Annotated in this window: 46 protein-coding genes and 1 tRNA gene (1 of these 47 running past the window's edge); 24 read left to right on the forward strand and 23 right to left on the reverse strand. The window is 68.9% G+C overall.

What is annotated here, in order from left to right:
* The 6 genes from AUL34_RS02535 to AUL34_RS02560 form a co-directional block, all read right to left on the reverse strand.
* Positions 1 to 196: Rrf2 family transcriptional regulator (locus AUL34_RS02535; RefSeq protein ID WP_192845677.1), on the reverse strand; the 196-nt coding region annotated here is incomplete at its 3' end.
* A gap of 127 nt (positions 197 to 323) precedes the next feature.
* Positions 324 to 1,271 (reverse strand): substrate-binding domain-containing protein, encoded by a 948-nt coding sequence (locus tag AUL34_RS02540; RefSeq protein ID WP_061930734.1) that lies wholly within the window; start codon positions 1,269 to 1,271, stop codon positions 324 to 326.
* 77 nt (positions 1,272 to 1,348) lie between these two features.
* Entirely contained in the window at positions 1,349 to 2,347 is a 999-nt protein-coding gene (locus AUL34_RS02545; protein WP_061930737.1) for an ABC transporter permease, read from the reverse strand.
* Positions 2,344 to 3,903 carry a sugar ABC transporter ATP-binding protein gene (locus AUL34_RS02550; RefSeq protein ID WP_061930741.1) on the reverse strand — a complete coding sequence of 520 codons (1,560 nt, stop codon included), beginning with the start codon at positions 3,901 to 3,903 and terminating at the stop codon, positions 2,344 to 2,346. The genes AUL34_RS02545 and AUL34_RS02550 overlap by 4 nt, the downstream gene beginning before the upstream one ends.
* A 141-nt stretch (positions 3,904 to 4,044) precedes the next feature.
* A complete protein-coding gene (locus tag AUL34_RS02555; protein ID WP_061930744.1) occupies positions 4,045 to 5,223 on the reverse strand; it encodes a Gfo/Idh/MocA family protein in 1,179 nt (392 codons plus the stop codon).
* Between the two features lie 13 nt (positions 5,224 to 5,236).
* On the reverse strand, positions 5,237 to 6,295 hold the full coding sequence (locus AUL34_RS02560) for a sugar phosphate isomerase/epimerase (protein ID WP_061930747.1): 1,059 nt from the start codon (positions 6,293 to 6,295) through the stop codon (positions 5,237 to 5,239).
* A gap of 325 nt (positions 6,296 to 6,620) precedes the next feature.
* Between AUL34_RS02560 and AUL34_RS02565 the strand changes: the two genes are divergently transcribed.
* Complete coding sequence (locus tag AUL34_RS02565) at positions 6,621 to 7,004, forward strand: hypothetical protein (RefSeq protein WP_061930750.1); 384 nt, start codon at positions 6,621 to 6,623, stop codon at positions 7,002 to 7,004.
* Between the two features lie 95 nt (positions 7,005 to 7,099).
* Here AUL34_RS02565 and AUL34_RS02570 read toward each other — a convergent pair whose 3' ends face one another.
* The 4 genes from AUL34_RS02570 to AUL34_RS02585 all read right to left on the reverse strand — a co-directional run bounded on the left by AUL34_RS02570 (position 7,100) and on the right by AUL34_RS02585 (position 9,843).
* Positions 7,100 to 7,861 carry an ABC transporter permease gene (locus AUL34_RS02570; RefSeq protein WP_061930753.1) on the reverse strand — a complete coding sequence of 254 codons (762 nt, stop codon included), beginning with the start codon at positions 7,859 to 7,861 and terminating at the stop codon, positions 7,100 to 7,102.
* Positions 7,858 to 8,820 carry an ABC transporter ATP-binding protein gene (locus AUL34_RS02575; RefSeq protein ID WP_061930756.1) on the reverse strand — a complete coding sequence of 321 codons (963 nt, stop codon included), beginning with the start codon at positions 8,818 to 8,820 and terminating at the stop codon, positions 7,858 to 7,860. The genes AUL34_RS02570 and AUL34_RS02575 overlap by 4 nt, the downstream gene beginning before the upstream one ends.
* Before the next feature lie 376 nt (positions 8,821 to 9,196).
* A tRNA-His gene (locus tag AUL34_RS02580) sits at positions 9,197 to 9,273 on the reverse strand.
* 81 nt (positions 9,274 to 9,354) lie between these two features.
* A complete protein-coding gene (locus AUL34_RS02585) occupies positions 9,355 to 9,843 on the reverse strand; it encodes a phasin family protein (RefSeq protein ID WP_061930759.1) in 489 nt (162 codons plus the stop codon).
* Positions 9,844 to 10,084: 241 nt separating this feature from the next.
* On the opposite strand from AUL34_RS02585, the gene AUL34_RS02590 reads away from it, so the two are divergent.
* From AUL34_RS02590 to AUL34_RS02610, 5 genes are all read left to right on the forward strand, one after another.
* Positions 10,085 to 13,123, forward strand: a complete 3,039-nt coding sequence (locus AUL34_RS02590; RefSeq protein ID WP_061930762.1) for an ATP-binding protein — start codon at positions 10,085 to 10,087, stop codon at positions 13,121 to 13,123.
* A gap of 386 nt (positions 13,124 to 13,509) precedes the next feature.
* Positions 13,510 to 14,556, forward strand: coding sequence for a Fe(3+) ABC transporter substrate-binding protein (locus AUL34_RS02595; protein ID WP_061930765.1), 1,047 nt, complete (start codon positions 13,510 to 13,512; stop codon positions 14,554 to 14,556).
* Positions 14,557 to 14,650: 94 nt separating this feature from the next.
* Entirely contained in the window at positions 14,651 to 16,330 is a 1,680-nt protein-coding gene (locus AUL34_RS02600) for an iron ABC transporter permease (RefSeq protein WP_061930975.1), read from the forward strand.
* A gap of 127 nt (positions 16,331 to 16,457) precedes the next feature.
* On the forward strand, positions 16,458 to 18,341 hold the full coding sequence (locus tag AUL34_RS02605) for a hypothetical protein (protein ID WP_061930769.1): 1,884 nt from the start codon (positions 16,458 to 16,460) through the stop codon (positions 18,339 to 18,341).
* A gap of 42 nt (positions 18,342 to 18,383) precedes the next feature.
* On the forward strand, positions 18,384 to 19,595 hold the full coding sequence (locus tag AUL34_RS02610; protein ID WP_061930773.1) for a hypothetical protein: 1,212 nt from the start codon (positions 18,384 to 18,386) through the stop codon (positions 19,593 to 19,595).
* Positions 19,596 to 19,751: 156 nt separating this feature from the next.
* Here AUL34_RS02610 and AUL34_RS02615 read toward each other — a convergent pair whose 3' ends face one another.
* From AUL34_RS02615 to AUL34_RS02640, 6 genes are all read right to left on the reverse strand, one after another.
* Complete coding sequence (locus AUL34_RS02615) at positions 19,752 to 20,570, reverse strand: ABC transporter permease (RefSeq protein WP_061930776.1); 819 nt, start codon at positions 20,568 to 20,570, stop codon at positions 19,752 to 19,754.
* Positions 20,570 to 21,475 (reverse strand): ABC transporter permease subunit, encoded by a 906-nt coding sequence (locus AUL34_RS02620; RefSeq protein ID WP_061930779.1) that lies wholly within the window; start codon positions 21,473 to 21,475, stop codon positions 20,570 to 20,572. Before AUL34_RS02620 ends, AUL34_RS02615 begins: the two co-directional genes overlap by 1 nt.
* Positions 21,476 to 21,480: 5 nt before the next feature.
* Positions 21,481 to 22,632, reverse strand: coding sequence for an ABC transporter ATP-binding protein (locus AUL34_RS02625; protein ID WP_061930782.1), 1,152 nt, complete (start codon positions 22,630 to 22,632; stop codon positions 21,481 to 21,483).
* Positions 22,633 to 22,692: 60 nt separating this feature from the next.
* Complete coding sequence (locus tag AUL34_RS02630; RefSeq protein WP_061930785.1) at positions 22,693 to 23,784, reverse strand: polyamine ABC transporter substrate-binding protein; 1,092 nt, start codon at positions 23,782 to 23,784, stop codon at positions 22,693 to 22,695.
* A gap of 82 nt (positions 23,785 to 23,866) precedes the next feature.
* Entirely contained in the window at positions 23,867 to 24,391 is a 525-nt protein-coding gene (locus AUL34_RS02635; RefSeq protein WP_061930788.1) for a GNAT family N-acetyltransferase, read from the reverse strand.
* The gene (locus AUL34_RS02640; protein ID WP_061930791.1) at positions 24,388 to 25,197 is read right to left on the reverse strand and encodes an aspartyl/asparaginyl beta-hydroxylase domain-containing protein; all 810 of its coding nucleotides are present in this window, start codon (positions 25,195 to 25,197) and stop codon (positions 24,388 to 24,390) included. The genes AUL34_RS02635 and AUL34_RS02640 overlap by 4 nt, the downstream gene beginning before the upstream one ends.
* A 255-nt stretch (positions 25,198 to 25,452) precedes the next feature.
* Here AUL34_RS02640 and AUL34_RS02645 point away from each other — a divergent pair, with 255 nt between their 5' ends.
* From AUL34_RS02645 to AUL34_RS02680, 8 genes are all read left to right on the forward strand, one after another.
* A complete protein-coding gene (locus AUL34_RS02645; protein WP_082653115.1) occupies positions 25,453 to 27,000 on the forward strand; it encodes a glutamine synthetase family protein in 1,548 nt (515 codons plus the stop codon).
* On the forward strand, positions 26,993 to 28,285 hold the full coding sequence (locus AUL34_RS02650) for an FAD-binding oxidoreductase (RefSeq protein ID WP_061930794.1): 1,293 nt from the start codon (positions 26,993 to 26,995) through the stop codon (positions 28,283 to 28,285). Before AUL34_RS02645 ends, AUL34_RS02650 begins: the two co-directional genes overlap by 8 nt.
* Positions 28,286 to 28,349: 64 nt before the next feature.
* The gene (locus tag AUL34_RS02655; RefSeq protein ID WP_061930797.1) at positions 28,350 to 28,955 is read left to right on the forward strand and encodes a biliverdin-producing heme oxygenase; all 606 of its coding nucleotides are present in this window, start codon (positions 28,350 to 28,352) and stop codon (positions 28,953 to 28,955) included.
* Entirely contained in the window at positions 28,952 to 31,543 is a 2,592-nt protein-coding gene (locus AUL34_RS02660) for an HWE histidine kinase domain-containing protein (protein ID WP_061930800.1), read from the forward strand. Before AUL34_RS02655 ends, AUL34_RS02660 begins: the two co-directional genes overlap by 4 nt.
* A 127-nt stretch (positions 31,544 to 31,670) precedes the next feature.
* Positions 31,671 to 33,149: a glucose-6-phosphate dehydrogenase gene (gene zwf, locus AUL34_RS02665; protein ID WP_061930803.1), complete on the forward strand. Its 1,479-nt coding sequence runs from the start codon at positions 31,671 to 31,673 to the stop codon at positions 33,147 to 33,149.
* Between the two features lie 7 nt (positions 33,150 to 33,156).
* On the forward strand, positions 33,157 to 33,858 hold the full coding sequence (gene pgl / locus AUL34_RS02670; protein ID WP_061930806.1) for a 6-phosphogluconolactonase: 702 nt from the start codon (positions 33,157 to 33,159) through the stop codon (positions 33,856 to 33,858).
* A gap of 42 nt (positions 33,859 to 33,900) precedes the next feature.
* Entirely contained in the window at positions 33,901 to 35,715 is a 1,815-nt protein-coding gene (gene edd / locus AUL34_RS02675; protein ID WP_061930809.1) for a phosphogluconate dehydratase, read from the forward strand.
* 111 nt (positions 35,716 to 35,826) lie between these two features.
* Positions 35,827 to 37,782: a nucleoside-diphosphate sugar epimerase/dehydratase gene (locus AUL34_RS02680; RefSeq protein WP_061930812.1), complete on the forward strand. Its 1,956-nt coding sequence runs from the start codon at positions 35,827 to 35,829 to the stop codon at positions 37,780 to 37,782.
* 6 nt (positions 37,783 to 37,788) lie between these two features.
* Here the strand turns inward: AUL34_RS02680 and AUL34_RS02685 are convergent, their stop codons facing one another.
* Both AUL34_RS02685 and AUL34_RS02690 read right to left on the reverse strand, forming a co-directional pair.
* Positions 37,789 to 39,972 (reverse strand): GumC family protein, encoded by a 2,184-nt coding sequence (locus tag AUL34_RS02685; protein ID WP_061930815.1) that lies wholly within the window; start codon positions 39,970 to 39,972, stop codon positions 37,789 to 37,791.
* A 99-nt stretch (positions 39,973 to 40,071) separates the two neighbouring features.
* The gene (locus AUL34_RS02690) at positions 40,072 to 41,181 is read right to left on the reverse strand and encodes an endo-1,4-beta-xylanase (protein ID WP_244492417.1); all 1,110 of its coding nucleotides are present in this window, start codon (positions 41,179 to 41,181) and stop codon (positions 40,072 to 40,074) included.
* Between the two features lie 74 nt (positions 41,182 to 41,255).
* Here AUL34_RS02690 and AUL34_RS02695 point away from each other — a divergent pair, with 74 nt between their 5' ends.
* Positions 41,256 to 42,500 carry a lipopolysaccharide biosynthesis protein gene (locus tag AUL34_RS02695; protein ID WP_244492418.1) on the forward strand — a complete coding sequence of 415 codons (1,245 nt, stop codon included), beginning with the start codon at positions 41,256 to 41,258 and terminating at the stop codon, positions 42,498 to 42,500.
* On the opposite strand, the gene AUL34_RS02700 is transcribed toward AUL34_RS02695, so the two are convergent.
* Genes AUL34_RS02700 through AUL34_RS02710 form a run of 3 tightly spaced genes read right to left on the reverse strand, consistent with a single transcriptional unit; the run spans position 42,501 to position 45,402 of the window.
* Positions 42,501 to 43,382, reverse strand: coding sequence for a DUF6492 family protein (locus AUL34_RS02700; protein ID WP_244492419.1), 882 nt, complete (start codon positions 43,380 to 43,382; stop codon positions 42,501 to 42,503).
* Positions 43,379 to 44,185 carry a WecB/TagA/CpsF family glycosyltransferase gene (locus AUL34_RS02705; RefSeq protein WP_082653116.1) on the reverse strand — a complete coding sequence of 269 codons (807 nt, stop codon included), beginning with the start codon at positions 44,183 to 44,185 and terminating at the stop codon, positions 43,379 to 43,381. Before AUL34_RS02705 ends, AUL34_RS02700 begins: the two co-directional genes overlap by 4 nt.
* Positions 44,182 to 45,402 carry a glycosyltransferase gene (locus tag AUL34_RS02710; protein WP_061930824.1) on the reverse strand — a complete coding sequence of 407 codons (1,221 nt, stop codon included), beginning with the start codon at positions 45,400 to 45,402 and terminating at the stop codon, positions 44,182 to 44,184. The genes AUL34_RS02705 and AUL34_RS02710 overlap by 4 nt, the downstream gene beginning before the upstream one ends.
* 125 nt (positions 45,403 to 45,527) lie before the next feature.
* On the opposite strand from AUL34_RS02710, the gene AUL34_RS02715 reads away from it, so the two are divergent.
* The 5 genes from AUL34_RS02715 (at position 45,528) to AUL34_RS02735 (ending at position 50,783) form a co-directional block, all read left to right on the forward strand.
* Positions 45,528 to 46,511, forward strand: coding sequence for a glycosyltransferase family 2 protein (locus AUL34_RS02715; RefSeq protein WP_061930827.1), 984 nt, complete (start codon positions 45,528 to 45,530; stop codon positions 46,509 to 46,511).
* Between the two features lie 126 nt (positions 46,512 to 46,637).
* Positions 46,638 to 47,897 (forward strand): Hsp70 family protein, encoded by a 1,260-nt coding sequence (locus tag AUL34_RS02720; protein WP_061930830.1) that lies wholly within the window; start codon positions 46,638 to 46,640, stop codon positions 47,895 to 47,897.
* A 61-nt stretch (positions 47,898 to 47,958) separates the two neighbouring features.
* The gene (locus tag AUL34_RS02725; RefSeq protein ID WP_061930834.1) at positions 47,959 to 48,387 is read left to right on the forward strand and encodes a heme-binding protein; all 429 of its coding nucleotides are present in this window, start codon (positions 47,959 to 47,961) and stop codon (positions 48,385 to 48,387) included.
* 269 nt (positions 48,388 to 48,656) lie between these two features.
* Positions 48,657 to 50,123 carry a siroheme synthase CysG gene (gene cysG, locus AUL34_RS02730; protein WP_061930988.1) on the forward strand — a complete coding sequence of 489 codons (1,467 nt, stop codon included), beginning with the start codon at positions 48,657 to 48,659 and terminating at the stop codon, positions 50,121 to 50,123.
* A gap of 18 nt (positions 50,124 to 50,141) precedes the next feature.
* Positions 50,142 to 50,783, forward strand: a complete 642-nt coding sequence (locus AUL34_RS02735) for a nucleoside triphosphate hydrolase (RefSeq protein ID WP_061930837.1) — start codon at positions 50,142 to 50,144, stop codon at positions 50,781 to 50,783.
* A gap of 6 nt (positions 50,784 to 50,789) precedes the next feature.
* Here AUL34_RS02735 and AUL34_RS02740 read toward each other — a convergent pair whose 3' ends face one another.
* Both AUL34_RS02740 and AUL34_RS02745 read right to left on the reverse strand, forming a co-directional pair.
* The gene (locus AUL34_RS02740; RefSeq protein WP_192845678.1) at positions 50,790 to 51,716 is read right to left on the reverse strand and encodes an AEC family transporter; all 927 of its coding nucleotides are present in this window, start codon (positions 51,714 to 51,716) and stop codon (positions 50,790 to 50,792) included.
* Positions 51,717 to 51,884: 168 nt separating this feature from the next.
* Complete coding sequence (locus tag AUL34_RS02745; protein WP_061930844.1) at positions 51,885 to 53,381, reverse strand: CoA-acylating methylmalonate-semialdehyde dehydrogenase; 1,497 nt, start codon at positions 53,379 to 53,381, stop codon at positions 51,885 to 51,887.
* A 111-nt stretch (positions 53,382 to 53,492) separates the two neighbouring features.
* Between AUL34_RS02745 and AUL34_RS02750 the strand changes: the two genes are divergently transcribed.
* The 4 genes from AUL34_RS02750 to cysC form a co-directional block, all read left to right on the forward strand.
* Entirely contained in the window at positions 53,493 to 54,374 is an 882-nt protein-coding gene (locus AUL34_RS02750; RefSeq protein WP_061930847.1) for a LysR family transcriptional regulator, read from the forward strand.
* 339 nt (positions 54,375 to 54,713) lie between these two features.
* Entirely contained in the window at positions 54,714 to 55,406 is a 693-nt protein-coding gene (locus tag AUL34_RS02755) for a sugar transferase (protein WP_082653117.1), read from the forward strand.
* Between the two features lie 109 nt (positions 55,407 to 55,515).
* The gene (cysQ, locus tag AUL34_RS02760) at positions 55,516 to 56,367 is read left to right on the forward strand and encodes a 3'(2'),5'-bisphosphate nucleotidase CysQ (protein ID WP_061930849.1); all 852 of its coding nucleotides are present in this window, start codon (positions 55,516 to 55,518) and stop codon (positions 56,365 to 56,367) included.
* Positions 56,368 to 56,399: 32 nt separating this feature from the next.
* Positions 56,400 to 57,671, forward strand: the 5' portion of a protein-coding gene (gene cysC / locus AUL34_RS02765; protein WP_156420750.1) for an adenylyl-sulfate kinase. It continues 399 nt past the right edge of the window; the window shows 1,272 of its 1,671 coding nt (coding positions 1–1,272); it begins with the start codon at positions 56,400 to 56,402; its stop codon lies beyond the right edge, outside the window.

The following is a 57,671-nucleotide window of genomic DNA, read 5'->3' on the forward strand; positions in this document are numbered from 1 at the left end:
GCGTGTAGCCCCCGCCCCGCCCCTTGCGTGCATGGATCATGCCGGCGACGCGCAGTTCGCCGAGGATGGTGTCGAGGAACTTCTTGGAAATGTTGTGGGCCCTTGCGATCTCCTCCGAGAGCGCGCGCTGGCCCGCGGGGAGTTCGGCAAGATGCAGCATGGCCTTGAGGCCGTACTTGCCCTTCATCGTCAACATGGAAAAGACTTCGTTGGCGGGACGCGGGTCGGGTGCCCCTGACAGGTAGTCCGCCCCGCACCTGATTTCCAGCGTCGATGGATGGCGATAGGGGGGCGCAGCGGCCGATGCCGCTGCGCCATCCGTATCAGAAAGGCGAATCGGGGTAGTAGAACTCCTGCGCGTTCTCCTTCGTCACCAGCGTCGCGTCGAGCACGTAGTTGCCTCGCACCGGGTTCTGGTCGAAGAGACCGGCCGCCGTCAGGTCCATGGCCGTTGCGATCATCGCGGGCGGGTAGAGCACGTCGACCGGCACCATCTTGTCGCCGTCGGCCACCTTCTTGATCATGTCCTTCATGCCGGCACCGCCGACGACGAACTGGATGTCGCTGCGGTTGCTCTGCGCGATCGCCTCCAGGATGCCGACCACCATGTCGTCGTCCTGCGCCCAGACCGCGTCGATCTTGGGGTACTTGGCGAGGTAGTCCTGCATCACCTTGAAGGCGTCGTCACGCGACCAGTTGCCGAACTGGCGGTCGAGGACGTTGACCTTCGAACCGGCGATCCCCTCGTCGAAGCCCTTCTGGCGCTCCTCGTCGATCACGATGGGCAGGCCGCGGATCACGACGATGTCGCCGCCCTCGGTCATGCGCTTCTTCATGTACTCGCCGGCCACCTTGCCGAGGCCGTGGTTGTCGCCCGCGATGTAGAGGTCCTGGATGGTGGGATCGGACAGGGCGCGGTCGACCACGGTGACGAAGACGCCGCTCTCCTTTACCTGGCGGATCGGATCGGTCAGCTCGTCCGAGTTGTGCGGCAGGGTGACGAGGGCGTCGATCCCCTGGGCCGTCAGATCCTCCAGCGCATTGGCCTGGGAGGCGCCGTCGGGCGAGGTCTTCACCACGACGTCGAGGCCGGGATAGCGCTCCTCGAGGAGCTTGGCTTCGCGCTCGGCATGGTAGACGACGCCGCCCGTCCAGCCGTGGTCGGCGGCGGGAATCGAGACGGCCATGGTGAGCTTCTTGTCCTGGGCCTGGACGAGGCCGGCGGTGGACAGGACGGCGAGAGCCGCGAGCCCGGCGACGATGCGTTTCATGAGGGTTCCTCCCGAGTGCCGGAGCTTTCGTTGGTGGCCCGGGCGGCGCGCCCCGGACAGGGCGCCGCTTGGCCTTCTCATCGCCGCACGAGGGAGCGCTGGATCAGCATCGCCAGAATGATGATCGCCCCCTGCACCGCACCGATAAGATATTCGCTGACGAGATCCGACAGGACCATGATGTTGCCGACGAGTTCCAGGATCAGGGCCCCGCAGATCGTGCCCCACACCCGGCCGACGCCGCCGCGCAGCGCCGTGCCGCCGATCACGACGGCGGTGATCGCCTGGAGTTCCCAGAGAAGGCCGGTGGTCGCCGTCGCGGCGCCCAGGCGCGGCACGTAGACGAGGACGGCAACGGCCACGCACAGGCCCTGGATGACGTAGGTGATCGTGCGCACCCGGTTGACGCGGATGCCCGAATAGCGCGCGACGTCCTCGCTGGAGCCGACCGCCATGACATGGCGGCCGAAGCGCGTGCGATACAGGATGAAGGCGCCGATCGCGGCGACGGCCAGGAACGCGATCACCGGATAGGGCACGCCGAACAGGTTGCCGAAATAGACCGGACGATAGGCGGCGCGCAGTTCCTGCGAGCGCATCGCGATCGAGCCGCCTTCCGCCAGCCAGATCGTCAGGGCGCGGAATATGCCCATGGTGCCGAGCGTGACGATGAAGGGCTCGATGCGGCCGAGCGTCGTCATCAGCCCGTTGGCCAGGCCGCAGAGAGCCCCGACGCCGAGCGCCATCGCCATGCCGAGCGCGATGGTCGGCACCGCCCCGTCCACGGGCGCGGAATTCAGGAACAGGATCATCGTGCCGGCGACGAAGGCGGCCATGGAGCCGACCGAGAGGTCGAGCCCGCCCGCGGAGATCACGAAGGTCGCGCCCACCGCGATGATGGCGATGAAGGCCGATCGGGTGACGACGTTGGAGAGATTGTCCATCCCGAGGAAGTTCGGATTGACCAGCGCGCCGAAGACGAGAAGCGCGGCGAGCGCCACGAAGGGCGCGACGGCCCTCAGATCGATCTCGCGGCGCGGCGCGGGGGTGGGTGCGGCCGAAGCGGCGTCGGTCATGCGGGTTCAGCTCCCTCCACCGCCAGGGCGGCTTCCTTCTCGCCGGCGCCGGTCGCCAGCATCACGATGTCCCGCTCGGTCATCGTCTCGCCCGACACCTCGCCGGCGACGATTCCCTCGCGCATCACGAGGATGCGGTCGCACAGGCCGATGAGTTCGGGCATCTCGGACGAGATCACGATCACCGCCCGCCCCTCGGCGGCAAGCCCCGCGAGGAAGCGGTAGATCTGCTCCTTGGTGCCGATGTCGATGCCCCGCGTCGGCTCGTCGACGACCACAACGCGCGGGTTCAGAAGCATCATCTTGGCGAGCAGCAGCTTCTGCTGGTTGCCGCCCGAAAGCTGTCCGGCGAGAAGGTCGCGCCGGCGCGTGCGGATGTCGAAGTCGCGGATCGCCGACGTCAGCGCCTCCTCCTCGCGGGCGGGCTGGAGCAGCGGGCCGCTGGCGAAGCGGTCGAGCGCGGCCAGCGTCAGGTTGGTGCGCAGGGTCTGGCCGAGCAGCAGGCCCTTACCCTTGCGGTCCTCACTGAGGTAGACGATGCCGGCGTCCATGCTGTCGCGCCCGTCGCGAAAGCGCACGGGCTTGCCGTCGAGCCGCACGGTGCCCTCGGCCGGACGAAGGCCGAGAACGCCCTCCAGAAGCTCGGTGCGCCCGGCGCCGACGAGACCCGCAAGGCCGAGGATCTCGCCCTTCGACACCGTGAAGCCGGCCGAGTGCACATAGCCCGGCACCCGCATGCCCTCCGCCGCCAGAACCGGCGCGCCGGCCGGCTCGCTTGCGCGATCGGGATAGAGCTTGGAGACGTCGCGTCCCACCATCAGACGCGCCATGTCGGCCGGCTCCAGCGCGGCGGCGTCATTGGTGCCGACCTGCCGTCCGTCGCGCAGCACCGTGACGCGGTCGGCCAGGCGCTTCACCTCCGGCAGGCGGTGCGAGATATAGAGAACGCCGATGCCTCGCGCGCGGATCGCATCGATGACCTTGAGGAGCGCTTCCGTTTCATGCGGCGTGAGCGATGCGGTCGGCTCGTCGAAGATCACCACGTCGTGCGGCACGAGGAGCGCGCGGGCTATCTGAACGAGCTGACGCTGCGCGATGGACAGGGCACCGACGCGCACGCGCGGGTCGATGGCGGCTCCAAGCCCCTCGAGCGCTGCCGCGGCCGAGGCGTTCATGCCGCGATCGTCGAGCGTGAGGCCGCGACGCACCTCGCGTCCGAGATGGATGTTCTGCGCAACCGTCAGATCGGGTGCGAGCAGGATTTCCTGGTGCACGAGGACGACGCCGCGTCGCTCCGCCTCCACCGGCCCGGAGAAGCGCACCGGTTCTCCTTTGAGAACAAGTCGGCCGCCCGTCGGCTGGAGATGGCCGGCCAGGATCTTCATCAGGGTGGATTTGCCGGCGCCGTTCTCGCCGATGATGGCGTGGACCTCGCCCGCCGCCAAGTCGAAGCGAATGTCGTTCAGGACCTCGACGGGCCCGAACGACTTGGATACGCCCTCGGCCGCGATCGCGATGGGCGCGCCGTTGCCGGCTCCCTTCACGAGATCCGCCATCTCATTTCCTCCCCGGAAGACTGCGGAAGAACCCTCCCAGGTTCCTTCGTCCGCCCGTCCGTCCTGCCGCGCAAGCTTGTCGATTTGTCGGACTAAATCAATCGTTCTGCGCGAGTTCACACAACCGTCAACGCGTGGCCATCAACCGACCGGTGTCCACACGCTGCCGCCTCGCGAGGAGGCCACCGCCGCTTCGATGAAGCGCATGCCGTCGAGGCCGTCCTCGACGCTCGGATAGGTGACGGCGGCGTCGGGCTCGCCCCCCTCGCGCGCAGCCAGGATCGCCGCCGCCACCTCCGAGTAGATGTTCGCGAAGCCCTCGAGATACCCCTCCGGATGGCCCGGCGGCACGCGCGACATGCGGGCATTGGCGGGCAGAGCGCCGGCGCCGTTGCGCGTCAGGAGCTGCTTCGGCTGGCCCAGCCGGGAGAACCAGAGCTGATTGGGGTTCTCCTGGCTCCATTCGAGCCCGCCCTTCGTGCCGTAGACCTGGAGCCGCAAGGCGTTCTCGTTTCCGACCGCGACCTGGCTCGCCCAGAGCATGCCCTTGGCGCCGCCTTCGAAGCGCAGGAGCACCCGGACGTCGTCGTCGAGCGCGCGTCCCTCGACGAAGGTGGAGAGCTCGGCCAGCAGTTCGCGCGTCTTCAGGCCGGAAACGAAGCGGCCGAGATTGTAGGCGTGGGTCCCGATGTCGCCGATGCAGCCGCCGGCGCCCGAGCGTGCGGGATCGGTGCGCCATTCCGCCTGCTTGGAGCCGGTGGTTTCCGCGCGCTCGGTGAGCCAGTCCTGCGCGTATTCCATCTGCACGAGGCGGATGTCGCCGAGCTCGCCCGCCTCGACCATGGCCCGGGCCTGCCGGATCATGGGATAGCCGGTGTAGTTGTGGGTGAGCGCGAAGATACGGCCCGTGCGCTTGCGAAGGGCCACCAGTTCCTTGGCTTCCGCCACGGACACCGAGAGCGGCTTGTCGCAGATCACATGGATGCCGGCTTCCAGAAACGCCTTGGCGGCCGGCGCGTGCATGTGGTTGGGGGTGACGATCGCAACGGCCTCGATGCCGTCGCTGCGCGCGGCTTCCGCCTTCGCCATTTCCGCGAAGCTTGCATAGGCACGGTCCGGCTCGAGCCCGAGCGCCTGACCGGAGGCGCGGGCGCGCTCCGGATCGGAGGACAGCGCGCCCGCCGTCAGCTCGTAGCGATCGTCGAGCCGTGCGGCGATGCGGTGCACCGCACCGATGAAGGCGCCCTGCCCGCCGCCCACCATGCCGAGCCGGATGCGGCGCGCGCCGCCTTCGTGTCCCTTGCCTGCCTCGATGGCCATCGACCGGTTCTCCTTAAGCGTCCAGGCCGAGCATGCGGCGGTTGGCGGCTTCGTCGGTTCCGGCGCCGGCGAAATCGTCGAAGGCGCGTTCCGTCACCTGGATGATGTGGGCCGCGATGAACGGTGCGCCCTCGGCCGCGCCCTGCTCCGGATGCTTGATCGCGCACTCCCATTCGAGCACCGCCCAGCCGTCGAAGCCGGCCTGCGTCAGCTTGGAGAAGACGCCGCCGAAATCCACCTGCCCGTCGCCGAGCGAGCGGAAGCGGCCTGCCCGGTTCGCCCAGGGTTGGAAGCCGCCGTAGACGCCCTGGCGCCCGGTCGGGTTGAACTCGGCGTCCTTGGCATGGAAGGCGCGGATGCGCTCGGCGTAGATGTCGATATAGGCGAGGTAATCGAGCCCCTGCAGCACGAAATGCGAGGGGTCGTAGAGAAGGTTCGCCCGTGCGTGGTTGCCGACCCGCTCCAGGAACATCTCGTAGGACGCGCCGTCGTGAAGGTCCTCGCCCGGGTGGATCTCGTAGGCGACGTCGACGCCTTGGGTCTCCGCATGGTCGAGGATCGGTCGCCAGCGGCGCGCCAGTTCGTCGAAGGCGGCTTCCACCAAGCCCGCCGGCCGTTGCGGCCAGGGATAGACGAAGGGCCAGGCCAGCGCGCCCGAGAAGGTGGCGTGCGCAGACAGGCCAAGATGCCGCGAGGCGGTGAGCGCGCGCTTCACCTGATCCACGGCCCATTCCTGCCGGGCGGCCGGTTTGCCGCGCACCTCCGGCGCCGCAAATCCGTCGAAGGCCTCGTCATAGGCGGGATGCACGGCGACGAGCTGGCCCTGGAGGTGCGTCGAGAGCTCGGTGATCGCCAGGCCGTGACCGGCCGCCACGCCTGCGATCTCGTCGCAATAGTCCTTGGATTCCGAGGCTCGCTTCAGGTCGAAGAGCCTGTTGTCCCAGGTCGGGATCTGCACGCCCTTGTAGCCATGGCCGGCGGCCCAGCCGCAGATGGCGTCGAACGAATTGAACGGGGCGGCGTCGCCCGCGAACTGCGCCAGGAAGATGCCCGGCCCCTTGATGGTCTTCAAAGCGATCCCTCCCCAACTATTCAGACCCCGGAGCAAGCCGATGGACCACGCGTCCGCAAAGGGACGGGGAACGGCAGGCATACGGCGCCGCGCGACCGTCTCCTCCCGGCCGGCGCGGGCGCACGATGGCATGATTCGTCCCGGCCTCCCACCCGTCATGCGACGGTGCACACGCGACACGCGCATCACCGCTTGGCGGATCGGTTCCGAAGGCGCACCAGCCGATCCTGGTTTCCGCCGAAAGGTTTCCCATCAAATTGTTGTGCACGACCGGAACGCGGAGAGGGCCCGGCGCCTTCATGGGGCAACAAGAAAGGATACCTTCATGAAGCTCACGATCATCGCCGCCGTTTCCGCTCTGGCTCTGTCGGGCGGCGCAGCCTTCGCGCAGTCGGCCCCTTCGGTCGACACCCCCCAGAACTCGAGCCCGAGCCCGGTCCCCGGCAGCAGCGCCGGGTTGAGTAGCGTCGTCCCCGCCGAAGAGGCCTCGCAGGTCGTCACCGGCCGCGACGCGCCGCCGGCCACCACCGACGCGGCGACGAGCTCGATCCCCGTTCCCGGCAACACGTCCGGTATCGGCTCCGCCATCCCCGCCGAGGCGGCCAGCACGGTGGTCGTGCCGCGCGACGCGGTTCCGGTCCGTCGGGACACGTCGAACCCGGTTCCGGGCACGAGTGCCGGCGATGATTCGGTCGCTCCCGCGAACTGATCCGCCTGTCCGAACAAAGGCCGCCACACTCCGGTGCGGCGGCCTTTTTGTGTTCGGGTTTTCCGCAAGGCGCCTTCAGCGCCCTGAGGCGCCGGTCAGGTGCGGATGCGCCAGCCGGTCCGGAAGATCCACCAGATCCCGACGATGCACAGGACCATGAAGCCGAGCGTCGCGGCGAGACTGATGCCGACGCCCACATCCGACGTGCCGTAGAAGCTCCAGCGGAAACCGCTGACGAGATAGACCACCGGGTTGAACAGCGTCACCGTCTGCCAGAAGGGCGGCAGCATGGAGATGGAGTAGAAGCTCCCGCCGAGGAAGGTCAGCGGCGTCACGATCAGGAGCGGCACGATCTGCAGCTTCTCGAACCCCTCCGCCCAGATGCCGATGATGAAGCCGAGAAGGCTGAAGGTCACGGCGGTCAACACCAGAAACGCCAGCATGAAGCCGGGATGCAGGATGCGCAGCGGCACGAAGAGCGCGGCCGTTGCCAGGATGATCAACCCGAGGATGACGGACTTCGTCGCCGCCGCGCCGACATAGGCGATCGTGACCTCGATGGCCGAGACGGGAGCCGACAGGATCTCGTAGATCGTGCCCGTGAACTTCGGAAAGTAGATGCCGAAGGAGGCATTCGAGATGCTCTGCGTGAGAAGCGAGAGCATGATCAGGCCCGGCACGATGAAGGCGCCGTAGGACACGCCCTCGATCGCATCCATGCGCGAGCCGATGGCCGAGCCGAACACCACGAAGTAGAGCGAGGTCGAGATGACCGGGGCGACGAGGCTCTGCAGCAGCGTGCGCCAGGCGCGCGCCATCTCGAAGAGATAGATGGCGCGGATCGCGTGACCATTCATGAGCGCGTCTCCACGAGGCTGACGAAGATGTCCTCGAGCGTGCTCTGGCGCGTCGTCACATCGCGCAGACGGATGCCCGCGACGGACAGGTCCTCCAGCAGTCTGCTGATCCCCGGCCGCTCGCTCTGGCTATCGTAGACATAGGTGAGTTCGCTGCCGTCGCCCGACAGCGACAGGTCGTAGAGGCCGAACGCCGGCGGCACAGCGGCAAGCGGCTCCTGCAGGGTCAGCACCATTTCCTTGCGGCCGAGCTTGCGCATCAGAGCGCTCTTCTCCTCGACGAGCACGATGCGCCCGCCCCGGATGACACCGACCCGATCGGCCATCTCCTCGGCTTCCTCGATATAGTGTGTGGTGAGGATCACGGTCACGCCGCCCGCCCGCAGCTCGCGCACCACCTGCCACATGTCCTGCCGCAGCCGGACGTCGACGCCCGCGGTCGGCTCGTCGAGAAACAGGACGCGCGGTTCGTGGCTGAGCGCCTTCGCGATCAGAACGCGCCGCTTCATGCCGCCCGACAGGGTCATGATCTTGGCGTCGCGCTTGTCCCATAGCGAGAGCTGGCGGAGGATCCGCTCGATATGCGCAGGGTTCGCGGGAAGGCCGAACAGGCCGCGACTGAAGCTCACCGTCGCCCACACCGTCTCGAAGGCGTCGGTGGTGAGCTCCTGCGGCACCAGCCCGATCAGCGAACGCGTCTTGCGGTAGTCGCGCACGACGTCGTGGCCACCGACCCTGACCGTGCCCTCGCCGGGGTTCACGATGCCGCAGATGATGCTGATCAGCGTCGTCTTGCCCGCGCCGTTGGGGCCGAGCAAGGCAAAGATCTCGCCGGGCGCGATTTCGAGGTTGATGTCGTCGAGTACGCGCGGGCCGCCGCTGTAGGACTTCGAGAGCCCCCGGATCGAAAGAATGGACTGCGGCGCGAGTGGGACGGGTGCGGTGGTCGGGTTCAGCATGGGCTCTCCGTCCGGCGCGAGCGCGCCGATCGCCCGGACAATTCGGGCGGCTTGCGATTTGGACAAGGCCCGTAGCTCGATCCACGCGGATGTGCAGCCGTCGGCCATGCCTGATGCGGCGCGCCCATCAACGTGTCAGCGCATACGCATTCCCGCGAACCCGAAGAGGCAACGGGCGACCGGTCGACATCGCATGCCGCATGCCCAAGGCCCTGGCAACGCGTCGCATTCCCGAGGAACACACCCCGAGCTTTGTTCACAAGGCGTCGTTCACCCGCGAAAAAGGTCAGCGCCCCGAGCTTCAGTCAAAGGCCACAACACCCCAGCTGCATTTCAGCAAGTGGCCACAGGGGCATCGATATCCCGGAAAAATCGGTGGTACGGTTGAGTGGGTTCGAACCACCGACCTTCGGAGCCACAATCCGACGCTCTAACCAACTGAGCTACAACCGCATGCCGACGGGCCCGCAATAGAAAATTTTGCGGGCAAAGGCAAGCCTCGGGCGCGAGATCGGCGCCCGAGGCGGGGTGGGATCAGAAACGATCCTGTCCGGTGGCCTTCTGGGCGGCGTCCCGCCCCGGGCGGATGACGTCCTGCGCCACGCTCTGGGACAGGGCCTGCATCTCCTTGGCCTGGTCGGCGACCATCTCGACCTGGCGACGCATGTAGCTCGTCTGGAGTTCCATGAACTCGGCCATGGATTTGGCGGACGCGAGCTTCTCCATATGCGCGAAGTTCATCTCGGCCTGGGCGCGCATGCCTTCGAGCGCGCGCTTGGTCAGGTTGAGCGAACCCGAATGGGCGTTCTCGATCGTCGCCTCCAGCGTCTGCGTCGCCTGGTCGGCCGCCGACTTCATGCGCGCATAGGCTTCCTTGGACTGCTCGATCGACTTCTGCGTCATCGTGCGGAAGGCCTCGCCCATCTTGGACGGATCGAGCCCCAAGGCGGCTTGCGCGCGCTGTGCGCTGTCGAAGGCGTCGCGCGCCGGATCTCCGGAGTTGAAGTTCTCGGTATCGGACATGTCGGCGTTCTCCTCAGCCGGACGATGGCGGATCCATAGCCCGCACCGAAGAAACTAGGGGCCTGCGTAGGCAACGAACAGGGCCGCGCGCAGAAACACGCAGGCCCATTAACCCTGCGCCCGCTTTGGCGCGCGGCAGCGGCCCGAAGTTCTGGATTTGATCTCCGAGGGGCCTTATTAACGGATCGGTAACCGATCGACGTTCCTGGGAGCCGAGGCCATTCCGTCCGCCCTCGACATCATGGCGCTGAAGTCCGTCCGAGCCGCCGCCTCGGCGGGCTCTGCCGTAGCGGTGCTGGACGCCGGCCTCTCGGCCGTCCTCTGGTCCAACCGCGCCGGCAGCCGCCTGTTCGGGCGTTGCGACGACGCATGCGCCGAAGACGACGACGTCATGCGGCAGATCCGCTCGGCGCGCGAAGCCTTTGCCGGCAAGGGTCGAACGCAGCTTCTCCTGCGCCCGCCGCAAGGCAGCGGCCTCGGCAAGGCGCTGCTTGCGCGACTGGAAGCGATCACGGCCGGCGGCACGCATCTCGCCCTTCTTTCGATGAAGCTCGGCCTCGAAGCCGTGCCCGCCGAAGAACTGGCGGCCGACCTCCTGCATGATGCCGGCGTGTCGGACGGGCTCGCCTGCGTGGTGAACCGGAACGGCATCGTGGCGGCCACCCGCCGCCTTCCCGAGGACGAGCATTCGCTTCTCGCGGTGCAGGGCCGCGAGTTCCTTCTGGCGGACGAAGACCGGCTGGTGGTGGAGGACGAGGCCGGCGCCCTGTCGTTTGCGCGCGTCGGCGAGTCGCTCGTGCTGATTCATATCGACATGCCGGACGAAGCGGTCGACGCCGAGGAGGCGTTGGCCGATCCCGTCGAGCCATCCGAAGCCGCGACGGACGATACCGCGGCTCAGATCGAGGACGAAACCGTATCGCGGGAGAGCGAAGCGCTCGCCGGCGACGACGAGGCGTCCTCGACCGACATGGCGCTCGAAGACGGGGCGGCCGAACCGGCGACGATGGCCGGCGAGCCCGCACCGGACACGGCGCCCCCCCTCTTCCAACCCCCTCTTCCCGAGCCGCTCGACACGGCGTCGGCGGCGCCCACGCCTTCCGCCGGCCCGTTCCGTGCGGCGCTGGACGCCGAACCCGTGCGCTTCGTCTGGCAGACCGACGCCGAAGCCTGCTTCTCGCAGCTTTCGCCGGAGTTTGCCGCAACGGTCGGGCCGCGCGCCGCGGACGTGATCGGCCGCCCTTTCGCCGATGTCGCGCGCGTCTTCGGCTTCGACGATTCCGGCGAGATCGAGCGCCTGCTCTTGCGCCGCGACACCTGGTCGGGCCGCACCATCCTGTGGCCGCTGGAGGGGACCGATCAGCGCGCGCCGATCGATCTGGCGGGCCTGCCGATCTACAGCCGGGATCGCGAGTTCCAGGGGTTCCGGGGCTTCGGCGTGGTGCGCCCGGCCGAGCATGAGGACGACCCGGCGGCAATCGGCCTCGCCCTTGCCCTGCCCGAGCGCGCCATTCCGGTCGATGCGCCCGAAGTCGAGCCTGAGGCGGCAGCCGAGCCGGCCGAGCGATCCGGCGCAGACGGTGCGCCGGCCTTCGGTCGCCGCCCGGCGCCCCCTGCCCCCGCCAGCGAAACGGCGGCGGAGCGCCGGCGTCGCGAGGCCAACCTGTCCAATACCGAGGCGGCCGCCTTCCGCGCGATCGGCGCCAAGCTGGGAATGCGCGCCCCGGCCAGCCAGCCCGAGCGGCAGGCGACTGCCCGGCAGCCCGCTCCCGACATCGAAGCGAGCGAAGCCGAGGCCGACGGCGCCACCCTGCTCCTGCCGGTGCAGGAGCTGGAGGACATGCTGGACGCCCTGCCGCTGGCCGTCCTCGTGCAGATGCAGGAGCGGCTGATCTTCGCCAACCGGCGGTTCTTCTCGCTGACGCGCTACGACGATCTCGACGCTCTGGAGGCGGCGGGCGGCCTCGACCACCTCGTCCAGACCTCGGGCTCGGGAACGGGCGACGAGGACGCGGTGATCCTGTGCGCCGACGGCTCGTTCGAGCGCGCCCGCCTGCATCTGCAGCGCATCAGCGTCGCGGGGCGTTCCTGCCTTCTCATGTCCTTCCCGCCCGTGGCGGCGGAGCCGGACGAGGACATGACCCCGATCCTCCTCGATCTCCAGGGCGAGGTGGAGGAGTTGCAGGCCGTGCTCGACACGGCGACCGACGGTATCCTTCTCCTCGACGAGGGAGAGCGTCTGCGCAAGATGAACGGCGCCGCCGAAGCGCTGTTCGGCCTCAGGCCCGAAGCCTATGCCGGCCTGCCGCTGCAGGATCTTCTTGCGGCGGACAGCCGCCGGGTGCTGACCGACTACATCGGAACGCTGCGCGACAACGGTCTCGCCTCGATCCTCAATGACGGGCGCGAGGTCGAGGCCCGGGTCGCCGGAAGCGAGGCCACGATCCCGCTCTTCATGACGCTCGGCCGCCTCAGCCAGGGGCGGGGCTGGTGCGTCGTGATCCGCGACATCGCCCAGTGGAAGAGCGCGGAGACCGACCTGATCGAGGCGCGGCGGCTGGCCGAGGACGCGAGCCTCCACAAGAGCCGCTTCCTCGCCAATATCAGCCACGAGTTGCGCACCCCGCTCAACGCCATCATCGGCTTTGCCGACGTCATGGCGTCGGAATGCTTCGGCCCGATCGGCCACGAGCGCTATCTCGAATATCTCGGCGACATCAAGCGCTCGGGCCATCACGTGCTCGATCTCGTCAACGACCTCCTCGACATCTCCAAGATCGAGGCGGGCAAGGTCGATCTCGCCTTCGAGGCGGTCTCGCTCAACGACGTGGTCGCCGAGGTCGTCTCGCTCATGCAACCGCAGGCCAACCGGGAGCGGGTGATCGTGCGGTCGGTGCTGCCGGCCACCGTGCCGAGCGTCGTCGCCGACCGGCGCTCCGTGCGCCAGATCGCGCTCAACCTGATCGCCAACGCCGTGCGCTTCACGCCGGCCGGCGGCCAGATCGTCGCCTCGACGCACTATGGCGCGGGCGGCGAGGTGGCCCTGCGCTTCCGCGATTCGGGCATCGGCATGACGGAACGCGAGATCGAGATCGCGCTGACCCCGTTCCAGCAGGTCAACGCCGGCCGTGACGAACGGGGTGAAGGCACCGGGCTCGGCCTGCCGCTGACCAAGGCCATGGCCGAGGCGAACCGGGCGCAGTTCTCCATCGCCTCCACACCGGGCGAGGGAACGCTGGTGGAGATCGTGTTCCCCGCCCAGCGCGTTCTGGCCGACTAGGGCCACGACTGAGGGCTCCGGACTGACGCCGGGCGCCGGATCGCGTCGGGCAAGGAAACCGGGCGGGATAGCGGCGCTCATCGCATAAAGACGCCGTCCGATCCGCAGGCATCGCAGGCCAGCCGGCGGAGTTCTGATGGGCGTTGCCGGTGCAAAATGCCGGTTCTCGCAAGAACTCGGTTCGCGCGTTACTTTTGGAACGATTCCAACGTAATAGCTCAACGGAACGTTACTGCGTTTTCGTCTTGATTCCCGTGACCGTCTGCGGCATCGAAAACCGGACTGCGTCGTGCAAGTTTCGCAGTCGCGCCAGGCAGGCCACCCGGCTCCGCCTTCCCGTTACTGCGAACCCGCCGCGACGCGTGCGGTGCCCCGAGGACCTGAGGATGACCAAGCTTCTTTCGAGCCGCACGGCCTTTGCGATGGGTGTCGGCATGCTGGCTGTCGCAAGCCCGACCCTCGCGCAGGCTGCGGATGTCAACATCTACTCCTCGCGACAGCCCGCCCTGATCCAGCCGCTGCTCGACGCCTTCACGAAGGAGACGGGCCTCACCACGGCGACGATCTTCATCGAGAAGGGTTTGGAAGAGCGCATCAAGGCGGAAGGGGCGAACTCGCCCGCCGACGTCGTGCTGACGGTCGATATCGGACGTCTCGACGCCACCAAGCAGGCGGGCGTGCTGCAGGCGCTGGACGATGCGGTGATCGAGAAGGACATCCCGGCCGCGTTCCGCGACGCGGGCAAGGAATGGTCGGGCCTCACGTCGCGGGCGCGTGTCGTCTACGCCTCCAAGGAGCGCGTCGGTGACGAGGCCCTCACCTACGAAGGGCTCGCCGACCCGAAGTGGAAGGGCAAGATCTGCATCCGCTCCGGCCAGCATCAGTACAACGTGGCGCTCGTCGCGGCCTATCTCGCCCACCACGGCGAGGAGGCGACGCGCACATGGCTGACGGGTCTTCGCGACAATCTGGCGAGCGCGCCGGAAGGCGGCGACCGCGATCAGGCCCGCAACGTCGCGGCCGGCCAGTGCGATATCGCGATCGGCAACACCTATTACGTCGGCTTGATGCGCAACAACGAAAAGGAGCCCGAGCAGAAGGAATGGGCCGAGGCGATCAAGGTGATCCTGCCGACCTTCGAGAACGGCGGTACCCATGTCAACATTTCCGGCATGGGCCTCGCCAGACACGCGCCCAACCGCGATAACGCGGTCAAGTTCATGGAATTCCTGACCACCGACGAGGCGCAGCGCATCTACGCCGAGGTCAATTACGAATACCCGCTGAAGGACGGCGTCGCGGTATCCGAGACCGTGAAGAGCTTCGGCGAGCTGAAGCCGGACACGCTGTCGCTCGGCGACATCGCCGCGAACCGGGCTCGTGCGTCCGAGCTGATCGACGAGGTCGGTTTCGACAACGGCCCGAAGTCCTGATCACCCGGCCGAACCCGATCGAGGCGCGGGCGGCTGAACGGGCCGCCTTCTCCATCGTGCGACTGCGGACGACGCCGTGGTGAGCGAGCTTTCGATGAAACACGAGGGCGCGGCGCCGGCTCTTCGCCGCGCGATGGGATCGGAGCGCCTGTTCCTTCTCGCGGCGATCGCGCTCGGGGTTCTCGTCGCGCTGCCCGTCCTGTCGCTTCCCGTGATCGCGCTCAGTGGCACGGCCGACAACTGGAGCCATCTCGCGCGCACCGTGCTGCCGCGCGCGGCCGGGACGACGCTGATGCTGATGGCGGGCGTCGGTCTCGCGACGGCGACCGTCGGCACCCTCACCGCCTGGCTGGTGACGAGCTTCCGCTTTCCCGGCCGGTGCATCTTCGCCTGGGCGCTCGTCCTGCCGCTGGCCGTTCCGACCTATATCGCCGCCTACTGCTTCAACGAGCTCCTGCACTATGTCGGGCCCGTTCAGTCCGGTCTTCGGTCGCTGTTCGGCTGGACCGCGCGGTCCGACTACTGGTTCCCCGACATCCGGTCCCCCGGCGGCGCGGTGCTGGTGCTGTCCAGCGTTCTCTATCCTTATGTCTTCCTGACCGTGCGCCTCGTGCTTCTGATGCAGGGGCGCAAGGCATCCGACGTCGCGCGCACGCTCGGCGCCGGGCGCCTGCGCATCCTTCTCACCGTGCTCCTGCCGATGGCCCGCCCGGCGATCGCGGTGGGTGTGGCGCTGGTGCTGATGGAAACCGTCAACGACATCGGCGCGGTGGAATTTCTGGGCGTCCAGACCCTCACCTTCGCCGTCTATGCCACCTGGCTCAATCGCGGGGATCTTGCCGGCGCCACGCAGATCGCGCTTCTGATGCTCGCCGTCATCTTCGCCCTTCTCTGGGCCGAACGCTTTGCCCGGCGCCGCCAACGCTTCTCGACGGCGCGGGCCGACACGGTGCGGGCCGGCGCGGACCGGCTGCGGGGCCTCAAGGGCTGGGCCGCCGCCCTCGCCTGTCTGCTTCCGATCCTCGCCGGCTTCGGCGTGCCCTTCGCGATCCTTGGAAGCTACGCGTGGCGGCGGCCGGACGACTTTGCCGATCCGCAACTGTGGCGCGCGCTCCAGAACACCGTCGCGGTGGCCGGGGCGGCGGCGCTCCTGACCGTCGCCATCGGGTTCCTCGTCGCCTACGGCATCCGCCTCAGCAACGCACGGCCTCTCCGCCTCCTGTCGCGCCTCGCCGCCTTCGGCTACGCGGTGCCGGGCACGATCCTCGCCATGGGTATCCTCGTGCCCTTCGCGGCCTTCGACAACGCGCTGGACGCCCGGATGCGCGAGTGGTTCGGGGTCTCGACGGGACTCCTCCTGTCGGGATCGGGCTTTGCCATCGTCTTCGCATGCACCGCGCGCTTCATGGCAATGGGCCACGGCTCGCTCGACAACGGCTTCGCCAAGCTCTCGCCCCATCTCGACATGGCTTCGCGCGCGCTCGGCCACGGGCCCGGCGGCACGCTGAGACGCGTCCTCCTGCCCCTGATGCGCCCGGCCCTTCTGACGGCATTGCTCCTGGTCTTCGTGGAGGCCGCCAAGGAGCTTTCCGCGACGATCCTCCTGCGCCCGTTCGACTTCGACACGCTGGCGACCTTCGTCTATGCTCAGGCCTCGCGCGCCGCCTTCGAGGACGGAGCGATCGCCGCGCTCCTCATCGTGGCGACCGGCATCCTGCCCGTCATCGTGCTGACGCGCAGCCTGGCGGCAACGCAGGATCGACGGGACGACTGACAAGGCTCGCGCAAGCCAGGCTTGCCAACGCCTTCCCTCCGGCACAATTCGGTGCGAAACAACGCTTTCCCGGCCGTCACCGACAGCGCGCCGCATCCGTCTGATTCCGCCATCCGAAAGGCCGTTCTTGACCCCAGCGCGCGATCCGTCTCCTCGTGTCCCGACGGACACGGGCCCGCGCCGCCGCAAGGTCAAGCGGTCCCTGGCGATCGGGGGTGCGCTGGCGCTGGTCGTGGCCGGCGGGATCGTCGCGGCGTTCTCCACGTTTTCGCTCACCCTGCCAACCGCTCAGGCCGAGATCGAGGCACGACTCAGCCGGCTCGTCGGCGCACCGGTGGCCGTCGCCGGCACCGCCGAGTTCGCCCTTCTGCCGCGCCCGAGCGTGATCCTGTCGGACGTGCGGGCGCTGACCGTGTCGAACGGAGCCCCCCTCCAGCTGGACGTCGACCGCCTGGAGGCCGACTTCAACCTGCTGGACGCCCTGGCGGGGCGTGCGGACATCCGCCGGGTGACGCTGGTGCGCCCGGAACTCGGCCCCGCCGACCCCGCCCCTTCGTCGGCGGGGGTCTCGGCCGCTCCCGCGCCGCCCGCGCCGACATCCACGGCCCCCTTGCCCGCCACTGCCGACGGACGCGAAACCCTGCGCGCGCTGCTGGACCGTTTCCAGGGGCTCGACGAGTTGCGGCTGCGCGACGGCCTCGTTCGTCTGCCCGGCATGGACGGTGCGGTCTCCAGCGCCGACCTCGACTTCCGCTGGGCGGGCAACGGGTCGCCGGCCAGCCTGTCCGGCAGCTTCGTCTGGAACGGGCAGCCGGCCAAGGTGCAGGGGCAGATCGACCGCCCCGTCCCCTTCTTCGACGGGGAAACGAGCCCTTTGCGTCTCGTCCTGTCGGCGCCGTCGGGCGAGATCGGCTTTTCGGGCGACGGGTCGGGCGCCAGACCGTTGCGCCTGTCGGGCGTCCTGCGGCTGGCGACGCCCTCGCTGTCGCGCGCCGCGCGCTGGCTGGGTGAGCCGTCCGTGCCAGATCTCGGCGCCCTGGCCCTCGAGACGCGGATCGAGCTGTCGGGAGAACGGGTCAATTTCGGCGCCGTGCAGCTCGATCTCGGAGGCAACCAGGCGCGCGGCGCCATGGAGGCCGATCTTTCGGGATCGGCGCGGCGCCGGTCGCTGTCGGGAACCCTCGCCTTCGCCAATCTCGACCTCGGTCGCGCCTTCCAGGCGATCGCCCCCGTGCCGCGCAACATCCTGGATCTTCAGCGTCCCGTGAGCTTCGATCTCGGGCGTGATCTCGACATCGACCTGCGGCTTTCCGCGCAGCGCGCCCAGCTCGGTCCGGTACCGGCCACCGAGGTGGCAGCCGCGATCAAGGTCGTGGCCGGTTCCGGCACGCTTGATATCGGCGACATGGCGGCACTGGGCGGCAGGGGCGGCCTTCGCTTACGCTTCGGCCCGACGAACGGGCATCCGATGCTGGATGCCAGCCTCCGCCTGTCGGCGGTGAGCATGGCTGATATCGACGCCCTGTCGGTCGTCCCGCTCCCCGTCTCGACGGGCTCGGCGGATCTCGATCTGACGCTCCAGAGCCCGGCGGCGAGCTGGGGCGAGCTCCTCACCAGCGGACGGACGGCACTCAATCTGCGGGTCACCGACGGCCGGCTGCGCGGCTTTCCGGCAGAGCTGATGCGCGCGCCCGGCCGGCACGAGATCGAGGCCACGACCGGCTCGCCCGCCGAAGGCTTCCGGACCCTCACCGCCTCCCTTCAGGGCACGGGACTGCGCATGCGTCTGGAGACCCTCGTCATGACCACGAGCACGGGCACCAGCGAGGCACAGGGCGTGTTCGACGTCCACACGCGCCGCCTGAACCTGTCCGGCACCTCGCAGCCCACGGTGGTCGAGGCATCGGGAACGGGGTCCGCGTTCACTTCCTCTCAACCCATTCCGTTTACGATACGGGGAGAATGGCCCCGCCCGGTCATGACCGTGGACGCGCCCGAGGCGCCGATCTGATCCGGCGGGCGGGGTGCCTCCTTGCCCGGGAACCAGACGCCCATGGCCGAAACGACCCGCTCCTCCGCTGTCGCGGCGCGCGCCTTCCTCTACGCTCTTGCGGCTTCGTCGATCCTCGCCGGCCCAGCCGCCGCCGCCTCGTCCGTGGTGGTCGCCGGACAGGACGCACGCACCCCGAGCGTCACGCAGACGAGGCACGTGGAAACACGGCGCCAAACGCCCGCCCAATGCGCGGCCGCCTTCCATGCCCGTTTCGGAGCGATCCGCGAAGGCGCGTTCGCCGCGCTGAAGACGGCAACGGGCGTCGAGCCGGGTCCGATGGACGAGACGTTGCCGGGCACCCTTCTCTTTCCGCCGTCCGGGCGGGCCCAGGCCGGCGACAACAGTGCCGCGCTCCGCACGGCGGCCGCGCTCGCGAAGGCACGAGGGCGTACGGTCGGCCCGCTCGATGCCAACGCCCGCTGGATCGCCGCCCGCATCCGCGAGGATCTCGGCGACTTCCTCTCCCAGAAGGAGACCCCCTATCTCTGCAGCGGGATCGACGCCTATCTCGAAACGCTGCGCGCGCAGGCAGCGCGGATCGGCCAGTCGCCCGACCGGCTCGCCGCGCAGGTGAATGCCCAGCGCGAGGCCGCCCGGTCCAGCCTGATCGCGGCTCGTGCCGCCCTGCGTCCCGCCCCCCTCCCCCGCTTCGCGCCCAGCGATCGTCCCGGCGACGCGTTGGTCGCCACGAACCTGCGCACCAGCGTCGGGCTTGATGGGAACGAAGTGTATGGGCCGGCGATGCGGGTCGCCAATCGCGGCGACATTCGCGTCTCGGAAGGCAGTTCCGATCCCGATCTTCCGCCGCTGAAGGCGTCGGACGCGTTGGCGAGCGAGGAGGACATCGCCCGCACGGTTCGCGATCTCGGCACCCGCGCCGACGCCGCGGGGGCGCTGGGCAGTTCCACCATCGCCGGTACCGACCCGGTCAGCACGGGGGCGATCGCCGTCATCGGTCCGGCTCGCCCCGACACGAGGGCGAGCTTGCGCCTTCTGGCCGAATTGCGCCCGCGTCTCCTCGGCCCAGCCGCGCCTGTCCAAGCGGACGCGAACCAGCGCGCCGATCTTGTGCGTGCGCTTTCCGATCTCGAAGCGCTGGACTATCTCCTGGCCGCCGAGCGCGAGCCCTCGCATCCGTTGCCGGCAGCGCTGGAGGCGACCTTCGGTGCCATCGCGACGGCGCACGCCGACGCTTGCGCCTGCAAGCCCTGAGACGGCTGCGCCGGAGCGCCGGCGCAGGATCCGCAGGGGATCGCCTCGGCTAGCGAAGCGTCAGGCACCGTCGAGCCCAACGGCACCCATCCCGCAACATCCGGCGGAAGGCGCCATTGGGCCCACCCGGCGGACCTGCGATACGCGCTCCACGGGTCAGGTCCCGGCGGCCAGCCGTTCGTCGCGCAAGCGCCGGACTTCCTGGCGCTTGGTGAGAAGCGAGGCGATCACGACGCCGACTGCCACCACCGCGATGAGGATGGTGGAGATGGCGTTGATCTCGGGCGTCACGCCAAGCCGCACCTGGCTGTAGATGCGCATCGGGAGCGTCGTCGCGCCCGGTCCCGAGGTGAAGCTCGCGATCACGAGATCGTCGAGCGACAGCGTGAAGGCGAGCATCCAGCCGGCCGCCACCGCCGGCCAGATCACCGGCAGGGTGATGAGGAAGAACGCCTTCCACGGCGGACAGCCCAGATCCTGAGCGGCCTCCTCCAGCGACAGGTCGAACGACACCAGCCGCGACTGCACCACCACGGCCACGAAGCACATGGTGAGCGTCGTGTGGGCGAGGGTCACCGTCCAGAAGCCGCGGTCGAAATCGATGGCGACGAACAAGAGCAGCAGCGACAGGCCGGTGATCACCTCGGGCATGACGAGCGGCGCGAAGACCATGCCCGAAAACAGGAGGCGGCCGCGGAAGCGCTTGTGGCGTACGAGAGCCAGCGCGGCGAGCGTGCCGAGCACGGTCGCCAGCGTCGCCGACACGATGCCGACGCGCAGCGTCACGAAGGCCGCGTCGAGAAACAGGCGATTGCCGGCGAGCGCCGTATACCAGCGCGTCGAGAAGCCGCCCCAGACGGTGACGAGCTGCGAGGCGTTGAAGGAATAGATGACGAGAAGCAGGATCGGCAGGTAGAGGAAGCCGAAGCCCGCCACCAGCGACACGACGTTGAACGACGACAACCCGCGCCGCATCAGTCGATCCTCGCCTGGACGCGCTGGAACAGCGTGATCGGGATCACCAGCACGAGAAGCAGAAGCACCGCCACCGCCGAGGCCACCGGCCAGTCGCGGTTGGCGAAGAACTCGTCCCAGAGCGTCTTGCCGATCATCAGCGTCTGCGATCCGCCGAGAAGATCGGGGATCACGAACTCGCCGACGGCCGGGATGAAGACGAGGAAGGCACCCGCCAGGACGCCGGGCAGCGACAGTGGGAAGGTCACGCTCCAGAAGGCGCGCAGCGGCGTGCAGCCAAGATCGCTCGCCGCCTCCAGGAGGCGATGGTCCAGCCGCTCGAGGCTGGCATAGATCGGCAGCACCATGAAGGGCAGATAGGAATAGACGATGCCGATATAGACGGCCGTCTCGGTGTTGAGGATCTCGAGCGGCGTCGAGACGAGGCCGGTCCCAAGGAGGACCTGGTTGAGGTAGCCCTCGTTCCGCAATATGCCGATCCAGGCGTAGACGCGGATCAGGAAGCTCGTCCAGAACGGCAGGATGACCAGCATCACCAGGATCTGGCGCATGGTGCTCGACGCGCGCGACATGGCGTAGGCGAGCGGATAGGCGACCAGAAGCGCCAGCACCGTCGAGATCGCGGCGATCCGCAGCGACGAGAGGTAGGCGTCGAGATAGAGCGGATCGTCGCCGAGCCACAGGTAGCTGTCGAAGCTCAAGCCCCGGACCGCCGCCACGAACGCGGCCCAGCTCTCCGCCGTGAAGACCGGCGTATAGGGAGGCTGCGCGATCGTCGTCGTCGACAGCGAGATCTTGAGGACGATCGCGAAGGGAACGAGGAAGAGCGCGACGAGCCAGAGATAGGGCACGCCGATCACCGCGCCCCGCCACCACCCGCCCTGCGTCTTGGAGCTGCCGGCCATATCAGCTACTCCGCCAGGACCACGCCGGCGTCGCGCTCGAAGGTGAGCGTGACCTCCTCCTCCCAGGCGATCTGCTCCGGCGCCACGCGAGCCGCGTTGATCACGGTGGAGCGCACCGTCTCGCCGCCCGAGAGCCGGATGTTGAAGAGGGTGACGTCCCCGAGATAGGCGATGTCCCAGACCGTGCCGGACAGCGTGTTGGCGGCACCCGCCTCGGCTGCGCGGCGCGACAGTCGCACCTTTTCCGGCCGGATCGCGAAGGCCACCGTCTGGCCGGGCGTCAGCGCCGCCGCGGTCTCGGTCTCGATGCGCCCCGCAGGCGAGCGGAGCGTCGCCATGCCGCTCGAAACGCTTTCCACCTCGGCCTCGATCAGCGACACGTTGCCGACGAAATCGGCGACGTAGCGCGAGGTCGGAGCCTCGTAGACGACCGCGGGCGGTGCGACCTGGCAGATCTTGCCGGCGCGCATCACGGCCATGCGGTCGGCCATGGTCATCGCCTCTTCCTGGTCATGGGTGACGATCACGAAGGTGAGGCCGAGTTCCTGCTGGAGGTCCATCAGCTCGAACTGGGTTTCCTCGCGCAGCTTCTTGTCGAGTGCGCCGAGAGGCTCGTCGAGAAGCAGCACCTTGGGCCGCTTGGCGAGCGAGCGCGCGAGCGCGACGCGCTGCTGCTGGCCGCCCGACAGCTGGCTGGGCTTGCGCCGGCGGAAGGGCTCGAGCTTGACGAGCCGCAGCATCTCCTCGACCCGCGCATCGATCTCCGAGCGCGCCATGCCGTCCTGCCGGAGACCGAAGGCGATGTTCTTCTCGACGTTCATGTGCGGGAAGAGCGCATAGGACTGGAACATCATGTTGAGCGGACGCCGGTAGGGCGGCACGCCCTTGAGGCTCTCGCCCCCTAAGCGGATGTCGCCGTCCGTTGGCTCTTCGAAGCCGGCCAGCATGCGCAGCAGCGTGGACTTGCCGCAACCCGAAGGTCCGAGAAGCGCGAAGAACTCCCGGTCGTAGATGCCGAGCGACAGGTCGTCCACGGCCACCGAGCCCCCGAAGCGCTTGGTGACGTGGTCGAACTCGATGAGGGGCTTGGCGGCGGGGTCGTTCCAGGGGTCGAAGTTGCGGCGAATATTGCCGAGGGATTTCTGTGCGCCCGCCATGCCCGTCCTTCGTGTCCCGTGTCCGACTGCCGGTCGGCCCCTTGGCCCGGCACCGCGCCCTCAGCGGCCGGTCTTCACCGTCGTGAAGGCGCGAGTCGCCAGACGCTGCGCGCGCGAGTCGTAGGGTCGCTTGATGAAGAGCTTTTGAAGGGTCGCCTCGTCCGGATAGATCGCGGGATCCTCCAGGATCTCCTTATCGATCAGCGGCTGCGAGGCGAGGTTTCCGTTGGCGTAGGACACGTAGTTGGTCGCCCTCGCGATCACCTCGGGGCGCATCATGTAGTTGATGAAGACGTGCGCTTCCTCGACATGCGGGGCGTCCGCGGGGATCGCCATCTGGTCGAACCACATCATCGCGCCCTCCTTCGGGATGGCATAGGCGACCTCGACGCCGCGGCCGGCCTCCTCGGCGCGCGTCGCGGCCTGCAGGACGTCGCCCGAGAAGCCGATCGCCACGCAGATGTCGCCGTTGGCGAGGGCGTTGATGTATTCCGACGAATGGAACTTGCGGATGAAGGGGCGCACGCCCTTCAGGAGTTCCTCCGCCTTGCCGATGGATTCCGCATCGCTCGCGTTGGGGTCGAGACCGAGATACTGCAGCACTGCCGGCAGGATCTCGCCCGGCGCGTCGAGCATGTCGATGCCGCACTTGGACAGAACCTCGGCGTTCTTCGGGTCGAAGACGAGGGCCCACGAATCCACCGGGGCGTCGGGCAGGAGCTCCTTGACCTTAGCGGGATTGTAGCCGACGCCGGTGGTGCCCCACATGTAGTTGACCGAATGGGCGTTGCCCGGATCGTAGGCGGCGACGCGCTCGGTGACGAGCGGCCACATGTTCTTGAGGTTGGGCAGCTTCGACGCGTCGAGCGTCTGGAAGACGCCCGCGTCGATCTGGCGCGACAGGTACTCGGCCGAGGGCACCACGATATCGTAGCCGCTGCCGCCGGCCAGCAGGCGGGTCTCGAGGATCTCGTTGGAATCGTAGGTGTCGTAGACGACCCGGATCCCCGTTTCCTTCGTGAAGTCGTCAATGATCGAGGTGTCGATGTAGTCCGACCAGTTGAAGACGTTGAGCACCTTCTCCTGGGCCGAAGCCGCGTGGACGCCGAGGCTCGCAACGACGCTGGCCAGCAGGAAGGAGGTCAATCGCATCGGACGGGCACCTTTTCGGATTGCTCTGTTGCAAGGCAATATTGCCAAAGCCCTGCGCTTTGCCTAGGGCCGCCCGGCGTTTTTACCCTTCCTTCATGCTCTCGCGCAGCATGAACACGGCACCCTCGCCATAGCCCGCCAGTTTGGGAGCAAGGGCCGGATCGTCCACGCGGGCGAACCCGAAGCGTGCCCAGAAGGGCCATGTGCCGTAGACGGAGACGAGAACCGCCGCCCCGAAAGGCTCGGCGAGCGTCAGGAGGCGGCGGATCGCCGGCTCGGCCAGCCCGTGCCCCCGCCATTCCGGCGCCACCGCGACGTCGTGGAGGTAGAGCGCGTCGGCATCGGCAGGCAGGGTGCCGAGCACGGTGTCGAGCGGAGGCGGCGCGAAGCGATGTACGGGATAGGCGATCGCATAGGCGGCGAGCGCCCCGTCCGCATGGGCAAGCACGAGCGAGCCCTCCGGAAACAGCCGCAGCCGATCCAAGAACATCGCCTCGCCCTCATGGAAGGTGGGATGCACGCGCTCCGAGAGGGCCATCACGGCGGGCAGGTCTTCCGCCTCCATCGGACGCCAGCCGGCCGGTGACGGCAGGGCGACCCGGCTCATCGATGCTGGCGCCCCGCGCCGTAGAACATCTTCTCCCAAGCCTTGTGCGCCTTGTAGCCCTCGCGGATGAAGGGCGTGAACACGGCGAGATTGAGCACCGCCTTGTTGGCGACGTTGGCGGGAAAGCGCAGCGGCTTCTCGAAATCCACGAACAGGACCACCCGCACCGCGTCCGAATGGTTCCATGCCTCGTGCTCGTAGGCGTCGTCGAAGATCAACGCCTCGCCTTCGCGCCAGTGGCGCGTCTGGTCGGAGATGCGGATACCGATCTTGTCGGGCTGATCGGGCACCACGAGGCCGAGATGGAAGCGCAGGACGCCGTTGTAGGGTCCGCGGTGCGGCGGCAGGTGCTTGCCGGGCTCGAAGATCGAGAACATGGCCGACTTCAGGCCCGGGATCTTCTGGAGGATGCGCCAGGTCTCGGGGCACTGGCGGATCGCCTCCTCCGACTTGATGCCGTAGCCGCACAGGAAGAAGGTCTTCCAGTTCTGGTCCGACGAGATCGAGCGCACCTCGGACGAAATCTCGTGGAAGGCCGGCAGATCGCCCTTGCGCACCAGGATCTTGTCGAGCTCGGCACGGATCAGGCGCCATTCGGCCTCGACCTCGCGCGCCCAGGGAAAGTCGTCGGTCGGGTAGACCGGCGGATTGCCGACCGCCGAATACTTGAGGTTCAGCGCCTCCGCCCTGTCGACGAGCCCTTGCACGACTCGCGCGGCAGCCCCCTGCCGGCTCATCGTGTCCTGGAGGCCTTCCGTCTTGGTGGTCTGCTGCGGGGTGGTCTGCTTGGGGGCCGTGTCTGTCATGGTTCTTCCAATACTCGCCCGGCGATGAAGCCGATCGCTCCTGCATGTCGCTCTTCTGCATGGCGTTTCAACGGAAATCTCGAGGCGTCAAGCGCCAAACCCGTTCGCCGGGTGCGTCCGGGCACCGGATGGACGCTCGCCGGCAGGTCGCGGCGCCGGGGATCACGACCGCCGCCGCGTCCGCGCGCCGGAGCCTTCCCGGCTCCGCAGGGACGGGCTATGCTCGGCCCATCCGCCCCTTGTCCGCAGGACCGCATGCAAGACCGCACCCGACCGCCCAAGCTCGATGCCGGCGCCTTGTCCAAGATCAAGCGCGACAAGCCCAAGCGGCGCGGGGTCTCCGACGGCGTCGGGATCGGCAAGGCGAGCGGGGCACGCGTCGATCGCCCGCGCGTGTCTCCGGCCGCGCCCCGTTCGGGCCGCGCCGATTACCTCGATTCCCGGCGCGGCGTGCGCTCCATGGCGGAAGCCGCCGAATGGCTGCGCGTGCGCGGCATCGAGGACATCGAGTGCATCACGCCGGACCTTGCGGGCGTCGCCCGCGGCAAGATGATGCCGGCCAAGAAATTCACCGGCAACACCTCGCTGGCCCTGCCCTCGGCTCTGTTCATGCACACGATCTCGGGCGAGTATCCGGAAGAGACGGGCTCGTTCCGCTATTCGCCGAACGACGGCGACCTCAAGCTCGTGCCCGATCTTTCGACCCTCTCGGCGGTCCCCTGGGAGAGCGATCCTACGGCGCAGGTGATCTGCGACCTGATCGACACCGCCGGCGAGGCGGTCGGCTACACGCCGCGCAACGTGCTCAAACGGGTCATGAAGCTCTACGAGGATCGCGGGTGGCGGCCGGTGGTGGCGCCGGAGATCGAGTTCTACCTCGTCTCCAAGAACGTCGATCCCGACTATCCCCTGACGCCCCCGATCGGCCGCTCGGGTCGGCAGATCCAGGGCGGACAGGCCTATTCGATCGGTGGCATCAACGAGTTCGACGAACTGATCGACGACATCTACCATTTCTCCGACGGGCAGGGCCTCGAGATCGACACGCTGATCCACGAGGACGGCGCCGCGCAGCTCGAGATCAACCTGCGCCACGGCGATCCCGTGGAACTCGCCGATCAGGTGTTCATGTTCAAGCGCACGATCCGCGAGGCGGCGCTGAAGCACGACATCTACGCGACCTTCATGGCCAAACCCATCCAGGGCCAGCCGGGATCGGCCATGCACATCCACCAGTCGGTGGTGGACGTCGAGACCGGACGCAACGTGTTCTCGGCCGAGGACGGCAGCCCTTCCCCGCTCTTTCACCACTTCATCGGCGGCATGCAACGCTTCGTGCCCGCCGCCCTCGTGATGATGGCCCCTTACGTCAACTCCTACCGTCGCCTCACCTACGGCATGTCGGCGCCGACCAACAACGCCTGGGGCTTCGACAACCGCACCACGGCCTTCCGCGTGCCGGCCTCGGACGCCGCCGCGCGGCGCGTCGAGAACCGGCTGCCCTCCTCGGACGCCAACCCCTATCTCGCGCTCGCGGCCTCGCTCGCCTGCGGCTGGCTCGGCATGGTCAACGCGGTGGAGCCGGACCAGCCGACCGACCGCACGGTCAACGAGGACGGGGTCATCTCGCTGCCGCGCGGCCTCCTCGAGGCCGTCGCTGCGTTCGAGGCGGAAGAAGCGTTCCAGGAGGTGCTCTCCAAGGAATTCGTCGGCACCTATGCCGGCATCAAGCGCGGCGAACACGAGACCTTCATGCAGGTCATCAGCCCGTGGGAGCGCGAGTTCCTGCTCCTGAATGTCTGAGGCGCACCAGTCTCCCATCTCGCCCGGCCGCTCCTGGTACGAGGATTCGGTGGGCGAGCGTGCGCGCTACCCCAGCCTCGACGGCTCGACGCGGGCCGACGTCCTCGTGGTCGGTGGCGGGTTCACCGGGCTCTCGGCCGCCCTCCATCTCGCCCGCGCCGGCGTCGACGTGGTTCTCTGCGAAGCGGCCCGGCTCGGCGACGGCGCCTCGGGGCGCAACGGTGGCCAGTTCGGCACCGGGCAGCGCCGCTGGCCGGAGGAGATGGAAGACCTGTACGGGCCGGAGCGCGCCCGGCGCCTCTTCGCCATGGCCGAGGACGCCAAGGCCGGTCTCCACGAGACCATGCTGCGCGAGGGCATCGAGGCCGACTTCCGGCCCGGCCAGATCTCGCTGGCCCACCGGGCACGCTATGTCGACGAGTTCCGCCGCCACGCCGACTGGCTGGCCGAGCGCTACGACTACCCGCACCTGCGCTTCATGGACCGCGAGGAGACAGCAGGGCGCCTCGGCTCGGGCGTCTACCATGCGGGCCTGCGGGACGTCGGAACCGGTCATCTCCACCCGATGAAGCTCTTGGTCGGGCTCGGCCGTGCGGCCAGGCGCGCCGGCGCGCGGCTCCACGAGGATACGAAGATCGAGGCGCTGACGCGGGGCGAAGGCGGGCTCTGGCAGGCTCGAACGGCGCGCGGCACGGTCACGGCCGCGCGCGTCCTCCTCGCCACCAACGCCCACGGCGGCCGGCTGGAGCCGAAGAGCGCGGCCCATGTCATGCCGATCCGTTCCTTCATCGCGTCGACGGAACCGCTGGCCGAACCGCATAGGGTCCTGCCGGGAAACGAGGCGGCCGACGATTCCCGCTTCGTGGTGCGCTATTTCCGCAAGAGCGCCGACGGCCGGCTGCTGTTCGGCGGGCGCGAGGCTTATACGTCGGCGTCCGGCGACATCGCCGGCCAGATCCGTCGGCAGGTCGTCTCCATCTGGCCGCATCTCTCGGACGTGCGCTTCACCCATGCCTGGGGCGGCTCGGTCGCCGTCACCATGCCCCGCATGCCCTATGTCGCGGAACCCCAGCCCGGACTCGACGTGATCGCCGGCTTTTCCGGCCACGGCGTGATGCTGACGCACTGGTTGGGACGGCTCTACGCCGGACGCCTCACCGGCGAAGGCGAGACGCTGGCCGACTTGAGGGATCTCGACATCCCGGCCTTTCCCGGCGGCACCTGGCTTCGCGCGCCGCTCCTGTTTCTTGCGATGACCTGGTACGCCTTGCGCGATCGACTGTGATGGCGGAGAAGGGCGCGCGGCGTTCCCCGCATCCCCTGTTGCCGCCATTTTCGAAGTTTCCGTCGTGAGCGCATCCCCTTCCTCCCAGTCCGTCCCCTCGCTCCGCGACCGGCTGCGGGCGGACACGCGCGAGGCGCACGAGGCGCTGGACGCCTCGTTCGCGGGCATGTTCGCCGATGCGACCGGCACGCGTTACGCCCGCTTCATCGCCATGAACCGGGCGGCCCACGCGGCGATCGACCCGGTCCTGGCGGCCAGTCCGCTCGCCGGCCTGAAGGACGAGGAGGCACCGGCGGACCGCCTCGACGCGGCGCATCGGGACGCCTTGGCGCTCGGTCTCGCCCCCGCCCCGCCGGTGCGATTTCCTTTGCCAGGACCCGATCTATTCGAGGCGTTCGGCATCGCCTATGTGCTGGAAGGATCGAGGCTTGGCGCCAAGTATATGTTGCGCGCCATCAAAATTGATCAGCGCACCGATGACGTGCGGTGGCCGACTGACTATCTGGAGGCCTCCAGCGATGCACGCCCCTTCACCCGACTGCTCGATCGCATGGCGGCCGAACGGGCGGACGAGCCTGCCATTCGGCGTGCGGTCGAGGCGGCGGACGTGACGTTCCGCTTCTTCCGCAGCCTATGCGGGGACGACGATAAGAGGACGACCCGCGCTTGACGATCCAGCCCCAGCCGTTCGGCGACGTCGACATCACCAACTGCGAGCGCGAGCCGATCCAGTTCCTGGGGCGCATCCAGAACTTCGGCTATCTTCTCGCCGTGTCCACCGACTGGCTGATCGAGCGCGTCTCGGCCAATATCGGCGACGTGATCGACCGCACCGCCGAGAGCCTGCTCGGCGAGTCCGTCCTGTCGGTGGTCTCCGAAGGCGCGCTTCATTCCATCCGCGGCCGGCTTCAGATCCTGTCGGGCGAGAGCGGGGGCGAGCGCATCGTCGGCCTCGATCTCTTCGGCACGGGCATGCGCTTCGACGTGGCGATCCATGTCTCGGCAGGCTCCATCATCATCGAGGCCGAGCCCCAGGCCGAGCGCCCGTCCACCAACCCCGGCGCGCTGGTCAAGAGCATGATCACCCGCGTCCAGAAGACGCAAGGGCTAGAGGGGCTCTACAAGGAAAGCGTGCGCCAGCTGCGCGGCATCACCGGTTTCGACCGTGTGATGCTGTATCGCTTCGCGGACGGGGGCGCCGGCTCGGTGATCGCGGAGGCCGCACGGTCCGGCATCGGCTCGTTTCTCGGCCTGAACTACCCCGCGACCGACATTCCGCCCCAGGCCCGCGCGCTCTACGTGCGCAACCAGGTACGGCTGATCGCGGACGTCGGGTCCGAGACCGTACCCGTGATCCCCGAACTCGATCCCCATGGACGGCCGATCGACCTCTCGCAGTCGGTGCTTCGGTCGGTGTCGCCGATCCATATCGAGTATCTCGGCAACATGGGCGTGTCCGCCTCCATGTCGGTCTCGATCGTCATCGACGGACAGCTCTGGGGCCTGTTCGCGCTTCACAACTACGCGCCCCGACACCTTGCGATGGAAGTGCGCGCCGCAGCCGAGCTCTTCGGTCAGATGGTGTCGCTCATCATCGAGGGTCGCCTCGCCAAGGAGCAGCGCCAGCTCGAGGAAGCCGGGCGCGTGCTGCACGACCGGTTCGTCTCGCGCATCGTCGCCGCCTCGTCGACGCTGGATACGATCGGTGAATTCGCCGACGACCTGCGCGAGATCATCCCCGCCGACGGGTTCGCGATCTTCGTGAAGGGCGACGCCCAGTGCTACGGCCACTGCCCGACGCCCGAAGAGATCGCGAGCCTGGCGCGCTTCCTCAACCGGGCAGGCTCGGGCCGCATCTATGCGACCGACGAGATCTCGGCGGTCCATCTTCCGGGCGCCGACTATATCGACCGGGCGGCGGGTGTCCTCGCCATTCCGATCTCCCGCTCCCCGCGCGACTACCTCCTGTTCTTCCGCCGCGAGATCATCCAGACGGTCACCTGGGCGGGCGACCCGAAGACCAAGGAGCGCATGATCGGGCCGAACGGCGTTCGCCTGACGCCGCGCAAGAGCTTCGAGGCCTGGAAGGAAACCGTGCACGGTCGCAGTCACCCTTGGACGGTGAGCGAGACCAAGGCGGCCGAGGGGCTGCGCGTGTCCATCCTCGAGGTGCTGCTGCGCTTCAACGAGGAGAGCGAGCGGCAGCAATCGCTCGCGGCCCAGCGCCAGGAACTCCTGATCGCCGAACTGAACCACCGCGTGCGCAACATCCTCAGCCTGATCCGGGCGCTGGTGGTCCAGTCCAAGCCCGGCGCGACGACGGTGGACAGCTTCGCCGCGATCATCGGCGGGCGCATCCAGGCACTGGCGCGTGCGCACGACCAGATCACCAGTGCGGATGCCGGCGCCGTGACGCTGCGCGATATCGTCCGCACCGAGATTTCCGCCTATATCGGCGGCAAGGCCGGACGGGTTGCCTTGTCGGGGCCCGACATCTTCGTCGAGGCCGTGACCTTCTCGACCCTGGCGCTGGTGTTCCACGAACTCGTCACCAACTCGGCGAAATACGGTGCCCTCTCCGATTCGTCGGGCAGCGTCGAGGTGAACTGGTGGCTCGACGACAACGACGCCTGCCGCATCGAGTGGATCGAGAGCGGCGGACCGCCGGTAGCAGCCCCCCAGCGTCGCGGCTTCGGCTCCACCATCATCGAGCGTTCCATCCCGCACGACCTGTCGGGCGAAGCGCGCATCGATTACCACCTGTCGGGCGTGCGGGCCCATTTCACCCTTCCGGCCAACGTGTTCCACCTCGAGGGAACCCGGACGGACCTTCCCGCCCCCGACGCCAGAACCGATACGATGGCGGCGTCCGAGCCCGCTGCGTCGCTGGCCGGCCTTCGCGGCCTCGTCGTCGAGGACAACCTCATCATCTCGCTCGATGCCGAGCAGATGCTGTTCGACCACGGCATGGTCGAGGTCTTCACCGCGGCCAGCGTCGACGAAGCCCGCAAGGTGATTGAATCCCAATCGATCGACGTCGCGCTTCTCGACGTCAATCTCGGTTCGGAAACGTCCTTCCCCCTGGTTCGTGACCTCAACGCACGGCACATTCCCTTCGTGTTCGTCACGGGCTACGGCGAAAAGATCGAACTGCCGTTGGAGGCGGGCGATGCGGACGCCGTCAAGAAGCCGTTCGTGAGCGAGCTTCTCGTCGGCGCGATCGCGCGCGCGGCAATGCGCCGTCCGCGCCCGTCATGAACCGGCAGGCCATTCGGGCACATCCCCGAACGGCCTGCCCTTCCCATTTTCAATCGATTGAATTATCCACGGTCGAAGGACCGGATCGGGCGCTGCCCGGTTCCCTGCTGAATGGAGTTGGCCCCGCGTGTCCAGTCAGATCATTCCCGTCGAATGCTTCGACTACATCGTCTTCGGCGGCAACGGCGATCTTGCCGAACGCAAGCTGCTTCCCGCTCTGTTCCACCGTGACCTCGACGGGCAGATCCCGCCGGGCGCCCGCATCATCGGCGCCTCGCGCACGCCCTTCTCGGACGAGGAGTACCGCGCCTTCGGCCGCGAGGCCCTGACCGCCTTCGTCGCCGAATCGGACCGCAAGGACGAAGCCGTCGACCGCTTCCTCGCGCGCTTGTTCTATCGCCAGGTGGATGCGAGGAGCGAGACCGGCTGGGCGGAGCTGAAGAGCCTTCTGGACGAAGCGGGCCAGGATCGCATCCGCGCCTTCTATCTCGCCGTCAGCCCGAGCCTCTTCGGCGACCTCGCTTCGAGCGTGAAGCGCCACGGTCTCGCGCACGAGAAGACGCGCATCGTGGTCGAGAAGCCGGTCGGGCGCGACCTCGCCTCCGCCAAGGCACTCAACGCCCTGATCGGCGAGCACTTCGACGAAAGCCAGGTGTTCCGCATCGACCACTACCTCGGCAAGGAGACGGTGCAGAACCTGATGGCGCTGCGCTTTGCCAACATGCTCTACGAGCCGCTGTGGAACTCGGCCTATGTCGACCACGTGCAGATCACCGTGGCCGAGAGCGTCGGCCTCGAGGGGCGCGCGGGCTACTACGACAAGGCCGGCGCACTGCGCGACATGGTGCAGAACCACATCCTGCAGCTCGTCTGCCTCGTGGCGCTGGAGCCGCCGTCGGCCATGGACGCCGACGCGCTGCGCGACGAGAAGCTGAAGATCCTGCGCTCCTTGAAGCGCATCGACGAGAGCAACATCGAGCACCTCAGCGTGCGCGGCCAGTACAAGGCCGGCGCCTCGAACGGTGGTGCGGTGAAAGGCTACCTCGAGGACCTCGGCGAACCGACGAGCGACACGGAGACCTTCGTCGCCATCAAGGCCGAGATCAACAACTGGCGCTGGGCCGGCGTGCCCTTCTACATCCGCACCGGCAAGCGCCTGTCGGAGCGGATGAGCGAGATCGTGGTCACCTTCCGCCCGATCCCGCACTCGATCTTCGAGGGCTCCGCGGGCCACGTGCAGCAGAACCAGCTCGTGATGCGCCTTCAGCCCGACGAGGGCGTGAAGCAGTGGCTGATGATCAAGGACCCCGGCCCCGGCGGCATGCGCCTTCGCCACGTGCCGCTCGACATGAGCTTCGCCGAGAGCTTTCATGTGCGCAACCCCGACGCCTATGAGCGCCTTCTGATGGACGTGATCCGGGGCAACCAGACCCTCTTCATGCGCCGCGACGAGGTCGAGGCCGCCTGGGAATGGGTGGACCCGATCCTCAAGGCCTGGGAAGCGCGCGCCGTGCGCCCGCAGGGCTACACGTCCGGCACCTGGGGCCCGTCCTCCTCCATCGCACTGATCGAGCGCGACGGGCGGACGTGGCACGAACCCGATTGAGGCCGTCATGACGATCCGCGAGCACGACTACCCGACCCGCGAGGCCCTGGCCGAGGCGCTGGCGACGGGCGTCGCCGCCGTCCTTTGCGGGGGCATCTCGACGCGCGGCCATGCGGTGCTGGCCGTCTCCGGCGGCTCGACGCCCAAGCGCTTCTTCGGCGCCCTCGCCCAAGCCGACATGGACTGGTCGCGCGTCACCGTGTGCCTCGTGGACGAGCGCTGGGTGCCCGAGACGAGCGAGCGATCCAACGCCCGGCTCGTGCGCGAGAACCTCCTCGTCGGCCGCGCCGCGGGAGCACGGCTCGAGCCGCTGTTCGAGGACGGACCGACGGCGCGCGAGGCGCAGGACGACGTGTCCCGGCGCCTGTCCGCCCTGCCCCGCCCCTTCGACGCCGTGATCCTCGGGATGGGCAACGATGGTCACACCGCATCGTTCTTCCCCGGCGCCGACCGGCTGGCCGAGGCGATCGACGCGCAAGCGGGCCACCGCGTCCTCGCCATCGAGGCACCCGGCGCCGGCGAGCCGCGCATCACGCTGGCTCTTCCCTTCCTCCTGGAAGCCCGTTTCCTCGCCCTCCATATCGAAGGGCAGGACAAGCGCGACACCCTGGCGAAGGCGATGGGCGACGGGCCGGTCGAGGCCATGCCCATCCGCTCGGTCCTTCGTGCCGCGCGCGAGGACCCTTTGCAGATCTTCTGGGCGCCCTGAGGCGCCGAACCGACCCGCCCTCCGACCCGAAGGGGTGATGCCATGGCCGCCGACCGCCGCATCGAAGAGATCACCGCCCGCATCCGCGAGCGCTCCAAGCCGACGCGCGAGCCCTATCTCGACCGCATCCGTTCGAAGGGCGAGACCGCGCCCAAGCGTGCCGCCCTCAACTGCGGCAACCTCGCCCACGGTTTTGCCGCCTGCGGGCCGACCGACAAGGCGCGGCTGACCGGCGACGCGACGCTGAACCTCGGCATCATCACGTCCTACAACGACATGCTGTCGGCGCATCAGCCGTTCGAGACCTACCCTGAGATCATCCGCCAGACGGCGCGCGAGGCCGGTGCGACGGCGCAGGTCGCGGGCGGCGTGCCGGCGATGTGCGACGGCGTCACGCAAGGCCAGATCGGCATGGAGCTGTCGCTCTTCTCGCGCGACGTCATCGCCATGTCGGCCGCGGTCGGCCTTTCCCACGACATGTACGACGCCGCCGTCTATCTCGGCGTCTGCGACAAGATCGTGCCGGGCCTCGTGATCGCGGCGCTGTCCTTCGGCCACCTGCCGGCGATCTTCGTGCCGGCGGGGCCGATGACAACGGGTCTTCCGAACGACGAGAAGGCGCGCATCCGCCAGCTCTACGCCGAAGGCAAGGTCGGGCGTGACGCGCTTCTGGAGGCCGAGTCGAAGAGCTACCACGGGCCGGGCACCTGCACCTTCTACGGCACGGCGAACTCCAACCAGATGCTGATGGAGATCATGGGCCTGCATACGCCGGGCTCGTCCTTCGTCAATCCGAACACGCCCCTGCGCGACGCGCTGACGCGCGAGGCGACGCGCCGGGCGCTCTCCATCACCGCGCTCGGCAACGAATACACGCCGGCCGGCCTCGTGGTGGACGAGCGGGCCGTGGTGAACGGCGTCGTCGGCCTTCATGCGACCGGCGGCTCGACCAACCACACGCTGCATCTCGTGGCCATGGCGGCGGCGGCCGGCATCAAGCTCACCTGGGCCGACATTTCCGAGCTTTCGGACGTGACGCCCCTCCTCGCCCGCGTCTACCCCAACGGCCTTGCCGACGTGAACCACTTCCAGGCGGCCGGCGGCATGGGCTTCCTGATCCGCGAACTCCTCTCCCACGGCCTCCTGCACGACGACGTGCGCACGGCCTGGGGTACCGGGCTCGGCGCCTATACGGTGGAGGCGAGGCTCGGCGAGGACGGACAGGTCGTGCGCGTTCCCGCGCCCGAGGCGAGCGGCGATGCCAAGGTCCTGACGACCGCCGACCAGCCCTTCTCCGCCAACGGCGGCCTTCGCATGCTGACGGGCAATGTCGGCAAGGCGGTGATCAAGGTCTCGGCCGTGAAGCCCGAGAAGCGTGTCGTCGAGGCGCCCGCCCGCGTCTTCCACGATCAGGACGCCCTGCAGCGCGCCTTCAAGGCGGGCGAGCTGACGGGCGACTTCGTCGCCGTCGTCCGTTTCCAGGGGCCGAAATGCAACGGCATGCCGGAGCTCCACAAGCTCACCCCCTCGCTCGGCGTCCTGCAGGATCGCGGGCAGCGCGTGGCGCTCGTCACCGACGGGCGCATGTCGGGCGCCTCCGGCAAGGTGCCTGCCGCGATCCACGTGACGCCGGAGGCGCTCGACGGCGGTCCGATCGGCAAGATCCGCGACGGCGACCTGATCCGCCTCGACGGCGAGGCCGGCACGCTGGAAGTGCTGGTCGATCCGGCCGAGTTCGCCCGTCGTCCGAACGCCGAGGCCGACCACTCGGCCAACGAGACCGGCCTCGGGCGCGAGCTCTTCGCCGTGTTCCGGCGGGCCGTGGGCACCGCCGACACGGGCGCCAGCGTCTTCTGAAGCCGCGGCGGGCCCGGCCCGCCGCGTGACATTTCGCGCCGTTCGGTTAGAGGTGCGCCTGAGGTGAAGCCGCCCCGGCGGCTCCGCCACGCCCCTGCCGCGGAATCGCCGATGCTGCCTCGCCTCCTGTCCCTCCTGCCCCGCGGCTCGTTCCGCTCGCTCGGCATCGTGCACGACGTCCTGGTGGCGGCGGTCGCCATCTCGCTGGCGCTCGGCCTCGCGTTCGGTTTCCGCATCACCTTCAACAACTGGCAGATCTGGTCGCTGATCGTCGCCTTCACGGCCTTGTCGGCCGCGATGTTCCCGCTCTTCTCGCTCAACAGCGGCGCGTGGCGTTACGCCTCGCTCCTCGACGTCTTGTCCATCGTGAAGGCGGTGACGGCGATCAACGTCGTGTTCCTAGCCGGCCACTTCATCCTGTTCCGCGGCCTCTACCTGCCCCGATCCTCGCTGGTGATGACGTGGTTCATCATGATCGTCGGGCTCGGCGGCCCGCGCCTTGCGTATCGCCTGTGGAAGGAGCGCGGCCTGTCGGCGCGCTTCTTCGACACGAGCGGCATCCGGGTGCCCGTCGAGAACGTCGTGATCTACGGTTTCACCGACAATGCCGATCTCTTCATCCGCGACGCGCGCCGCTCCCACCACGGCGTCCATCTTCTCGGCCTCGTGGACGACAAGCCGAAGAACCAGGGCCGCCAGCTCCACGGCGTGAAGGTGCTGGGCTCGCTCGCCGACCTTCCGGAGATCGCTCGCCGGGCGGAGCTCGGCGCGACACCGATCAACCAGCTCATCGTCGCCAAGGGGCAGGTGCCCCCTGCCGAACTCTCGGCCGTCGTGGAGGTCGCCGCGCCCCTGAAGATCGCGGTGAAGCGTCTGCCCGACATTTCTCGCGCCGGCGATCTCGGCGAGACGCCGATCGAGGTCCTGCCCGTATCGCTCGAGGACCTTCTCGGGCGCCACGAGATCCGCCTCGACATCGAGGAGGTGGCGCGACTGATCGAGGGCCGCTGCATCGCGGTGACGGGCGCCGGCGGCTCCATCGGCTCCGAGCTCGTCGCGCAGATCGCCTCCTTCGGCCCGAAGCGCCTCGTGCTCATCGATGCCGGCGAGTTCAACCTCTACACGGTCGGCCGCCGCATGGCCGATCACCATGCCCACGTCGAGACGGTGGAGCGCGTCGCCGACGTGCGCCAGCGCGAGCGGATCCTGGCGATCTTCGACGAATGGCGGCCGGAGGTAATCTTCCACGCCGCGGCACTCAAGCACGTGCCGATCGTGGAAGAGAACCCGCTGGAGGGGATCGAAACCAATCTCCTCGGCTCGCGCAACGTGGCGGACGCCGCGCTTGCCTGCGGCGCGCTCGCCTTCGTCATGGTCTCCACCGACAAGGCGGTGAACCCGACCAACGTGATGGGTGCCACCAAGCGCGCGGCGGAGGCCTATTGCCAGGCGCTGGATCTCGGCCAGGCCGGCACCCGGTTCATGACGGTGCGCTTCGGCAACGTCATGGGCTCCGCCGGTTCGGTGATCCCGCTGTTCCAGAGCCAGCTGGCGCGCGGCGGGCCGCTGACCGTCACCGATCCCGACATCACCCGCTTCTTCATGACGATTCCGGAAGCCTCGCGGCTGATCCTTCACGCCGCCGGCCACGGCATCGCCGACCGGGCGGCGGAAGGGCAGATCTTCGTGCTCGACATGGGCGAGCCGATCCGCATCACCGAGCTTGCCGAGCGCCTGATCCAGCTGGCGGGCCTCAGGCCCCACAAGGACATCGCGATCGAATATACCGGGCTTCGCAAGGGCGAGAAGCTCTACGAGGAACTCTTCGGCGAGGGTGAGACGCGAGAGGATACCGGGCTCCCCGGCCTCCTGATCGCCCGCTCGCGCGTCTCCGACGTCGCCTTCCTCAACGCCCGTTTCGAGGCGATCGCCGGCGCGCTGGCGAGAGGTGATGCGAGCCGGGCGATCGAACTCCTGTCCGAGGTCGTGCCGGAGTTCGGACGCGCTCGCCTGTCCAACGCCGCGTCGCTCAACCCGGCCCTCGCCGCGCCCCGGGCGGGGGCCTGAGCCCCCTCAGCCCCGATCGACCTCGGCCTGCGTCAGCGTCGAAGCGGCCTCGCTTCGGCGGCCACGGGCCGCAGCCAGGCGAAGGCTGATGCGCTCGCGCCGCTCCACCGCCGTCATGCTCTCGCCGCCGGCAGCGGCAAGATCCGGCGCGGCCGCCGTCGCGCGCCCTGTGCGGCGAACGCCGAGCTCGCGGATTCGCTGGCGCAACGCCTCGCGCCGCGCCTCGATCTCCGTCATCTCGCCGGGGAACGCAGCGGCTGGCGTCGTCTCGTCCGCCACCGCTTGGTCGTCGCAGGGCATCTCGAGGGGCTCGGCGGTCTGATCCGCGTCTTCGATCGCCTGCACCGGCGCTTCCGCAGCGGCCACCGGCTCGTCGTGGGTGCCGTCGGCATTTCCGACCGCCATGGGGTCGGCGGCGACGTCGTTTTCTTCGGCCGCTTCAGCCCGAAGCTCCGGGTCTCGTCCTCGCGTTTCGCTTTCGCCGCTGGCCTCCGGGTGGTCGAACGTGCCGCCCCGCAGCGACCAATCCCCTTCGGCGGGATCGAGGGCCGGCGCAGCGACTTCGGACGCTTCGGCCTCGGCCGGCGCGGCTTCGGCGGCCGGAGCGAAGTTCGGCTCCGTCGCCGGCCGGCGCATGGGGGCAGCGGCGATATCGTAGGCGCCGTAGGAAAAGGCGGGGCGGAAGGGCTTCGGCTCGTCGGCGATGCGGTCGGCCGCGACCGAGGCGGGGGTCGCGGTCCCGCGCAGGGCCCGGACGGCGGCCACCACGAGCGCCAGCGCGACGCCGAGACCGATCCCGCCGATGAGCCCCAGGATGACCACCAGCTTGCGCGACAGGCTGGAGGGATGGAACGGCACCGTGGCGTCGGAAATGACGCGCACGTTGGTGGTGTTCAGGCTTTCCTGCTCGCTCGTCTGGCGCGCGCGCAGAAGATAGGCCTCGTAGACCGCCCGCGAAGCATCGACTTCGCGCTCGAGTTCGCGAAGGCGCACAAAGGCGCCGCTCGTCTCGATCTGGCGGGTGCGCAGGGTATCGATCTGGCCCGCAAGATCGCGCTCGGTGGCCTGGGCACGGGCGAGCTCGGTCTGCGCCGAGGCGACGATCCGCGACAGCTCCGTCTCGATGCCGCGCCGCGCCGTCGTCACGGCCTGATCGGCGGCCATGCGCTGCGGATGGCGCGGACCAAGGCGCGAGGCGAGGATCGCCTGGTTCTGGGCGGCCTCGGAATAGACCTGACGAAGACGCAGCAGCGCCTCCGAGTTCAGCCCCTCGGGGAAGTTGCCGGCGGCGATGTCCTCGACGCTCGCCTCGCGCAGCGAACGAGCGCGCACGTTGAGGGAGGTGATCTGCGAGCGCACGTCCGCGAGCTGGTTGTTGACGCGCGTGATGTAGTCGTCGTCGATCAGGCGGCCGCCGACGCCGACGAGCTGGTTCTGAGCCTTGTAGGCTTCGGCCGCGTCCTCGGCTTCCACCACCCGTGCGCGCAGCTCGGCGAGGCGCGACGACAGGGCGGTCGTGGCGCGGCGGGCGAGGTCCGACTGCGCCCGGCCCTGCTCGGCGATGAAGATCTGCGTCGTCAGATTGGCGAGGCGGGCCGCCTTCTCGGCGTCCTCGCTCTCCACCGACACGTTGATGACGAAGCTGTTGGCGTTGCGCACGGCGGAGATGTGGCGCCACAGGTTGGTGACGGTGCGCAGTTCGCGCGTGTCGGCGGCCTGGGCGGGATCGTCCGACGTGAGGGCCGCCACCGTCGCCGACAGGCCGCCGAGCCAGCTCTGGCGCAGGCCATTGAACTCGGTGTCGGCGGTGAGGTCGGCCTCGCGCACCACGCGCAGAAGCACGCTGTTCGACGTCATCACCGCGATCTGGCTTTCCACGAGAGCCAGCGCCGCATCCGTGTTGAGCCCGTTCGACGTCGGCGTCAGTTCGTTCTGAACGAGGTTGAGCTCGCGCGGATCCAGCACGATCTGCGCGGTCGCCGTGTACTGCTTGGGCTGGGACATGGCGAGCGCGCCGGCCGCCACGGCGCCGACGACGCCCAGAAGCAGGATCTTGCGATGCGCCTTCCAGACGGCGCCGGCGAGATAGGCGGGGTCGAGAAAGCTCTGCTGGCGGCGCTCGGCGTCCTGCGCCGGGACGGGATCCCAGCGCGAAGCGGGGCGGGATGCGGCATCCTCGGCATAGAACATCGAAAGGCCTTGGAACGGGGAAGGCTTGTGGTCGCTGCCCCTACCTTTCGTCGCTCATGGCAAAGAAAGCGTTAAGAGTGTGGATCGCCTTCCGTTGGGTCAGCCCTGCGCCAGCCTCCGGCGGAGATCGGCGTACCAGGCCTTGGGCTTGAGTTCGGCATCGAACGGCAGAGGACGACAGGGCTGGCCGTCGCCGCGCGGCATCACGTCCTCCACCCAGTTGTAGCGATCCGTCATGCCCCAGGTGATCACGGTCTCGGGGCGTTGCCCGCCCAGCAGTCCGTCGAGGAAGTCGCCGACGACCTTGGCCGCGGCCGCGTCGACCTCGACCGTCCCGCCGGGAATCTGGAAATCGATGACGTCGAGCTCCGTCGCCAGGAGGCCGACGCCAAGCGCCTTCAAGTCCGCGCCGAAGCGGGCGAGCGCCTCCACGTCGATTTCCTGATGCGCGTAGAGATGGCCCTGGATGCCGACGGCGTCGATGCGGATGCCGGCGTCCTGAAGCTGACGCACGATTGAGAGCGCGATCGCGCGGCGCTGGTCGAAGCGGGGGCCGCGGAATTCGAGATCGTAGTCGTTGAGCACCAGCCGTGCCTTCGGATCGGCGCGCGCGGCCGCCTGGAAGGCGATCGGAATGTGCCGGGGGCCGAGCGTCCGCACCCAAAACGTGTCGCGCAGCGGACCGCCCGTCTCCTCGGGGTCGTGCGCGATCACCTCGTTGACGACGTCCCAGCTCGTGAGCCGGCCCCGGCAGTGGTCGGCCACGCGCTCGATGTGCTCGACGAGCGCGCGCTCGAGATCGCGCGCATCCTCGATCGCTTCCAGCCAGGGCGGGTTGGTGGACCACCAGACGAAGGTGGTGCCGCGGGCAAGCTGGCCGTTGCGCTCCGACCATTCGAGCAACCGATCGGCGCGGCTGAAATCGAACGCGCCGCGTTCGGGTTGCACGAGCGCGAACTTCAGTTCGTTCATCGGCATCACGAGGTCGCATTCGCGCTTGAACAGGTCGCGATAGCCGGTATCGTCGAAATACTCGGCCTGGATCGCCGCGCCGAAAGGGATGCCAGGGCCGGCGGCGGCAGCGCTGCCGGGCCATCCGCCTGCCAGGGCGGCGGCGGCGCCCAGGAACGAACGGCGCGTTAAGTTCGCGCCGTTATGGAAGGGCATGCGCGGCGCGGCGCGGAACGCGCCGTCTCGGTCCTTCGTCATCCGTCCGCTGCCTCCCAAGGTGCTTCATGCGACGCCCCGGATTCCTGACAGGAAGTCTTGAAGCAAAGCTGAACATGGCGCGCGACTACGCCAAGCTCCTCGGCGGGTCGGGCGGGCGCCTCGTTCTGTCGCTCGCCTATTTCACCGCCGTCGCCAATGTCCTCACCGTGTCGGAGTTCGGCCTCTTCGCCACCGCCTCGGCCACCGGCATCGTCCTGTCGCGCATCGCCGGTCTCGGCTTCGTCTCGCCGCTCTACCGCTCGGCGACGCGCAAGCCCCAGCTCGTCGGAACCTACACGGCCGGGCTCCTGGCCGCCTTCGCCCTGTCTCTGCCGCTTGTGGCACTGGCCGGCGCCCTGTTCTTTCTCGGCGTCTTCGCCGGCGACATGGCGCCCCTGCCCTTCGCAGCCATCGTGGCGGCGGAAGTGGTCTGCTGGCGGGCGCTGGAGGTCGTCTGCATCGTCAACAACGGCATGAACCGCTTCGGGCGCGCCTCCGTGCTCGTGGTGGCGGGCACGGGCGCCAAGGCGCTCGCCGCCCTTCTGTTCGCCGGAACGGTCGGCCGCGAGGGCGGGCTCGCCGCCTGGAGCCTCTTCTACCTCGCGGCCAACGGCGCGGCGGCGCTCGGCGGCATCGTCCTCCTCTACCCGCGCCAGCGCCTGCGCTGGCGCCCCGATCTCTACCGCCGCCGGGCCGCCGACAGCTTCGCCGTGGCGGGCGCCGAGGCGCTCTTCTATCTCCAGTCCGAACTCGACAAGCTCCTGGTCCTGTCGCTCGGCGGACCGCACGTCGCCGGTCTCTACGCCATGCTGATGCGCCTCGTGGACCTCACGGCCCTGCCGGTCCGCTCGTTCAACATGATGGCGGTGCAGGCGTTGATGCGTCGGCCGGATCGCCTGGATTCGTGGCGCGTGCGCTGGGGGGTGGAGGCCGGCATCGCCCTCGTGTCCGCCGGGGGCCTCGCCGCGCTCGGCCTCGTTCTGCACGTTCGACCGACGCTGCTGGGCGCCAACGTCGCCGACGCCGCGCCCCTTGTGCTGATGGCGCTTCTGGTCCCCGCCTTCCGCAACCTCGTGGAATACGAGGGCGAGCTTCTCTACGCCCGCGGTCGCACGGGTGTGCGGGCCACCATCCTCGCGTTCCTGACGGTGATGAAGGGCGGGCTCTTGACGCTGGTGCTCGGCGGCGGTCAGGCGACCGGCGACACGGCCTGGGTGCTCGGCCTCAACGGCGTCTTCGCCGCCCTCTGGCTGGCGTCAGCCATGTCGACCTACATGGCGCTTGACATGCGCCGTGCGCCGCTGCCGCGTCCGGCCTGACTACAGCCCGGCGGCGCGCCGGATCAGCGCCGGGTCGGTGCCGGTGAAGGACTGGAGGCCGACCGCGACCTGATGGTCTCCGAGGTTCGCGAAGAAGTCGGACAGGCCGGCCGCGTCGAGCGGGGGGCCGTCCCAGTAGACGGCGCACCGGCCGAGCGCTTCGGGTCGATGACGGTCCGGACGCTCCTCCGCCTCGTCGACGAAGCGACCGTAGATCGTGCATTCCGACAGGGCGCGCGAGGCGCACAAGGCGGCCATCGCCGGGCGCCGCGCGATGGCGGCGATCCGGTCGAGAAGATCGCGCACCGTGTCGCGCCGCCAAGCGATCAGCGTGCCGATATAGGTGGTGCGCGTCGGGACAGGGGGCTTCAGGCCGATGAGGCGAGCGGCCCGCTGCGCCCAGACCTCGTGTTCGGCCTGGAGATGGGGAAGCACCTCGTCCATGCCGTCGGGCACGCGATAGAAGGCGACCCGCCCCCCCTCCTCCATGGAACCGACGTCGAACGGCCTCACGAAGACGACGTCGGAATCGAGGGAGACCATCGCCCCCTCGTCCATCGTCGCTGCCATGGAGAAGCGGCGCAGCTGCTGGACGTGCCAGCCGTGGAGGGGCAGGCCGAACGGGGAGACCCAGAGGCGCCGCCCGCGCTGGCGCGGATGGTTCACCGGGCGCAGCCACCAGGGCAGAAGCGCGCGTTCCGAGACGATCCGGCGCTTGGGTCCGGCAAGCGGCCGGAACAGGTCGAGATCGCGCGCCTCGACCAGGATGTAGTGGGTCTCGAAGCCCGTCACGAAGCGGTCGATGCTGTGGCACAGGAGACGGCAACGCTCGAAGTCGCCGCGATAGCTCGACGTGACGAGCGCGAAGCGCATCGGGCTCATTTGCGGATGCGCTGGCGTGCGATCCGCGCAAGGAACACCGGATTGCCCGCAAGGTAGCGCTTGGCGAGGCGCCGCGGCTCCATCAGAAGCCGCCAGACCCATTCGAGGCGCATGCGCCGCACCCAGGCCGGCGCGCGAGCCACCTTCCCGGCAGTGAAATCGAGCAACGCACCGACCCCGAAGGAGACCGGCGCTTCGCGTGCGCCCACATGCCGGGCGATGAAGAGTTCCTGTCGCGGCACCCCGATGCCGACCAGAAGAACGTCGAGCCGCGCGAGCCGGATCCAGTCGAGGATCTGCTCCGTCTCCGGGCCTTCCGAAAAGAAGCCGTGCGAGACCGCGAGGAACCGATGGCGGGGAAAGCGCTCGCCGAACCGCTCGGCCGCCCGATCGACGACGCCGGGCTCGCCGCCCACGAGGCCGACGCGCAGCTCGAACCGCGTCTCCGAGAAGAAGCGAGGCAGGAAGTCCGTGCCGTTGAGGTTTTCCGGGAAGGGCTCGCCGAAGAGCATGCGCGAGCCGACATCGACGCCGATGCCATCGGGAAGACAGAGCATCTGCGCCATCACGGCGCTGTAGTCGGCATCCGTCACCGACACGTTGACGCAATGCGCGTTGACGAAGGCGATCTGGAGGCGCCTGCGGGCGGCGAGCGCCGCCTCGATGCGGGCGATCGCCTCCGCGCCGGTCACGGCGGCCACATCGAGCCCCCCGAGACGCCTGGTCACGGCCGGCGTCTCGGTGGTCTGGCGCACCTTCACGGGTGTGCCGGCAGCGGGACGTTTCGGCGCGGGATCGATCATGACGCGAGAGCCTCCTCTACCACCGGGACGGAAGGAACGTCCTCGTCGCCGGGGCCGAGCCCCAGAAGCCGCAGCCCCGCCCGCACACCCCGTTCCAGATCGGCGCGCTGGCGGGCCGCGAAGGCACGCCCGTCGAGGCGCAGCGCCTCGCCGGATCGCTCGCGGCGCACGAGGTCCGTCAGCGCCTGCGCGAAAGTCTCGGGATCGTCGGCGATGCGCACGTTGCCGGGCAACGCCGCGCCGATGCCGCGCAGGGCGGACGGCGTCGCAACGGCAGGCATGCCCTCCTCCAGGGTTTCGATCGTCTTGAGCTGGACGCCGGTGCCGCCGCGCGTCGCCAGGGCCACGACGCGGCCCGATCGCACGAAGGCCTGGGCGTCGGGCACCCGTCCGAGAAAGGACACGTGAGCGGGGGCGGCCGGCGGCGCTCCGTCGAAGCGCCCGGCGACGGCGACCCGGATGTCCGCGCCAAGCCGAGGCGCGACCTCGGCGGCGAACCAATCGAGGCCGAGACGGTTCGGCGCCCAACTCCAGGTCCCGATCATCACCACGTCGAACCGGCGCGAACCATCGTCGGCAGCGGCGTCGCCGCGCCCGACGCTGAGGCTGAGCGGGATCGAGCGGGCATCGCCCGCGAGGCCGAGGCGCTCGGCGTCGGCGGTGGCAAGGCTGTGGATGACCCGCGCTGCGGCACAGAGCCGCGCCTCGCCCGCCTGCAGGAGCCTAGCCTCGCGCCGATAGAGGAGGCGCGAGCCGAGGCCCCGCGCACTGCGGCTCATCTCGGCTGCCGAAAGGTGCTCGACATTGTGGGCGACGAAGATCGAGGGCGCGAGCGACAGAAGCCCGGGAAAGGCGAGCGGAAGTTGCGCCGCCGACACGACCACCGCATCGAAGGGGCCGGCGCCGCGAAGCCTGTCGAGGAGATCGCGCTCCGGCATGACCCGAAGCTTGGCCGCACCGACCGGCAGGCCGAATCGGAGCGCTGCGATGACCCAGAGGAACTTGCGTGCGGCCCCCGCCCCGGCGTTCTCGATCGCAAGCTCGCCGAGATCCACGTGCGGCCCGTCGGCCGGCGCGGCGCCGGGCCGGCGAAACCCCGCCACCGTCACGCGTGCGCCCGCCGTGCGGTAGGCTTCGGCGATCGCGCGGTTGGCGATTTCGAAGCCTGTCGCCGGCTCCCGTTCGGGCAGGAGCGATGTCACGAAAAGGATATGCATCGACGTTCGGTTCTGTCCTGTTCGATATCCAGTCTGTCATGCGCCAGTTGCGATTTCGTCAAAGCCTCGGTTTTTGCGCGTCACGTTCGCGGGATATTCAGCACTCCGCCGCTAGCGTGGCCGTCATGGAAGACCAACGCACCGCCTCCCCTTGCGTCACGATCGAAGCGCGCTCGCCCCACGATGCGGCGGGTTTCGACACGGTGGCGATCGTTCCCACCTTCCGGCGGCCGGAGGGGCTCCTGCGCACGCTCGCCTCGCTTCGCGCCCAGCGCACGACGCGCCGGCTTGCCGTGATCGTGATGGAGAACGATGCGGAAGGGCGCGAGGGCCTGTCGGCCGCCCGCACCCTTTTCGAGACGGGCGCGATGGCCGGCCTCGTCCTGATCGCGCACGAGCGGGGCAACTGCTCGGCCTATAATGCGGGCTTCCAGGCGGCGCTCAGCGAGTTTCCCGCCATGCGCCATTGCCTCGTCATCGACGACGACGAGGCGGCGGAGGAGAGCTGGGCCGAGCGCATGACCGAGGCGCTGGTGCGCCTCGACGTCGACGTCGTAGGCGGGCCGCAGGTGCCGGTCTTCGAGGGCGGCGCGCGGGACGCGGTCGCCCGCCATCCCGTGTTCCGAGCACCCTACAGGGCGACCGGCCGGGTTCCGATCCTCTTCTCGTCCGGCAATCTATGCCTGTCGCGCGCGCTACTGGAGCGCATGGGCGATCCCCTCTTCGATACTGCGTTCAACTTTACCGGCGGGGGCGACGCGGACTTTTTCTCCCGCGCGGCGCGCTCGGGCGCGCGCTTTGGCTGGTGCGCTGAGGCCCGGGTATCCGAGACCGTTCCGGCCCGGCGCACGCAGTGGTCGTGGATCCATGCGCGCTCGCTGCGCAACGGGGCGCTGTCGAGCGAGATCCACCGGCGTCGTCAGGGACGCCTGCGCTCAGGGCTCAAGACCGCCGCGCTTCTCCTGGCGTCGCCGCCGCGCGCCCTCGCGCAGGGCCTGCGCCAGCGCTCCCTTCTCATCGGCCTTTACCCGATGCAGGTCGCCCTCGGCAGGCTTCAGGGCGAATTCGGCCGGATCGGCGAGCAGTACCGCAAGCCGGAGGCGAACTGACCGGCGGGGACGAGGACCCCTTTCCATCGCGGGATCGATGGGTTAGACGGGCCGCCCCGCCCCTTCCCCCGTCCCGAAGCCTCGCCCGGCCGAGGTGGCGACGCCGTTTTCCGTGAGCCCATCGCCATGTCCGTCACCTTTGCCGGCCTCGATTTCGGCACCACCAATTCGACGCTTTCGATCTGCGCCCCGGGCGGCACGCCGCGTCTTCTCGCCGTCGAGGGCGAGCACCTGACCATTCCGTCCGCCCTGTTCTTCTCGCTCGAGGATGGGCAGACCTATTTCGGGCGTCGCGCCGTGTTCGAATACGTGGATGGCGCCGAAGGGCGCTTCATGCGGGCCCTCAAGAGCATCCTCGGCTCCTCGCTGATGAAGGAGACGACGCAGGTCGGGCGCCAGCGCATGAGCTTCGAGGCGCTGATCGGCACGTTTCTGGAGCACCTGCGCAAGACGCTGGAACGCGAGGCCGACGCGCCGGTGGACCGCATCGTGCTCGGCCGCCCCGTGCGCTTCGTGGACGAGAGCGACGCGGCCGACCGGGAAGCCGAGGACCAGCTCGCCTCGGCCGCGCGCGCCCAAGGCTTCGCCCATGTCGAATTCCAGTACGAGCCGGTGGCGGCCGCGCTCTACTTCGAAAGCAGCGTGAATGCCGAGCAGATCGCGCTCGTGGTCGACATCGGCGGCGGCACCTCGGACTTCTCGATCCTGCGGCTCGGCCCCGACCGCGCCCGCCTTCCCGACCGGGCGGACGACATTCTCGGCACCACCGGCGTGCATGTCGGCGGGACCGACTTCGATCGCCTCCTCAACATCGCGCGGATGCAGCCGCTCCTCGGTCTCGGCTCGGCCACCGCCGACGGAAAGCGCACCCTGCCGGTCTGGTACTTCAACGACCTGGCCACATGGCACCGGATCAACACCCTCTATACGGCGAAGGTGATCGCCGACATCCGCTCGCTCGCCAAGGAAGCGGCGGAACCCGAGAAACTGAAGCGCATGGAGCATGTCCTCACCCATCGCTCCGGCCACCGGCTGGCGGGGGCGGTGGAAAAGGCGAAGATCGCGCTGACGCACGACGAGGAAACGGCGATCCTCCTTCGCGAGCCGGGACTGACGCTCGAAGCGCCGGTGACGCGCGGCGAGTTCGAGGCGGCGACCGGCGAGCTGGTGGAGCGGATCGGCGGTGCGATCGAGGCGGCGCTGCGACTGGCGGGTCTCGAACCGCAAGCGATCCAGACCGTGATCCTCACCGGCGGCGGCGCGCAGGTGCCGGCGGTGGCCCAGGCGGCGACCTCGCGCTTCCCCGATGCGCGCGTGGCCCTGTCCGACGCCTTCGGCTCGGTCGGTCTCGGTCTCGGCATCGACGCCGCGCGCCGCTTCGCCTGACGGTTTGCCAGGGCGCGGCGCGGCGCGCTAGGGAGGGGTCCCGGAACACAAGGAGCCCGCCATGACCACGCTTACGCTCGACACCGCCCGCCGCATCGTGGAAGTCGCCCGTGCCAAGGGACGCGAGCTCGGCCTGAAGCCGCTCACCGTCGCGGTGCTGGATGCCGGCGGCGACCTCCTGGTGCTGGAGCGCGAGGACGGCGCCTCGCCGCTGCGCCCGGCGATCGCGATCGGCAAGGCCAATGGCGCGGTGCAGATGGGCGTCGGCTCGCGCGCGCTCTGGAAGCGGGCCGAGGAGCAGGCCTATTTCGTCAACGCGGTGAACGCGCTGGCCGGCGGCTCGCTGGTGCCGGTTCCGGGCGGTGTCCTGATCCGGGACGGCGGCAAGGTGGTGGGCGCGGTCGGCATCACCGGCGACACCTCCGACAACGACGAGGCGGCCGCGGCCGCCGGCATCGCGGCCGTCGGCCTGACCGCCGACGCGGGCTGAGGAACGCCTGTCGAGAGCGCCTGTGCTGCTCGGCCCTGCTGCGCGGGCGCGTTTCGGCGCACCCGCGCGGTCTTGTTTCGGCGACGAGGCAGACGACATGGAAAGGGCGATGGTCGCCGGCCGTGCGAGCCCCGCCGCCAGCGGCCGAAGCTTGCGGGCCGGGACGAATCGTGGCTCCTGCAGATCAGAGATCCAGGGATAGATCGATGCGGCACGACGCGTCCTCCAGCTCAGACAACGCCGCCGGCGCCCGCCAGCGCCCGCAGCGCATGGGCGCCCTCGCGACCCTCCCCATCTTCTTCGATCTGAGGGCCAAGCGCGCCGTGATGGCCGGCGGCACGGACGGCGCAGCCTGGAAGGCCGAACTCCTGGCCGCATCCGGAGCCACCGTCGACCTGTATTGCCCCGCTGCCGAGATCGGCGATGAAATGCGCGTGGTTCTCGAGCTCCCCTATCCGGACGGCGCGATCCGGCACCACGACCGCCCCTGGGGCACGGATATCTTCCCGGCCGCCGCCCTGGCCGTCGCCGACTGCGAAACGGATGCCGAGGCGAAGGCCTTCTTCTGCGCCGCCCAGGCGGCCGGCGTACCCGTCAACGTGATCGACAAGCCGCCGTTCTGCCAGTTCCGCTTCGGCACGATCGTCAACCGCTCGCCCGTGGTCGTCGGCATCTCGACGGACGGGGCGGCGCCGATCCTCGGCCAGGCGATCCGCCGCCGCATCGAGACGCTGCTGCCCGCCACCCTCGCCGGATGGGCGAAGATGGCGGCGCGCGTGCGGGCCGAGGTGATGGACCGACTTCAACCGGGGCCGGCACGCCGCGCCTTCTGGGAGCGTTTCTCCGACGACGCCTTCACGCGCCGCGTGCCGGACGAGACGGCCGAACTCGAGGCGCGTGCCTTCGTGCGCGAACTCTCCGCCCGCCCCCAGGCCGGCGGCCGCGTCACCCTGGTCGGAGCGGGACCGGGCGATGCCGAACTCCTGACGCTCAAGGCCGTCCGCGCGCTTCAGGCCGCCGACGTCATTCTCTTCGACGATCTCGTCTCGGATGACATCCTGGAGCTCGCCCGCCGCGAGGCCAAGCGCATGCTCGTCGGCAAGCGGGGCGGACGCGAAAGCTGCCGCCAGGAGGACATCAACGCGATGATGACCCGCTTCGCGCATGCCGGGAAGCATGTCGTGCGGCTGAAGTCGGGCGACGTGTCCGTGTTCGGTCGCTCGGGCGAGGAGATCGCGGACCTTCGCGCGCAGGGCATTCCCGTCGCCATCGTGCCGGGCATCACGGCGGCATCGGCGATGGCCGGCGCCTTCGGCGTCTCGCTCACCCACCGCGACCGCGCCCAGCAGGTGCGCTTCGTCACCGCCCACTCGCAGAAGGGCGACCTGCCGGACGAGATGGACTGGCGGGCCCTCGCCGACGACCATGCCACCACGATCTTCTACATGGGCGGGCGGATGGCCTCGCGCATCGCCGAGCAGCTCATCGCGCATGGCCTGGCGGGGGAAACGCCGGTGGCCGTCGCGGCCGCCCTGTCGCGACCGGACGAGATCCGAGCGGTCGGCACCCTGTCGCAGCTCGGCGAGATCGTCGGGCACGTCGGCATCGATCGCCCCATCCTCATCGGCGTCGGCCGCGTCTTCGCCGATGTCGAGGCCGCAGCGCTTCTCGGTTACGAACCGGAGCGGCTCGATCCCTCTCGCCAAACCTCGCGCCTTCAGGCAAAGGCCGTCTGAAACGACGGAGGACGAACGATGGGCGAGCAGGTGACGCTGGCGGGGTTGACGGACGCGCTCCTCAGCGAAGAGGGCGAGCGCCGGCGCATCGTGGCGATCGCCGGCGCGCCGGGATCGGGCAAGTCGACGACGGCCGAACAGCTGAAGGAGCGGCTGAACGCGCGCCGCGAGGGCGTCGCCGACATCCTCCCGATGGATGGCTTCCACTACGACGACCTCGTGCTGAATGCGCGGGGTCACCGCGCGCGCAAGGGCGCGCCGCATACGTTCGACCTCGACGGCTTCCGCACGGCGCTGGAGCGTCTGCGGGCGGACGACGGGCGCGAAGTGGCCGTGCCCGTCTTCGACCGCTCGATCGAGATCGCGCGGGCCGGCGGGCGCATCATCGAGCCCGAGGCCCGCATCATCCTGGTGGAGGGCAATTACCTCCTCCTCGACGAGCCCGGCTGGCGCGATCTCGGCGCCCTCTTCGACGTCACGGTCATGGTCGAGGCGAGCGAGGAGGTGCTGATCGATCGGCTCACCGAACGCTGGATGGGCTTCCAGCTGGAGCCGGAAGCCATGGTGCGCCAGATGGAGGGCAACGATCTGCCGAACATGCGCCTCGTTCTGGCGAAGAGCCGCCCGGCCGACCTCGTGCTGCGCTCGGACGCAGGCTGAGGCGTCTCACGACGCCGCCAGCCACACCCCGACCGCGATCCAGAAAGGCAGCGTGACGATCGAGGCGAAGGTGGTGGCGACGAGCGCGCCGCCCGATTTCGCCGTCCCCTCGCGATAGATCGCCGACAGGATCGTCCCGATGAAACCCGCGGGGATCGCCAGGGCCACCACGATCCGCGCCTCGATGGCGGGCGGCAGGGCGACGACGAGGCAAAGCGCGAGAGCCAGCGCCGGTCGAAGGATGTTGGACAGAAGCACGGCGAGGACGCTCGTGCGCGACAGACGCAGGCGCTGCGTCGACAGGATGACGCCCGTCAGGAAGAGGCCGGCCCCGCCCGTCGCCTGCGCCAGCGGCTTCAGGACCGCGATGGCGAGGTCCGGAAACGGCAGGCCGGCGAACGCGATGAGGAAGCCGAGCAGCGGCAGGATCGTCATCGGCTTGACCAGGGCCGCGGCGAGCGCCCGGCCGACGTGCCCGCCGCCCTGCATCTCCAGCCGCATGAAGCAGTAGAGCGTCACCGTGAACGTGCCGACGAGGTTGGCGACGGCCAGCGTCACTTCGGAACCCGGCCCCTCCAGCGACTGGAACAGGCCGAGGCCGATACCCCCGAGATTGGGCATTCCGACCGTCTGGACGTAGAGCGCCGTGGTGATTGCCGGTAGCCGCCAAGCCCGCGCGAAGACGAGCGCAAGGCCGAGCAGCGCCAGAAACGTCAGGAGATAGACGGCGGTCGGCACGAGTTCGGCGGCCAGGAGCGCGCGCGGCGCCGTGACGATCGCCAGGAACAGCGCGACCGGGAGGGCGAACTGGGCGACGAAGGCACCGAGCATGCCGGTCGCGCGTGCATCCACCCAGCCGCGCCGGCCGGCCGTGAACCCGAGGCCGATCACGAAGAAGACCGGCGCGAGCGCGAAGAGGAGAATCGTGAACATCGGGCCGGGCCGCAGCGCAAGAAGGGCCGGCGGAGCGACCGCCGACCCTTGTGGCATCGTTTGGAACCGGACGCGAGAGACTTTCGCCGGCCGAGCGTCAGTGCAGCAGGGTCGCGGGCCTCAGCGCATGACGGGACCCGCGCGTCAGCGCATCGCGGGCCCCGCGCGTCAGCGCATCACGGGCATCGAGAACTCGGCGCCCGACTTGATGCCGGACGGCCAGCGGCTCGTCACCGTTTTGGTGCGGGTCCAGAACTTGATCGAGTCCGGGCCGTGCTGGTTGAGATCGCCGAAGGACGAGCGCTTCCAGCCGCCGAAGGAATGGTAGGCAAGCGGCGTCGGGATTGGCACGTTGATGCCGATCATGCCGATGGGAACGCGGCTGGCGAAGTCGCGCGCGGCGTCGCCGTCGCGGGTGTAGATGGCGACGCCGTTGCCGTATTCGTGTTGTGTGGGCAGGGCGAGCGCGTCCTCGTAGTCCTTGGCGCGCACCACCGAAAGGACCGGACCGAAGATCTCCGCCTTGTAGATCTCCATGTCGGGCGTGACGTGGTCGAAGAGGCAGGAGCCGACGAAGAACCCGTCCTCGTAGCCCTGCATGCGGAAGCGGCGACCGTCGACGACGAGCTTGGCGCCCTCCCGGACGCCCGCCTCGACGAGCCCGAGGATCTTCTCCTGCGACGCCTTGGTGACGACTGGGCCGTAGTCGGCGGCAGCGTCCGTGTAGGGGCCGATCTTCAGCGCCTCGACCTTCGGGATCAGCTTCTCGACGAGGGCGTTCGCCGTCGCCTCGCCGACCGGCACGGCGACCGAGATCGCCATGCAGCGCTCGCCGGCCGAGCCGTAGCCCGCGCCGATCAGGGCGTCCGCGGCCATGTCGAGATCGGCGTCCGGCATGATGATCATGTGGTTCTTGGCGCCGCCGAACGTGTGGGCGCGTTTCCCCCGCTTGGTCGCCTCGGCATAGACATGCGCCGCGATCGGCGTCGAGCCGACGAAGGAGATCGCGGAGATGTCGGGATGCTCGAGCACGGCGTCCACCGCGTCCTTGTCGCCGTTGACGACCTGCAGGATGCCCTTCGGCAGCCCCGCCTCCATCATCAGTTCGGCGAGGCGCATCGGCACGGACGGGTCGCGCTCGGAGGGCTTCAGGATGAAGGCGTTGCCGCAGGCGATGGCCGGCGCGAACATCCACATCGGGATCATCGCTGGGAAGTTGAAGGGCGTGATGCCCGCCCCGATCCCGACGGGCTGGCGGATCGAGTACATGTCGATGCCCGGCCCCGCGCCTTCGGTGAACTCGCCCTTCATGAGGTGCGGAATGCCGATCACGAACTCGCAGACCTCCAGCCCGCGCACGATGTCGCCCTTGGAGTCCTCGACCGTCTTGCCGTGCTCCGACGACAGGAGCTCGGCGAGGTCCTGCATGTGAGCGTTGAGAAGCTCGACGAACTTGATGAAGACGCGGGCGCGGCGCTGCGGGTTGGTGGCGGCCCATTTCGGCTGGGCCTCCCGGGCTGCGTCCACGGCGCGCTGCAGATCGTCCCGGCTGGCCAGCGCAAGCCGGGCGGTGGCCTGGCCCGTCGCCGGGTTGAAGACGTCCGCATAGCGTCCGCCCGTGCCCGCAACGCGCTCGCCGTCGATGAAGTGACCGATCTCGTTCATGCTGTGTCTCCCTGTCTCCCCTTTCGTTCTGGCGCCTGGTGCGGCTTGAACGCAAGGGGCCCGATCGTGCATCCATTGTGCGAAAATCGTAGTCTTGCCGGCGGAGCGTGCATGAACTGGGACGATGTGCGGGTGTTCCTGGCCGTCGCGCGGGCCGGACAGATCCTGTCCGCTTCGCGGCGGCTCGGCCTCAACCACGCGACGGTGGGGCGCCGTCTGGACGCTCTGGAGGGCGCGCTCGGCGTGCGTCTCTTCGAACGCCGACCCGGCGGTTGCACGCTGACGGGCGAAGGCGCGGCGTTTCTGCCCGCCGCCGAACGGATGGAGGCGGAAGCGCAGAGCGCTCGCGCCCTCGTCGCCGAAACCGACCTCTCCCTGTTGGGCACGGTCCGCATCGGAGCGCCGGACGGGTTCGGCACCGCCTTTCTCGCGCCGCGGCTGAAAGGCCTGATGGAACGCCATCCCGCCCTCGTTCTGCAACTCGTACCGGTGCCCCGCGCCTTCTCCCTGTCGCGCCGCGAGGCCGACATCGCGATCACCGTGGAGCGGCCGGACCAAGGGCGGCTGGTCGCGCGCAAGCTCGTGTCCTACAGCCTCCGGGCCTACGCGGCGAAGGCCTATCTCGCCCGCGCGGGACGCCCGCAACGCCTGGAGGATCTCGCCGATCATCCCTTGATCGGATATGTCGACGACCTCCTCTACAGTCCGTCGCTGCAATATGCGGGCGAGTTCTCGCCGGGCTGGCAGAGCCGGCTGGAGATTTCCTCCGCCCTCGGCCAGATGGAGGCGGTGGCCGCAGGGCTCGGCATCGGCATTCTCCATGCCTTCGCCGCCGCAGATCGGCCGGATCTCGAACAGGTGCTGCCCGAGCGCGAGATCCGCCGCGAATACTGGCTGGTCTATCACGAGAGCGCCAGGGGTCAGGCCCGCGTGCAGGCCGTCGCCCGCTACATTGCAGAACTCGTGGACGAGGAGCGCGCACGGTTCGGATGATCATGTCACCCCCCAACGACACGCGTTTTTTGCACTGCAACATATCGGACGCGATGGACAAGCGTTGCCTCAAGGGACGGCCTCAAGCCCCTCCACATGGTGCTCACGCTTCGTTTCTCGCCGGTAATAACGATTTACCTGCCGAAAATCCGGGGGTTTCCTGCCCACGCAACACATTGGGATGGTGAATGAATCGTCCCCGACCCATGCCATTTGTCGCACAGCGAGCGTCGCCAGCGGCTACTCCTTCTGTGCAGGTGCGAAACAATCCGTTGCCGGAATGCATCTACTCCTTTATAGGATGCTTACCGTTCTTTTAAGAACTCGGCGAGAATTGCGATGGCTAAGATCACCACGTTGGCGGCTGGCACCAAGAGCAACGTCACGCAGCAGCCTGTGGCGGTCGACCTGTCCCGCCCGGTCGGCGGTTCGCTCAAGCGGGCGGTCGACGTCACCTTGACGATCGGCGCGCTGCTCGTGCTCAGCCCGCTCATGCTCCTCATCATCGTCGCCATGAAGATCAGCGACCCCGGTCCGGTCTTCTTCGGCCACAAGCGCGTCGGCTTCGACGGACGTCATTTCCGCTGCTACAAGTTCCGCTCCATGGCGACGAACTCGGCGGAGCTGCTTCAGCGCCTGCTGCAGAGCGACCCGGCCGCGCGTGCCGAATGGGAGGCGACGCAGAAGCTGCGCGACGATCCTCGCGTCACCCGCCTCGGACGCCTCCTGCGCGAGACGAGCCTCGACGAACTCCCGCAGCTCTTCAACGTCCTGCGCGGCGAGATGAGCCTGATCGGTCCGCGCCCGATCGTGGACGAGGAGGTGCACCGCTACACGCACCGCTTCGAGGCCTACAAGCGCACCCGCCCCGGCGTTACCGGCATGTGGCAGGTCAACGGGCGCTCCAACACGAGCTACGCTTCGCGCGTGAAGTTCGACACCTACTACGTCCGACACTGGTCGCTGTGGCTCGACATCCAGATCCTGTTCAAGACGGTCAAGGTCGTCATGAACCGCGAAGGCAGCTGCTGAGGCATCTGCCCGGCAGGACGAAACGATCAGGGAGGGTCTTCGGGCCCTCCTTTTTGCGTAGGGGTATCCCCGCTTCCGCCCTGCGCGGCTTCGTGCGAGGAAGAACGCCATGACGTCCGCTTCCGCCCCCTCGCCCGCCCGCCTCGACCTCGACGCGCTCGTCGACCCCCTCGCCGACCTCGCGATGGAGGCCGGCGCCTGCATCATGCGTCATTACCGGCCGGACGTCGCCGTCTCCCGAAAGGGCGACGGCTCGCCGGTGACGCAGGCCGATTGCGAGGCCGAAGCGGTGATCCTGGCGGGTCTGCGGCGACTGGCGCCCGGCGTGCCCGTGGTTGCGGAAGAGGAGGCCGCGGCCGGCCGCGTGCCGGACGCCTGCCCTCGGTTCTTCCTCGTCGATCCGCTCGATGGAACGCGCGAGTTCATCACGGGCAACGGCGAGTTCACAGTCAACATCGCCCTCGTCGAGAACGGCGTGCCGGTACTCGGCGTGGTGTTCGCGCCCGCGATCGGCCGATTGTTCGCGGCTAGCCCGTCCGGAGCATGGCGGAGCGAAGGCGATGGTGAACGCCACGCGATCGGGGTGCGCGCGGCTCCCGGCGCGCTCACCGTGGTCGGGTCGCGCAGCCATGGATCGCAGGAGACGGAGACCTTCCTCCAGGGCCTCCCCGTCGCGGGCTTCGCCGCCTGCGGATCGTCGCTCAAGTTCTGCCTCCTGGCGGCAGGCGAGGCCGATCTCTACCCCCGGTTCGGCCGCACGATGGAGTGGGACACGGCGGCTGGCGATGCGATCCTGCGGTCGGCCGGCGGTCTCGTGACGACCTGCGACGGCGAGGCGCTCCTCTATGGCAAGCGCGAACAGGAAGGCGACTGCGACTTCGCCAACCCGCATTTTCTCGCCTTCGGCGATCCCGCCCTCCTGCGGCTCGCCCGCATGGACAGGTCCGTAGCGGCACTCTAATCCGGTGGCGTCCGTCCAGGAGGCCGCCATCCATGTCCCCATCCGAGCCCGACCAGCCCGGCGCGTTGCGTATCCTCGTATGGGGCCGCACCACGGCGCACGGCTCGCCTCTCGTCTCGCGCCTACGGGCAGCGGACGGCGAGCGGAGCCCCGCGGTGATTGACCTGCGCGGCGAGACGGACAGTGCCGGCTTCGCACTCGCCGCGTCCCGCTGCGATGTCGCGGTGCTGGTCACCGATGCACCGGCCGGCGTCGATCAAGATTTGCGGCAGCGGGTCGGGATCGCGCAGTTGTTGGGGCTCCGGCAGCTGATTCTCGCAATCCACACCGAAGGCGATACCGGCCCCGGAGCCTTCGCCCGGATCGCCGCCGACTTCACTCGCTTCGCTGAGCCGCTCGGCTTCGCCACATGCCTTGCGATCTCGCTTTCCCCCGATGCCGTCCCGGGGACCGACGATGGCGACGCCTTGCTTCTCTCTCTCCTCGAAGGTGCTCGGATCGCCCCCGAACACGCCGGCATGCCCTTCCGCATGCCGCTCGACGATGCATCGGAGGGAACCGCGCTCCGGGGAACCGTGGTGTCCGGCCGCGTTCGCCCGGGCGATGCGATCGTGGCGGCGGGATCGGGGCGCGGCGCGAAGGTTCTCACCGTCAGCACCGCGGGAGCCGAGCGGCCGGAGGCTGTTTCGGGAGAGATGGTCACCCTGCGTGTCGATACGGCGATGGATGCGCTTGCGGGCGAGGTCCTGGCTTCCGCCGCCGACCGACCGGAGACATGCGACCAGTTCGCCGCGCGCCTCCTGTGGGCGAGCGAGGAACCGCTCCTGCCCGGCCGCGCCTACCGAATGCAGGTCGGCACGCGGCAGGTTCCCGCCAGCGTCACGCGCATCAAGCATCGGATCGATGCGGCGAATGCCGCGCCGCTTGCCGCCGGCACGCTCCGGGCCGGGGATACGGGCCAGGTCAACCTGTCGCTTGCCGAAGCGATCGTCTTCGAGCCCTTCGAGCGCAACCGCGCGCTCGGCGCCTTCACCCTGTCGGAGCCCCTGTCCGGGCGAACCGTGGCGGCCGGCCGGATCGACTTCGCGCTGCGCCGGGCCGCCAACATCCATCGCCAGGCGATCGACGTGACCAAGGCGGCGCGGGCGGCCGCCAAGGCGCAGCGCCCTGCGCTCCTGTGGTTCACCGGCCTGTCCGGCTCGGGCAAGTCCACCATCGCCAATCTGGTGGAGAAGCGCCTCTTCGCGCTCGGTCACCATACCTATCTTCTCGACGGCGACAATGTGCGCCATGGGCTGAACCGG

Source organism: Aureimonas sp. AU22 (assembly GCF_001463745.1).
In the GTDB taxonomy this organism is placed as follows: Bacteria; Pseudomonadota; Alphaproteobacteria; order Rhizobiales; family Rhizobiaceae; genus Aureimonas.

Coding starts and splice junctions, on each gene's coding strand:
- pgl (WP_061930806.1), top strand. CDS start 33,157: ATGACGATCCGCGAGCACGACTACCCGACCCGCGAGGCCCTGGCCGAG.
- AUL34_RS02705 (WP_082653116.1), bottom strand. CDS start 44,185: ATGATCGATCCCGCGCCGAAACGTCCCGCTGCCGGCACACCCGTGAAG.
- AUL34_RS02600 (WP_061930975.1), top strand. CDS start 14,651: ATGAAACACGAGGGCGCGGCGCCGGCTCTTCGCCGCGCGATGGGATCG.
- AUL34_RS02595 (WP_061930765.1), top strand. CDS start 13,510: ATGACCAAGCTTCTTTCGAGCCGCACGGCCTTTGCGATGGGTGTCGGC.
- AUL34_RS02650 (WP_061930794.1), top strand. CDS start 26,993: ATGTCTGAGGCGCACCAGTCTCCCATCTCGCCCGGCCGCTCCTGGTAC.
- AUL34_RS02700 (WP_244492419.1), bottom strand. CDS start 43,382: ATGAGCCCGATGCGCTTCGCGCTCGTCACGTCGAGCTATCGCGGCGAC.
- AUL34_RS02755 (WP_082653117.1), top strand. CDS start 54,714: ATGGCTAAGATCACCACGTTGGCGGCTGGCACCAAGAGCAACGTCACG.
- AUL34_RS02540 (WP_061930734.1), bottom strand. CDS start 1,271: ATGAAACGCATCGTCGCCGGGCTCGCGGCTCTCGCCGTCCTGTCCACC.
- AUL34_RS02590 (WP_061930762.1), top strand. CDS start 10,085: ATGGCGCTGAAGTCCGTCCGAGCCGCCGCCTCGGCGGGCTCTGCCGTA.
- AUL34_RS02565 (WP_061930750.1), top strand. CDS start 6,621: ATGAAGCTCACGATCATCGCCGCCGTTTCCGCTCTGGCTCTGTCGGGC.
- AUL34_RS02695 (WP_244492418.1), top strand. CDS start 41,256: ATGGCGCGCGACTACGCCAAGCTCCTCGGCGGGTCGGGCGGGCGCCTC.
- edd (WP_061930809.1), top strand. CDS start 33,901: ATGGCCGCCGACCGCCGCATCGAAGAGATCACCGCCCGCATCCGCGAG.
- cysQ (WP_061930849.1), top strand. CDS start 55,516: ATGACGTCCGCTTCCGCCCCCTCGCCCGCCCGCCTCGACCTCGACGCG.
- AUL34_RS02570 (WP_061930753.1), bottom strand. CDS start 7,861: ATGAATGGTCACGCGATCCGCGCCATCTATCTCTTCGAGATGGCGCGC.
- AUL34_RS02630 (WP_061930785.1), bottom strand. CDS start 23,784: ATGCGATTGACCTCCTTCCTGCTGGCCAGCGTCGTTGCGAGCCTCGGC.
- AUL34_RS02750 (WP_061930847.1), top strand. CDS start 53,493: ATGAACTGGGACGATGTGCGGGTGTTCCTGGCCGTCGCGCGGGCCGGA.
- AUL34_RS02680 (WP_061930812.1), top strand. CDS start 35,827: ATGCTGCCTCGCCTCCTGTCCCTCCTGCCCCGCGGCTCGTTCCGCTCG.
- AUL34_RS02735 (WP_061930837.1), top strand. CDS start 50,142: ATGGGCGAGCAGGTGACGCTGGCGGGGTTGACGGACGCGCTCCTCAGC.
- AUL34_RS02550 (WP_061930741.1), bottom strand. CDS start 3,903: ATGGCGGATCTCGTGAAGGGAGCCGGCAACGGCGCGCCCATCGCGATC.
- AUL34_RS02740 (WP_192845678.1), bottom strand. CDS start 51,716: ATGTTCACGATTCTCCTCTTCGCGCTCGCGCCGGTCTTCTTCGTGATC.
- cysG (WP_061930988.1), top strand. CDS start 48,657: ATGGGCGCCCTCGCGACCCTCCCCATCTTCTTCGATCTGAGGGCCAAG.
- AUL34_RS02625 (WP_061930782.1), bottom strand. CDS start 22,632: ATGGCGGGCGCACAGAAATCCCTCGGCAATATTCGCCGCAACTTCGAC.
- AUL34_RS02610 (WP_061930773.1), top strand. CDS start 18,384: ATGGCCGAAACGACCCGCTCCTCCGCTGTCGCGGCGCGCGCCTTCCTC.
- AUL34_RS02745 (WP_061930844.1), bottom strand. CDS start 53,381: ATGAACGAGATCGGTCACTTCATCGACGGCGAGCGCGTTGCGGGCACG.
- AUL34_RS02555 (WP_061930744.1), bottom strand. CDS start 5,223: ATGGCCATCGAGGCAGGCAAGGGACACGAAGGCGGCGCGCGCCGCATC.
- AUL34_RS02725 (WP_061930834.1), top strand. CDS start 47,959: ATGACCACGCTTACGCTCGACACCGCCCGCCGCATCGTGGAAGTCGCC.
- AUL34_RS02720 (WP_061930830.1), top strand. CDS start 46,638: ATGTCCGTCACCTTTGCCGGCCTCGATTTCGGCACCACCAATTCGACG.
- AUL34_RS02635 (WP_061930788.1), bottom strand. CDS start 24,391: ATGAGCCGGGTCGCCCTGCCGTCACCGGCCGGCTGGCGTCCGATGGAG.
- AUL34_RS02545 (WP_061930737.1), bottom strand. CDS start 2,347: ATGACCGACGCCGCTTCGGCCGCACCCACCCCCGCGCCGCGCCGCGAG.
- AUL34_RS02685 (WP_061930815.1), bottom strand. CDS start 39,972: ATGTTCTATGCCGAGGATGCCGCATCCCGCCCCGCTTCGCGCTGGGAT.
- AUL34_RS02575 (WP_061930756.1), bottom strand. CDS start 8,820: ATGCTGAACCCGACCACCGCACCCGTCCCACTCGCGCCGCAGTCCATT.
- AUL34_RS02620 (WP_061930779.1), bottom strand. CDS start 21,475: ATGGCCGGCAGCTCCAAGACGCAGGGCGGGTGGTGGCGGGGCGCGGTG.
- AUL34_RS02690 (WP_244492417.1), bottom strand. CDS start 41,181: ATGACGAAGGACCGAGACGGCGCGTTCCGCGCCGCGCCGCGCATGCCC.
- AUL34_RS02715 (WP_061930827.1), top strand. CDS start 45,528: ATGGAAGACCAACGCACCGCCTCCCCTTGCGTCACGATCGAAGCGCGC.
- AUL34_RS02585 (WP_061930759.1), bottom strand. CDS start 9,843: ATGTCCGATACCGAGAACTTCAACTCCGGAGATCCGGCGCGCGACGCC.
- AUL34_RS02615 (WP_061930776.1), bottom strand. CDS start 20,570: ATGCGGCGCGGGTTGTCGTCGTTCAACGTCGTGTCGCTGGTGGCGGGC.
- AUL34_RS02645 (WP_082653115.1), top strand. CDS start 25,453: ATGCAAGACCGCACCCGACCGCCCAAGCTCGATGCCGGCGCCTTGTCC.
- AUL34_RS02710 (WP_061930824.1), bottom strand. CDS start 45,402: ATGCATATCCTTTTCGTGACATCGCTCCTGCCCGAACGGGAGCCGGCG.
- AUL34_RS02640 (WP_061930791.1), bottom strand. CDS start 25,197: ATGACAGACACGGCCCCCAAGCAGACCACCCCGCAGCAGACCACCAAG.